Raw genomic sequence first — 57,074 nt, 5'->3', positions numbered from 1 at the left:
TCAACGGCTCCGGCCTTGCGGTCGGCCGCTGCCTGATCGCGGTTCTGGAAAACGGCCAGCAGGCTGACGGTTCTGTGGTGCTGCCAGAGGTGCTTGCCCCCTATCTGGGTGGCAAAACCGTTCTGACCGCAGAAGGCAAACTGGCCTAACACCGGACCAGATAGACAAAATTAAGCGCGGCCCCGACACTCCTCGGTGGCCGCGCTTTTTCTTCTCATTCGTCAAATATCCCGGGGTGAATTGCCCGTGAGGGCAAGAGGGGCTGGCCCCTCCCTCCCCTACATATGGCCTACTCCGCCGCCACCGCGCTTTGTGTCGCGCCTTTCTTCGGGAAGGGCACCAGACGCTCTGCCTCTTCATCCCAAAGTTTCAGTGAAAACGAGCGCAGCGCCTCCGGCCATTTGATCGTTGGCAATCCATATTCATCGCGGATCATCTGATGGCATTTGCGCAGATTGTAATGCGGGATACGCGCGTTGAAGTGGTGGATGTCGTGATAGGCGATATTGGCGGAGGCCAGATCCATCCACCAGCCAAGATCCAGCGCAGACGACCCCTGCAGCGCCGCCAAACGCGGGTCCAGGTCCGGACGCCGGTCCCAATAGGTGTCCTCAAAGTTATGCTGAAGGTAGACCATAAACACGCCCACCATGCCGCCAAAGAGCGCACTGAGGAACCAGATGAACAGCCCGTTCCATCCGGCCAGCGCAACAATCACGCCCATGTAGATAAGGATCACCAGATTGTGCAGCACCACAGAGCGCCACATGCTTGAGGCGCTTTTGGGCCAGCGGTAGCGGATGAAATAGGTGTAAAGACTGCCCAACGGGATCAACACAAAAGGATTGCGGTAAAGCCGATAGTAAAGCCGCTCCCAGAACCCAGCCACCTCCCACTCGCGCAGGGTCATCGTGTGGATTTCACCCGTGTCGCGGTGGTCCAGATTGCCCAGGTGCGAATGGTGCATATTGTGGTTGTGCCGCATCGCCGCATAGGGCGCGAAAGTTACCACAGACAGCGCCTCCCCGGCCCAATCATTGTGCTTGCGGCTTTTGAACAGCGAGGCATGGCCCGTGTCATGCTGCAACACATAAAGCCGCACTGCTGAAAGCCCGTTCACCACCATCAGCGGCACCAGAAAATACCATGTGCCCTGATTGGCAATGGCGAGATACAGGGTGGCAAAATAGAAAACAAAGGTGCCAAAGAAGCTGACCGCGCCGATACGGTCATCCTGAATTGTATACCCTTTCAAGCGCTCGCGAATGTCCATCGCAAACCCCTCTGTTCAAATAAATTTCCGCCTTGGCCTGAAAAATGGCCTGGGTTTGTATCAAATACGCGACCAATCAGAAATTGGCTCAACTTCACCAACTATAACGCGAAATTGACCTTCGGCAACGTGCGGGGTCGCCAAAAGCTGCTGATGTGGCAAGGCCTTGCCTGTCATTTCAGCAAAAAGGGCCGCCCAATGGACGACCCTCAAATCAGTTCTGCGATCTGCACCCTCAGTGCGGGGCGCCACGCCCTTTGATGTGTTTGCGCAGGCGCGAAGGCGTGGATTTTTTCTTGCCCTTATAGGGGTTCTTGTCGCCCTGTCCGCGCATGGTGAGGCGGATCGGCGTGCCGGGCATATCAAAAGTCTCCCGCAAACCATTGATAAGGTAACGAGAATAGCTCTCAGGGATCTTATCCGGGTGGGAGCACATCACCACAAAGCCCGGCGGACGGGTCTTGGCTTGGGTCATATAGCGCAGCTTGATGCGCTTGCCCTGCGGCGCGGGTGGCGGGTGCTGCTGCAGCATCTCCACGAGCCAGCGGTTGAGTGCGGCGGTCGGAATGCGGCGGTTCCACGTGTCATAGGCATCCAGAATGGCGTCATGCAGACGCTCCAGTCCACGGCCGGTTTTGGCCGAGACTGTGATCAGCGGCGCGCCCCGCAACTGCGGCAGCAGACGGTTGAACGCTTCTTTGAGGTCGCGCAGCTTTTCCTGCTTGTGCTCTTCCACGTCCCATTTGTTGACAGCAACGATCACCGCGCGACCCTCGCGCTCCGCAAGGTCGGCAATACGCAGATCCTGTTGCTCAAACGGAATGGCCGCATCCAGCAGAACCACCACAACCTCGGCAAATTTCACCGCGCGCAGACCGTCGCCCACAGAAAGCTTTTCCAACTTATCCTGCACCTTGGCCTTTTTGCGCATCCCCGCGGTGTCAAAGATCCGCATCGGGGTCTCGTCCCAGGTGGTACGCAGGCTGATGGCATCGCGGGTGATCCCGGCTTCCGGGCCGGTCAGCAGGCGGTCTTCGCCAATGATCTTGTTGATCAGCGTGGATTTACCGGCATTCGGACGGCCCACAACGGCGATCTGCAAAGGCCGGCGCTCGGTGAGCATCTGAGAGGGGCGCAGCGCATCAGGATCAATCTCTTCATCCGCTTCGTCTTCGTCGAGATCCACATCAGTCTCGACTTCGTCATCCAAAGCTTTGGCGCGTTTGGCAAATTCATCTGCCAGCGGCATGAGCTGGGTGTAAAGATCGTTGAGACCTTCACCATGTTCTGCCGACAGGCGGATCGGCTCACCAAGACCCAGGGAATAGGCTTCAAGCACACCGGCGTCCGCAGCTGCACCCTCGCCTTTGTTGGCAGCAAGGATCACGTGGGCGGCGCGTTTGCGCAGGATTTCGGCAAAGATCATATCGGTGGGGGTGACCCCTGCCCGCGCATCAATCATGAAGAGGCAGATATCAGCCATATCCACCGCGCGTTCCGTCAGGCGGCGCATGCGCCCTTCAAGACTGTCATCGGTGGCATCTTCCAGACCCGCCGTGTCAATCGCGGTAAACCGCAGATCGGCAAGTTTGGCATCGCCTTCACGCAAGTCGCGCGTCACCCCGGGCTGGTCATCCACCAGCGCGAGTTTTTTGCCGACAAGGCGATTGAACAGGGTGGATTTGCCCACGTTTGGGCGGCCCACAATGGCGAGCGTGAAACTCATGACAGATCTCCGGAACGTCTGAAGTCGCTCCGATATACCATTATTGCGTCAACGGAAAGCGTACAATTCACCTTTGCGATTCACCACATAGAGCACGCCACCCGCCACAATCGGGTTTGTGGCCGCGCCATGGGGCAGATCAACGGTGTTTGTCAGGGCGCCGTCCTGCGGATTGTAGAAACGGATCTTGTCGTCCGATGAGGCCACCACCAGCTGACCACCTGCAAGAATGGGGCCATAGTGGACATGCAACGTCGATTGCTTGCGCGGCTTGTCTTTCACAAACTGCGGCAATTGCACGCCCCAGATCCGGCTGCCATCCCGCGCATTGATGCGCAGCAGTACATTGCGCTCAGACACAAAGAACAGCGATCCCCCAGCCGGGAACACCGGGCTGAGCGCGCCATGATCGGCGGTCCAGTTACGCTGGCCGGTTTCCATGTCAAAGGCCGCCATACGGCCAGAATGGTTGGCCACATAGGCAGTGTTGCCGACCACCACAGGATCACTGGAAATATCGCCAACCGTGTTGACCGAGCGGCCCGGGCGCACATCTGACAGGCCTGCAGACCAACGCGACACTCCGCCGCGACGGAAAGCCGCCTGAATTTCACCGGAGCCATAAGGGAAGAGCACAAGACGATCTGTTACTGCTGGCGCGGCAGGGCTTTGCACGTTCTGCACATTGGGCAGCGACACGAGCTGCCAGGCCACGCGGCCTGTGTCGGTTTCCAGCGCCCAGCCGGTGGCGTCGCCGGAGACCACATAAACCAGCCCGTCATAAACGGTAGGTGTACCGCTGCCGACCGCCTGAAGCTTCTGCTCCCAAAGTACAGCACCGGTTGCAGGATCGAGCGCGGTCAATGCGCCAAACCCGGTGGTGACAAAAACTTTGCCATCGCCATAGGCCAAACCGCCGGTTGACGCCTGCCCGGTCTTGTCCTGCGGTGAGGTCAGATCACGGCTCCACAGGGTCTCGCCGGAAGTTGAGGTCGCGCTGATGGTCGCCTCGGCATCCACGGTGAAGATGCGCCCCTCCGCCACAACCGGATCAGCGGTGATGCGGGTCTTGCGCGACTCACCTTTGCCGATGGAGGCCGTCCAAGCCACGCTTGGACGCGCGGACAGCGCCGCATTGGCGGTGCGATACTTGGGCGAGCCAATGCGGTGGGTCCAGCTGGCGTTCTGCACCTGCGACGGCAGGTTGATCGCCGGGCTCTGGTTTTCAGGCACCTCTGGCTGTGCAACCAGATCTTCACGCGCACCAGGCAGAATGACTTCTGGTTCGGCGCAGGCTGTGAGTAGCGCTGCAGTGGCCACCGCTGCCAGCATCAAAGTCTTACGTGTCACTGAACAGGCCCCCACCCCGTTATCGTCCTTTTGCGGTCAGGTTACTGACCAACCACCAGTCCGTTGGTTTCAGCCGGTGTTCCGCCAAGAGCCACAATTAACTGAGCCGCGCGGTTGCGCAAGCCTGCTGTCACTGCGGCGTCCTGAATCAAATCCTGCAACTGGGTGATCGCACCTTCCGCGTCCCCTTCTTCCAAAGTCAGAAGCGCAAGCTGCTCACGCGCCAAAAGCGCCAATGGTGCGCCCGGTGTGGCAAGGCTCTCGAGTGCCAGACGACGCTCCGCTGCCGGTGTGTCTTTGCCCTCAGCCAGTACCGCCTTGAAGGCTGCAATCTGACGGTAGATTTCCGGCATATCCAACCCGCTGGTTGCGATGCCTTCCAATGTTTCAGACGCGTCTGTGCCTGCGCCAAGCTCAAGCTGATGTGCGGCCAGCAACATATCAGAGACCACCTGCGCATCAGGCGACTCAGTTTTCAGATCGGCCAGAGCATCCACCCGCGCTTCCGTATCGCTTGAGGACACCGCTTTGATGATTGCATCACCGGAATCCTGCGCCGCGTCGCGGGCGTTGCCTTTGCGTACTTCATTTGCAGCAGCCGCACCAACGATGGCAATCACCAGCAAAACCGCGATCCAGCCATAGCGGCGCATCAGGCCAAACAGGCGGTCCCGACGGACTTCTTCGGTGACTTCTTCGATGAAACTGTCGGTGTTGCTCACGCCTGCTCTCCTATTCGTTCGCTCTGTCTTATCGGTTTGTTTTCAAAGTGCCAAGAGCTGGGCGGAGCTTGCGCAAATCATCACTGAATTTTCATCAGGTTGACATTTTCTGAACTGATGAGTTCAAAATGGCGTACTACCGGTTGTTTCTATAAGCAGAAGCGCCAATATAACCTTCACTATTTCGTGCGCTCCGCGCTCCAATAAACCTACAGGGAACAGCAGATGCGACTTATTCCGTTCCTCACTGCGATTTTGGTCACCGGTTTTCTTTTCATGATCGTGGTCGAGCGCGAGCGTCTTTTGGCCTTTGCCAGCGGTGATGCCGCAGACACCGCCACAGATGTTCCAACAGATACCGAAGCCGCTGCAAGTTCGCCCGCGCAAGCCGCTGATAATACGGACGTTCCCGCTTCGACCGATGCTGAACCATCCGAGGATCTGATCCGCGTGGTGGTCCTGCAAAGTGTGGCGCGCGAGATCGACAGCGCCGTGATCCTCAGAGGACAGACCGAAGCGGACCGTGAGGTCGAAGTGCGTGCTGAAACCAGCGGGCTGGTGATCTCTGAACCGCTGCGGCGCGGCGAGCACGTCACTGCTGGCCAACAGCTCTGCCGCCTCGATGTGGGCACACGCGAGGCCGTACTGGCGGAAGCCCGCGCACGGCTGAGTGAGGCCAAGGCCCGAATCCCAAGCGCAGCGGCGGCGAAAATCGAAGCCGAGGCGCGGCTTGAAGAGGCCCTGATCAACGACAACGCGGCACGCAAGCTTTCTGAAGGCGGCTTTGCCTCTTCCACCCGCGTGGCCAGCGCGGCGGCAGGTGTGCGGGCTGCTGAGGCAGCAGTTCAATCCGCAACCTCCGGCCTTGAGTCGACCCAAGCAGGCATCGAATCGGCCATGGCTCTGGTCGCCGCTGCAGAGAAGGAAATCGAGCGCCTGACCATCAAGGCCCCGTTTGACGGTCTTCTGGAAAGCAAAACCGCCGAATTGGGTAGCCTGATGCAGCAGGGCAGCCTTTGCGGCACCGTCCTGCGTCTGGACCCGATCCGGATCGTCGGCTTTGTGCCAGAGACAGAAATTGCACGCGTCTACGAGGGCGCGCTGGCAGGCGCACGGCTGACCACCGGCCAAGAGGTCTCCGGTCAGGTGACTTTTGTGTCACGCTCCGCGGATGAAACCACCCGAACCTTCCGTGTGGAAATCTCCGTCCCCAACCCCGATCTCAGCATCCGCGACGGCCAGACCGCAGAGATTGCGATCTCCGCAGATGGCGCCGCAGCACACCTCCTCCCGCAATCCGCACTGACCCTGAACGACGAAGGCACGCTGGGCGTGCGGCTGGTGGATGAAGACGACAAGGTCTTCTTTGCCGCCACAGAAATCCTGCGCGACAGCACCTCGGGTGTCTGGCTTGGCGGCCTGCCGGAGATGGCGGATGTGATCGTCGTTGGCCAGGAATTTGTCACCACCGGCGTGCAGGTGACCCCAACAATCCGGGAGCTGAACTGATGACCGGCGCCATCACATGGGCCTCTGAACGGGCCCGAATGATCCTTGCCTTCATCGCGATTTCACTGGTGGTGGGGGCATTTTCTTATGCCAGCCTTCCCAAGGAAGGTGAGCCGGATATCGACATCCCGATCCTCTATGTCTCGGTGAGCTTTCCCGGGATTTCTGCCGAAGATGCCGAAAGCCTGCTGGTCAAACCGATGGAGACCGAGGCGGTTGATCTGGACGGTCTGGACCAGATGACCGGCATCGCGTCGGAAAACCACGCCTCGCTGCTGCTGGAATTCGAGTTTGGCTGGGACAAGAGCGCCACCATTGCCGATGTTCGCGATGCGATGAACACGGCGCAGGCCAACTTCCCGGATGGGGCGGAGCAATACACCATCACAGAGATCAACTTCTCTGAGTTCCCGATTGTGATTGTGAACCTCACCGGCGATGTGCCGGAACGCACAATGGCCCGCCTTGCCAAAGACTTGCAGGACGAATTTGAAGCGATTGACGCGGTACTGGAAGCGCCGATTGCGGGCAACCGTGATGAAATGGTTGAAGTGGTGATCGACCCGCTGCGCCTTGAATCCTACAACATCACCGCCGTTGAAGTGATCAATGTGGTGCGCAACAACAACCAGTTGATTGCCGCCGGTGAAGTGGAAACAGCGCAAGGCACCTTCTCTGTAAAGATCCCCTCCTCCTTTGACGGGGTGCAAGACATCTACGCCCTGCCCGTCAAAACCAACGGCGACCGCGTGATCACGCTTGGCGATCTGGCCGAGATCAACTTCACCTTTGAAGACCGTGCAGGCACCGCGCGTTTTGACGGTGAAAAGACCGTGGCTTTGCAGATTGTGAAGGGCAAAGGCTACAACATCATCGACACGGTAGAGCAGATCAAGGCGACCCTAGCTGAGGCGCAGGAAAGCTGGCCTGAGGAGCTCAAGGCCGCTGTCGAGGTGGGCACCTCCAACGATCAGAGCCGCACGGTCGGCTCCATGGTGCGCCAGCTGGAAGGCTCTGTGCTCACAGCTGTGGCGCTGGTGATGATTGTGATCCTCGCCGCCCTTGGCAGCCGCGCGGCGATGCTTGTTGGCTTTGCCATTCCGGCCTCCTTCCTGCTGTGTTTTGCCTTCCTCGCTCTGATGGGCGTGACGATTTCCAATATGGTGATGTTTGGTTTGATCCTTGCGGTGGGCATGTTGGTGGACGGCGCGATTGTGGTCGTGGAATACGCTGATAAGCGCATCAAAGAAGGCACCGGCCCGATGCATGCCTATGTGGAGGCCGCCCAGCGGATGTTTTGGCCGATCATCAGCTCCACGGCGACCACGCTCTGTGCCTTCCTTCCAATGCTGTTCTGGCCCGGCGTGCCCGGGGAATTCATGGGCATGCTGCCCGTGACCATGATCTTCGTGCTCTCCGCATCCCTGCTCGTGGCCCTGATCTATCTGCCGGTTGTGGGCGGGATCTCCGGCCGGATGAGCCGCATGTTCTCCCACGCCTCCGATGTTCTGCGCGCGCGCCTGCCTTGGGTTGTGCGCGCCGCTCTGGTGCCGGTGGCGCTCTTGGGCATGTTCTCCGGCGTGATGCAGATGCTGAACCCCGGCTATCTGATGCCCGCAGACAGCAGCGGCATGGCGCCCCTGCTCGTCGGTGGTGTGCTCTTTGTGGTATCAGCCTTTGCCGCCTCGATCACCCTGAGCGCCGCAGAGCTGCAATTCAAACGCCGCTCGGTGAAAAGCGGATATCGCCTGAATCCATTCGGCCACCTGATCCGCTTTATTGTCGGCAATCCGATCATGCCGATTGTCTCTATCATTGCGGTGATTTTCACCGTGGTCAGCGTGATCACCTACTTTGGTGAAAACAACAACGGCGTTGAGTTCTTTGTGGAAACCGAGCCGGAGCAGGCCTCCGCATTTGTACGTGCCCGTGGTAACCTCTCCCTTCCGGAGAAAGACGCGATGGTGCGCGCCGCGGAAGAGATCATCATGGCCCACCCGGCGGTGCGCAATGTCTTCTCCTTTGCAGGCGAAGGCGGGCTCGACACCGGCGGCCCGGGTGGCGGCGAAAACACCCCACCGGACACAATCGGTCAGGTGCAGTTTGAGATCATCGCCTGGGAAGAGCGCCCGACCGTGCGCGAAGAGTGGTTCTTTGGCCTTCTTGAACGCGAAGTCACCGCCCCTGCCTATGGCGGCAACCGGGTGCTTGACGAGCTGAATGCGGAATTGGCCACATTGCCCGGCTTCTTTGTGGAGACCAAACCAATCGAGCAAGGCCCCGGTTCCGGCAAACCGATCCACCTGCGCCTGCGCGGCGATGGCTGGGATGGGCTGAACGCCGCAGCGCTTGCCGCGCGCGACACCTTTGAAGCCACCCCGGGCCTGACGCTGGTGGAGGACACCCTGCCCCTGCCCGGCATCGACTGGCAGATCGACGTGGATGTGGAGAAAGCCGGCCGCTATGGCGCGGATGTGGCCACGGTGGGCGCGATGGTGCAGCTTGTCACCCGCGGCATCCTGCTTGACACCATGCGCGTGGACAGCAGCGATGAGGAAATCGAAATCCGCCTGCGTTTGCCTGAAAATGACCGCGTGCTCTCCACCCTGGACAGCATCAAGGTGCGCACCAACGAAGGCCTTGTCCCTCTCTCAAACTTCATCACCCGCACCCCCGTGCCAAAGCGCGCCTCGATCAGCCGTATTGATCAGGAACGCTTTTATGACGTGAAAGCGGATATTGAGACCGGCCTGATCAAGCTGGAAACCGAGGACGCCGACAGCTCTGTGGCACAGGCCTTGGTGCGCGAGCTGGCGGAAGGCGCGTCTGCCACCGGCGATGTGGTCACTGCCGCAACCGGCGAGCGCTATGAAATCCACACGCTTCTGGCCGCGCAAACCGTCAACGACGTGCAAGCGGCGCTGGATGCCGACGCGCGCAAAGTGCCGGTCACACCAACAGAGCGCATTGCAGAGCTGACCAAATGGCTGGAAACCTCCCCCTTTGACAGCTCCGTGAGCTGGGAATGGACCGGGGATCAGGAGGAGCAGGAAGAATCCGGCGCCTTCCTGACCAGTGCATTCTCCGCCGCCTTGGGTTTGATGTTCGTGATCCTGCTGGCGCAGTTCAACAGCTTCTACAACTCGGTGCTGGTGCTTCTCGCGGTGGTGCTGTCCACGGCAGGTGTGCTCGTGGGGATGCTAGTGATGGATCAAACCTTCTCCATCATCATGACCGGCACCGGCATCGTGGCGCTGGCGGGGATTGTGGTGAACAACAATATCGTTCTGATCGACACCTATCAGGAATACTCCCAATACATGCCCCGGATTGAGGCGATTGTGCGCACCGCGCAAAGCCGCATCCGTCCGGTTCTGCTGACCACCATCACCACCATGGCGGGCCTTGCGCCGATGATGTTTGGCCTGAGCCTTGATTTCATCAATGGCGGCTACTCGATCGACAGCCCGACCTCCCTGTGGTGGAAACAGCTGGCAACCGCGGTGGTCTTTGGCCTTGGCATCGCAACGGTGCTGACGCTGGTGTTCACCCCGTCCATGCTGGCCTTGCGGGTCTGGGCAGGCACCTACTTTGGCTGGATGATGCGGCTTCTGGCCCGCCTCTCCTTTGGCCGCGCCTCGCGCGCCGGTCAGGATTGGGCCCTACGCCGCGAAGCCCGCAAAGTGCGTCACCCGCTGATCATCTGGGATGAAGACGGCCTCACCGCAGAGGTCGAAGAAGTCCATGCAGACAAGATGGACCCTGCAGCGCTTGCACCTGAAGTAGAGGCCCCGCGCGTAGGCGAGAAGAAAGCCGCCAACGACGACCCTGACCCAAGCGGTGTGCAGGCGGCGGAGTAAGCCTCAGACCCCCTAAAAAAGAAAGCGCGCCCACGGGCGCGTTTTTTCTTTTTGCAGATCACAATCCCGCCTAAACCCACAGGTAGCCAAGCGCAAAATCGACACCCTCGAAATCAGAATTTAAATATTATTTTCAAAATATTATAAGCAAAACTTCAATGGGCGCCTCAAGCATTCTCATCGCCAGCGCAGCTTATCTCTGCCTGATCAATTTGGCCTGCATCGCGGCCTTCTACGTGGACAAACGACGCGCCCTATCAGGCGATTGGCGTGTGCCGGAAAGCCGCCTTTTGTGTCTGGCGCTGATCGGCGGCAGCCCCGGCGCAAAATGGGCGCAAAAGCGCTTTCATCACAAAACCCGCAAACAGCCTTTCTGCACCCGACTGAACAGGATTATTTGGCTTCAGTTGGTGTTGATCATTGGTGCGCTGCTCTATGTCGTCACCTAGGACCAGCTGATTTGAAACCACTGCCCGAGCGTAAAATCCCGGACAGCGCCCATCTTATGCCGCGTCTTCATCCGCCAGCTGACGGGCCCAAAGCTGCGCATAGCGGCCCTGTTTGTCCAGAAGTGCGGCGTGCGTGCCTTGCTCGATCACTTCGCCCTGCTCCAAGACAACAATACGATCGGCCTCCGCAATGGTAGAGAGACGGTGCGCAATGGTGATCACCGTGCGGCCTTCCCCGGCGCGCGCCAGAGCTTCCTTGATGCCTTGTTCGGTTTCCGTATCCAGCGCCGAAGTGGCTTCATCCAGAAGCAGGATGGGCGGGTTCTTCAGCAATGTGCGGGCAATGCCAACACGCTGCTTTTCGCCCCCGGAAAGTTTCAGCCCGCGCTCCCCAACAGCCGTGTCATAGCCTTCCGGCAGGGCCGCGATGAAATCATGGATCTGCGCAGCTTTGGCCGCTTCGATGATCTCGTCTTCCGTTGCGCCGTCCCGCCCGTAAGCGATGTTGTAGCGGATGGTGTCATTAAAAAGCACCGTGTCCTGCGGCACCACGCCAATGGCCTCATGCAGGCTTTCTTGGGTCACATCCCGCACATCCTGCCCATCAATGCGCAGCGCACCGCCCTGAACGTCATAGAACCGGAACAACAGCCGCCCGATGGTGGATTTTCCTGAACCAGAGGCGCCCACAATCGCAACTGTCTGTCCTCCCGGCACATCCAGGCTCACGCCTTGTAGGATCGCGCGGTCCTCCTCATAGCCAAAGGCCACATTCTCCAGCTGGATATGACCTTCAGCCACCTTAAGCGCTTGCGCATTTGGTTTATCGGCGATCTCGGCATTGTCGTTGAGCAGATCAAACATTTGCCCCATATCCAAAAGGCTCTGCCGGATTTCCCGGTAGACAAAGCCAAGGAAATTCAACGGTGCAATAACCTGCAGCATATAGGCGTTGACCATTACGAAATCGCCGACGGTGAACTGGCCATCCGCAACCCCCATCGCGGCCATAGCCATAACTGCCACCAGGCCGGCGTTGATGATGAACGCCTGCCCGAAGTTGATCGCGGCCAGAGAGTTTGTGGTTTTGATCGCCGCCGCCTCATAGCCTTCCATCGCTTCGTCATAGCGCAGGGCTTCGCGGCGTTCGGCCCCAAAGTATTTGACCGTCTCAAAATTCAGCAAACTGTCTATCGCGCGCTGGCTGGCCTCGTTGTCTCGGTCATTCATCACGCGGCGGATGCGCAGACGCCATTCGGTTACCGCAAACGTGAACCAGACATAGATCACCATGGTGCCCGCAACCACACAGAGGAAACGCCAGTCAAACAACGCTGCCAACACCGAGCAGATCATCACCAGTTCCAGAAACAAAGGACCGATGGAGAACAGCATGAACCGCAGCAGGAACGCCACGCCTTTGACGCCACGGTCCATAATGCGGCTGAGCGCACCGGTGCGGCGGGTCAGGTGATAGCGCAGGCTGAGCGCGTGGATGTGGCGAAATGTGGTCAGCGCCAGTCGGCGCAACGCCCGCTGGCTGACTTTCGCAAACAGCAGATCGCGGAGCTGATCAAACCCCACCGCCAACAGACGGTTGGTGCCATAGGCCACTGTCAGCCCCACAGCCCCAAGTGCAAAGATCGGCACACCCTCTCCCGCGAGGCTGTCCACGGCGTTTTTGTAAAGCACAGGGGTGAAAACCGCGACAACTTTGGCCGCCACAAGCGCCAGCATGGCCACCACCACCCGCACACGCAGTTCCGGAGCGCCCTTGGGCCAGATGTAAGGCAACACACTGCGGATGATGCGCAAGTTGGAGCGACGTTCTTTCTGCGCCATCTCGCGCGTGCTGGGTTCGTTCTCTGCCATGCTGCTTGCCTTGCTTGTGGGTGAGCCGGGCAAACTTAATCACTGGCAGCGGGACATGCCACCCCTGCAGCCTATCTCAGATACTTATTGTTCAGGAACCGCAAAGACTTGCCCCGGATAGATCAGGTCCGGGTTCTGAATCTTCTCTTTGTTGGCCTCAAAAACGCGCACATACATCAAGCCTTCGCCGTAGCGGTCCCGTGCAATCGCCCAAAGCGAGGAACCGGGCTGTACGGTGACTATCTGCACCGCGGGCTTGGCGGCCTCCGCCGATGGCGCGGCCTCAGATGTTGAGGCGGTTGTCACAACCGGGGCACTCTCCGCACTGGCAACAGGCGCATCTCCGCTTGCCTGCGCAACGTCCGGCGCTGCCGCTTCCGGCGCGGGTGACGGCGTCTCAAGTGCGGTGGTCACGTCTGGCGCGGCGCTTTCAGCTGTGTCTGGCGCGGTTTCGGTGGCCGCTGCCGTCTCTACAGTCTCAGCGGTCTCTGGCACTATCGCCACCTGCGCAGGCTCGGCCTGCTCCACAGACGCCACTGCCTGATCCGCGCTCTTTACTGGTTCAGCGGGCGCTGCAGCGGTGGTTTCCTCATTCGCTGGCGCAGCGTCGGCCACAGCCTGCTGATTGGCAGCAGTGGCATCAGCCTGCGCCCGCGCTTGGGCCACAGTCTCAGGCGTTTCGCGCTTAAACGGTGTCAGCACACGAGAGGTCACCTTGCCGCTCTTGTCCACCTCATCGGCGCGCATCTCATAAAGACCACCTGCCACATCGGCCAACTGGCTGCTCCACATGCCACTCGCGTCAACTGCCGCCTCGGCCGCAAGCGCGTTGTTCAGATAGAGCCGCACAAACAGCCCCGCCGCGCCGCGCCCGGAAACCATCACCGCGCCCGTGTCTGTGTAGCTGATCGAGTCAATGGAGACCGCCGCGAGCACTTCCTCAGATGTGTCCGCCGGCGCTGCGGGCTGCAGCACGCGCACCCCTTGGGAATCTGAGACGATCACCGCCGGTGCTTTGGGCGCAGAGGCGGCAGGTGCCGCCTGCTCTGCCGTCTCAACGGTTTCAGCCGTCGCGGTAGCAGCCACGGTCACGTCGGCTTCAGTCTGGGCGTTCTCGCCCTCAGCCAGCTCGGTCTCAGCGGTTGGTGTTTCAGACCCTTCTGCAGCTGCAACATCGGTGGCAGGCGCGGCTTCCTCTGCTGCGGTCGGAACGGGTGCCGCAACCGCCAGAACGGGGGCCACAATCACCGTCGCGTCAGAAGGCACATCGCCCGCGTCGCGCCGCTCGACCAAAGACAAAACGCGCGGCGCATCACTTGGCGCAATCGACAATATGGCCGCAAATTGCCCGGTGCTGTCAGCAGGAGAGGTCGCGATTTCAACCCCGTCCAGAAGAATGGCCAAAACCGCATTGGGCGCAGCCGCCCCGGCGACCACGGTGTTGCCCTCCGCATCCACCCGCACAAGATCAAATGTCGGCGCCTCTGCGACAGGTGCGGCAGCCGTTGGCGCAGTGTCGTTTGTCGGGGCTTCTGCCGCTTCGGCTTTCGGTTCAGCGGCGATCACGGTCTGTTCAACAGACTTCGGCGCGGTGTCGCTCTCAGCAACAGTTTGCCCATCCGAAAGCGCAGGGTCTGCGGCTGTGTCCGCTGGCTCCGCCGCTTCAGACGTGTTTGTTGGAGGTGCAGGCGCCGCTTCGGTGGCAACCACTGGGGTCTCTTCCGGCGCACTGCCATCCAGCACACCGGTCGCGACCAGCGCATAGACGGACACGCCCATCGCCACCACAACTCCGGCCACCCAGACAATATTTCCGCTGAGCCCTGATGCTTTCTCAGTCATCGCCGACAAACCCCCAAATTCTGTCGCCATCTTGGTTGAGAGACCTTAGCAACCGCTTTATTTGTGGTCAAAACAGCATTGATCATATTGGAGAATTTCATGACAACGCGCTCGATCTGTGTCTTTTGCGGCTCACGTTCCGGCGGGGATGCGGCCTATCAGACAGCCGCCGAACAGTTTGGCGCAAGCTTTGCCGAAAACAACTGGCGATTGGTCTATGGCGCGGGGGATGTGGGCTTGATGGGAGCCGTGGCAAACGCCGCGCAGGCATCCGGTGCAGAGACTTTCGGCGTGATCCCGACACACCTTCTGGAATGGGAGGTGGGAAAGACCGACCTCACCAATTTCATCGTAACCGAAAACATGCATGAGCGCAAAAAAGTCATGTTTATGAATTGTGATGCGATCGTGGTTTTGCCGGGTGGCGCGGGCTCGCTTGATGAGTTCTTTGAGGTGCTCACCTGGCGGCAGCTCAAACTGCACGCCAAGCCCATCGTGCTGCTCAACATCAACGGTTTCTGGGATCCGCTGATCGGTCTTGTGGATCATGTGATCGCGCAAGGCTTTGCCGATGCCTCCCTGCGCAACTTTGTGCAGGTTGCCAGCGATGTGACGGAGCTTCAGGCGATGCTCGACACCGCTCTTGCATAAGCCTCAGGCGGCGGCTTTGCTGTCGGCCTGTTTGTCGATCTTGTGCTGGTCCTCGGTGCGCCCTGCCCGCCAGTAGCTCGACAGATAAATCTGATCGCGGTCCACGCCGCGGTCAGTGCGGTAATAACTGCGCAGAGCGCGCATGCTGTCAAACTCACAGGCCGTCCAAACGCTCACCCGCCCCTCTCCCCAAGGGAGAGCCTTGATGGCCTCTACAAGGCGGCCTTTGGTCTGATCCGGCGTCGGGTTCACAATCCACTGCACCGCCATTCCAGCGGGCAGTGAGAGCGGCTGTTTGTCAGCCTCAGAGGTGATCTCCACCACGACATATCCGGTGGCGCTCTCCGGCAGACGATCCAGATTGCACATCAGCGCAGGAATGCCCGTCATATCCGCCGCGAGCAGATGCCAATCGGCCTCCGGATCGTTCATCCGAATGCTGCCCGGCCCGGCGATCATAATCTGATCTCCCGGCTGCGCCCCCTGCGCCCACTCTGTCGCCACCCCCCCGGCGTCGCCATGGAGCGCAAAATCCACGGATAAGATGCCTTGCGCCGCATCAAAAGCCCGAATGGAATAGGTGCGCATCACCGGCCGCTCAGGCGTGCTATGAGGTGCCTCAGGGAAGAGCAGCTTGATATAACCGCCCTCCCGCCCTTCAGGGAAACCCGCCAGATCTGCACCGCCCAATGTCACGCGCAGCATATTTGGTGTGATTTGCTCAGTGCGGAGCACTTCAAGTTTTCTGGGCGGTGGTTTTGGCATGTTGGTCCCCTGATCTGACATCTCCACAACCCCGCAGATTTAATAATCCGATTATTTTTATCAAGAAATAAATTTGCCCCAAATACAGATTGCTTGCCTGCATTTACATGGGACGGGTCGCCACCTCACGCGGATATCTCAACCACCGTGATTTCAGGCACCACGCCAAATCGCACCGGCATAATCGAACGGTAAAATCGAAATTCCATAGAAATACCTACTATGGGCACAAGGCAATCGAACCAGATTTCCCGAAGTCACCTAAGACAGCACGGCATTTAGCTTTAATGTATGAATCCGCAGCATCTCTGCCGGGATCCCAGTACTCAAAAGATTCAGAAATGTTCTCCTCGATTGCCTTGGCACTTAGTTCCAACAGTGCCTTCAACCTCTTTTCTTCAGATCTATCGCGCACCCTTAGAGGGTCTCCACTATGTGTATTTGCGTAAAGCGCATGAAACTCATTTATTAAATCATCACATTTGCCTGTCGTTCTGCGAGCAGCGCAAGTAACTGCAACGCTTCGGACGAAGATATGCGTCATATCTCTGAAAGCGCCAAATGCGTTGCGTACAGCAGGTAGATTCGAACGAAGGTCAAACAACCACCTCGCAATTGTTGTGGCGGAAGATGCATCTAGCTTATCTAGTTCGAGGCGCGCGCCCAGATTGCGAGCGGCACGCGCAACCAAATCAGCAAGCTCTCGCTGCATCTGAACCGAAAGTGTCTCGAACGCCAAACTAGACTCTTTTACATTCGAAACTGTCACATCATTGCAAAACGAACCACTTCCCCCAGGTGGTATGCGATCAAACCCGCAAACTTTTAGCGCGTCCTCTAGTGTTTCAAGTGAAGCAAAGGCTCGACCTACGTCTCGCGCAGTATCTTCAGCGCTTTCCCCACTATAGGCGGAACTCATTGCGACTACGGAAAAAAACGAGAAAGCGGTTCGATACCTATCCACATGCTGTTGAAAAGTTACCGCCTTTAGACGTTGATCGGCGACTGATGCAGGATATCCGCCAACTGTGTATGCCTCATGCTTAACAATTTCACAGCCTGAAAAAGAAAAAACGAAACCCAAAACCATCGCTAAACGGAACATAAAAACCTCCTAAAAATGGAGGCACAATAACACAACTGAGACGTTTAATTAAGTAAGTCGTCTCCCGGCACGCGAACGCACCGAGAGACCTGAACCTCAAATCACATCCGGGATGCGACGTTTTCCCAGTTCACCAGGTTGTTCAGGAAGTTGTCCAGATACGCCGGGCGCTTGTTGCGGTAGTCGATGTAGTAGGAGTGCTCCCACACGTCACAGCCCAGCAGAGCGGTCTGGTTGAAGCAGAGCGGGTTCACGCCGTTTTCGGTCTTGGTCACTGCCAGAGAGCCGTCTGCGTTTTTCACGAGCCACGCCCAGCCGGAGCCGAACTGGCCAGCGCCAGCTGCGGCGAATTGGGATTTGAACTCTTCAACGGAACCAAAGCTCTCAACCAGTGCTTTTTCCAGCTCGCCCGGCATTGCGGATGCGCCAGGGCCCATCATTTCCCAGAACTGGTTGTGGTTCCACAGCTGGGAGATGTTGTTGAAGATGCCGTTCTGCGCAACTGCGTTTGCGTCATAGGTGCCAACGATGATCTCTTCCATCGTTTTGCCGTCCCACTCGGTGCCCGCGATCAGCTTGTTGCCGTTGTCGACATAAGCCTTGTGGTGCAGGTCATGGTGGAATTCCAGCGTCTCAGCAGACATGCCTTTGTCGGCCAGAGCGTCGTGAGCGTAAGGAAGATCGGGGAGTTCGAAAGCCATTGCAGCATCCTCTTCTGTTGCGCGAATTTTATGTGATGACAGATGGGGCTGAATGGCAGGTAAGGTCAAGGGCAAAGCGGAAAACTTCCTGATTTGCCGCGCCGGTTTTGGGCTATGGACAGGCGTACCAAAGCGCAGAGCGGCACAGATCGGGCGCTTTCCCTAAAGTTTACGCCATCTGGCCTGTTGGATGGGTCTCCTTAGGCGTGTATATAAAATCCGACTCTTATAGTAGGAATACTGAATGCCAACCTTTTTCCTGCGCCGCACGGCTGCGGCCGCGCTCTTCATCTTTGGTGCGGCGCCGGTCTTGGCGACACAGCTGCCAACGGCATCCATGCTGATCAACTGCCAAATGAAACCCGGCAACAAAGGCGGGGATTGGATTGCGCCCGCCTATGCTTTCACCATGCACCGAAATGGCAATGTGTTTGTGGTGGATGGCGTGGGCATGCGGTTCGCAGGCCGTGCAACACCTGTTGAGGTGACCCGCAAAAAGAAGAAAGCCAAATTGAGGTGGACTCTGCCTATTGAGCTGGAAGTGAACCCAAATGGCGCGGTTATGACCGATAGGATGGTGCGTTTGCACTATGTTGCCTCGCTCAACACCCAAACCGGCAAAATCACCATTCGCGCGGGCACGCTGCGGGGCAGCGAGACCACCTATCGCGGCGGCGGCGTTTGCGATTTTCACAAGGCCTGAAACGAAAAAGCACCGGGCGATCTATTTCAATCGCGCCGGTGCTCTCTTTTCTCAGGTCGACCACCACACGCGCAAGCTGTGGAGGCCAAGCGGGACTTAGTGAAACCCGACCTCGCCGCCCTTCTCCGCGGAGACTTTGAGCAGGTCAAAGACATATTGTGCCACAGAGCGGAAGCAGATCACTTCAAAGCTGCCATCCGCATTACCCCAGACCGCAGCCGGCACCTGGGCAAAACGGGAGCGGCGGATGTCGCCCGCGCCAAAGGCATCTTTGCCAAAGTCCACCGGTGCGAGCTTTGCCAGCACATCGCGGCTGTGTTCACCAGACACACGATAAACCGCACGGGCGTCAGAGACATTGGCCACCAGCGCATGAACGCCAGACAGCGCTTCTGTCAGCACAGCCACAGTGTCGTTGACCGTTGCATAGTCCACAACCACCAGCAGCTCATCCGGCGACATCCAGGCAACCGCGCCTTTGTCCCCGGTGACCACTTTGCGCAGCGCAGGCATGTCGGCGCCGGTGGCAGCTTTCACCGCTGCCGCCATTTCCGCGCTTGCCAGATCACCACGCAGGGTGATCATGCCACGCAGGCCGGTTTCCTCGACTTTTGCAAAGCCCTCAAACGATGCCCCTTGCAGGGCGCTCACAGCCTTAGACATTCTGCTTCTCCCCATCTTTGTCATAGAACACCGGATCGACCACTTTGGCCTGAACGGTGGTGCCGTCCACCTTGTTGAACTCAACCACATCGCCGAGGCGCTTCATACCGCCGTGGATCAGGCCCATTGCGATGCCGCGATCCAGAGTTGGTGAGTAATATGTCGAGGTCACACGACCCTGCACATTGCGCTGGTTGTTGGCATTGGTGCCGGTGCCCACGATGTAGGCGCCATCCGGAATGACAGAGCCATCCACGGTTTCAAAGCCCGCCAGCTTCCAGCGATCCTCAGAGGCCATGTGATCCCGAGTCTGCGCACGTTTGCCGAGGAAGTCCTCTTTCTTCTTGGAGATCGCCCACTGCATGTTGAGATCCTGCGGGATCACAGTGCCGTCGGTTTCGTCCCCAATCATGATGAAGCCTTTTTCGGCCCGCATCACGTGCAGCGCTTCGGTGCCATAAGGCATGATGTTGAACTCTTTGCCTGCATCCAGAAGCGCATCCCAGAAGGCGCGGCCCTGGCTCGCTGGCACGGCGATTTCGTAGGACAGCTCACCAGAGAAGGAAATCCGGTAAGCACGGGCGTCAAACTCGCCAATCTTGCCGTCTTTCCACTCCATGAAGGCCAGACCTTCTTTGGAGACATCCATATCGCCGCCAAGCTTTTCGATCACCTTGCGGGCGTTCGGGCCCACAACCGCGATCTGTGCATATTGCTCGGTGACATTGGCGGTGAAGACCTTCATGTCCCACCACTCGCACTGCAGCCAGTCTTCCATCCAGCCGTGGATGCGCTCTGCGCCCCCGGTGGTGGTGTGACAGAGATAGGTGTCCTCGTCGATGCGGGCGACAACGCCGTCATCAATCAGGAAGCCGTTCTCGTTACACATCAGACCATAGCGGCATTTGCCCGGCTTCAGCGTGCTCATCATGTTGGTGTAGAGCATGTCGAGGAATTTGCCCGCATCCGGACCCTTGACGATGATCTTGCCCAGCGTGGAGGCATCCAGCAGGCCCACGGAATCCCGTGTCTGACGGATTTCGCGGGTGACCGCATCCGCATGGGTCTCACCCTTGCGCGGGAAGCAGTACGGGCGACGCCAGTGGCCCACCGGCTCAAAGAACGCCTCATTGGCTTCATGCCAGTCATGGATCGTGGTGCGGCGGATCGGCTGGAACACCTCGTCACGCGCCTCACCGGCAATCGCGCCCATGGAGATGGGCGTGTATGGCGGGCGGAAGGTGGTGGTGCCGGTCGCCGGGATCGGCTGGTTCAGCGCATCAGAAAGAACCGCCAAACCGTTGATGTTGCTCAACTTACCCTGATCGGTCGCCATGCCAAGCGTGGTGTAACGCTTGGTGTGCTCCACGCTTTCATAGCCTTCCTGAGCCGCCAGACGCACGTCAGAAACCTTCACGTCGTTCTGGTAATCCAGCCAGGCCTTCATGCGCAGTTTCGGGCCAGCGCCCTGCGGCATCAGCCACACAGCCTGCATGGCCGCTTCTGCGGTGGTTTCCCCTTTGGGGGCCTCTGCCGCGCCGCCGTCAAAACCGGTCGCTGCCGCAGCAGCCACACCGGCCGCATGGGCGTTCTCCAGAATTTCGGCCAGACCGAGCGGGCCGCTTGCGCTGCCTGCGGTGGCGACAAATGGCTTGCCGTCATGGCTCGTTGGTGCGCGGTCCGCGTCGGGGCGGAAATGCGCTTGGGTCTCATCCCAGATCAGCTTGCCGCCGCAGTGGGACCAGAGGTGCACCACCGGGGACCAGCCGCCAGACATCGCCACCGCGTCACAGGAGATCTCCTCCAGAGCAGCGCCTTCGCCTTCTTGCGTGCAGATGGCAACGCCAACCACGCGCTTGCCGCCTTTGACCTTGGCAATGCCTTTGCCGATCTCAACGCGGATACCGAGCGCTTTCGCCTCATCCATCAGTTTGCCGCCGCCAAGTGGGCGGGCGTCGATCACAGCAGGCACATCCAGACCGGCCTTCTTCAGCGCGATCGCGGTGCGGTAGGCGTCGTCATTGTTGGTGACAACCACAGTGCGGTCGCCGGAGGACACGCCGAAGTTCACCACATAGTCGCGCAGCGCGCTGGCCAGCATCACACCGGGAATGTCGTTGCCTGCAAAAGACAGCGGACGCTCGATGGCACCGGTGGCGGTGACAATCTGCTTGGCGCGGATGCGCCACAGGCGGTGACGCGGACCATCGGTCAGCGGCGCGTGGTCGGTCAGACGCTCATAGCCCAGCACGTAGCCGTGGTCATAAACCCCTGCCCCCATCATGCGGTTGCGCAGGGTGACATTGTCCATCGCCTCAAGCGTGGCCACAGTGGCGTCGATGTAGTCTGCCACATCGCGGCCATCCACGGTGCCGCCGTCAACAGCAGCGCGGCCACCCCAATGGGCGGTCTGTTCCATCAGCAGAACCTTGGCACCGCTGTCAGCTGCCGCTTTGGCCGCTTGCAGACCGGCGATACCGCCGCCCACAACAACCACGTCAAAGAAAGCATAGAAATGCTCATAGCGATCGGCATCGCGGTCCTTTGGCGCTTTGCCGAGACCGGCAGACTGGCGCACAATCGGCTCAAACACGTGTTTCCAGGCCGCCGCGGGCGCCATGAAGGTCTTGTAGTAGAAACCAGCCGGCAGGAAGCGCGCGGCGTAGTTGTTCACAACGCCGATGTCCATCTCAAGGCTGGGCCAGTGGTTCTGCGAAGTCGCAGACAGGCCGTCAAACAGCTCGGTGGTGGTGGCGCGCTGGTTTGGCTCAAACTTGCCACCCTGCCCGAGGTTCACCAGAGCGTTGGGCTCTTCGGCACCGGAGGCCACAACCCCACGCGGACGGTGGTATTTGAACGACCGGCCCATCAGCATCTGATCGTTGGCCAGAAGCGCGGAAGCGAGCGTATCACCCGCATAGCCGGTCATCTGCTTGCCGTTGAAGGTGAATTTCACCTGTTTGGAGCGATTGAGAAGGCGCCCACCTGTGGAAAGTCTTGTGCTCATATGTCAGCCCTTTGCATGGGTTGATCCGTCAGATGCCTCCGACGGGAGTATTTCGGCAAGATGAAGATCAGGAGAACTCGCGCCAGCTCCAGCCCGGGTAGGTCGCGGTGATCTTGTCTTTGATGTCTTGTGGCGGCTCCAGCGTCTGCGCGGAATAGGTGCCAAAGACCTGAAGTGTCATGGTGCAGCGGGCCGCAAGGAAGAACTTGCCGCAGCCGTTGGAATGACGCCAGCGCTCAAAATGCACACCCTTCGGGTTTTCGCGCATGAAGAGGTAGCCTTCGAAATCCTCATCCGCCGAGCCGGGGCCAAAACGCTTCAGATGCGCTTCGCCTTCGGCGTGCAGTTCGGTCTCTTCGGCATGAACGCCGCAATAGGGGCATTGTAGTGTCAGCATATTTGCACCCTCTCCTTAGTGTGCCACGCCAGCCGCGACGCTTTCGTCGATGAAGCGGCCTTCGATGAAACGTTCCATACCAAATTCCGCAGAGAGCGGGCCTGGTTCGCCTTTGGCAATCAGCTCAGCCGTGGCCCAGCCGCCGCCCGGAATGGCTTTAAAGCCGCCGGTGCCCCAGCCTGCGTTGATGAAGCAGTTGCCCAGCGGGGTTTTGCCAATCACAGGGGAACGGTCGCCGGTCACATCCACGATGCCGCCCCACTGGCGCAGCATCTTCAGGCGGCTGACCATCGGGAAGGTTTCGCACAGCGCGCGCACGGTTTCTTCAATGTGGTGAAAGCTGCCGCGCTGGGTGTAGTTGTTGAACCCGTCGGTGCCGCCGCCGATCACCATCTCGCCTTTGTCAGACTGAGACATATAGCCGTGCACGGTGTTGGCCATCACAACCACATCCATACAGGGTTTGATCGGCTCAGACACCAGCGCCTGCAGCGCAACAGATTCCATCGGCAGACGGAAGCCCGCCATATTGGCCAGCGCACCGGAGTTGCCCGCCACAACAAGGCCAAGCTTGTCACAGTCAATCGGACCTTTGGTGGTGTCCACACCGGTGACCTTGCCGCCCTCTTGGCGCACGCCGGTCACTTCGCATTTCTGGATGATGTCCATGCCCATGTCAGAGCAGGCACGGGCATAGCCCCAGGCCACAGCATCGTGACGACCGGTGCCGCCGCGTTCCTGCCAGAGACCGCCCAGAACCGGATAGCGTGGGCCATCGATGTTGATGATCGGCACCAGCTCTTTCACGCGCTCAGGGCCGATGAACTCGGTCTTCACACCCTGCAGCGCATTGGCGTGTGCGGTACGCTGATAACCGCGTACCTCGTGCTCGGTCTGCGCCAGCATGATCACGCCGCGTGGGGAGAACATCACGTTGTAGTTCAGGTCCTGAGACATGGTCTCATAAAGCGAGCGCGCTTTTTCATAGAGCGCCGCAGAAGGATCCTGCAAATAGTTGGAGCGGATGATCGTGGTGTTACGACCGGTGTTCCCGCCGCCCAGCCAGCCCTTCTCAATGATCGCCACATTGGTGATACCGAAGTTCTTGCCGAGATAGAAAGCGGTGGCCAGTCCGTGCCCACCGGCACCAACGATGATCACATCATATTTCTTCTTGGGTTCCGGCGAGCGCCAAGCACGTTCCCAGCCAGTGTGGTAGCGGGCGGCTTCGCGGGCGATAGCAAAGGCTGAATATCTTCTCATGATGCGTGATTCCGATATGAGGCAACTTATCTGAGAATATGATCTTTTTGCACCTTCGTCGTCCGAGATTAAAGCGCCCATTTGAGGACTGGTTGCGACATGGGGTGTCAGATGTGTGATTTTCCCTTTTCCAGCCCCCTATGCGACACTACATGGGAGCCAACTTGATGGAGTACCCATGATTTTCTGGATTGTTGCCGCTGCGCTGACCGGTATCACCGCTGCGATGTTGGCTCTGGCGCTTTTGCGGCGCCGTGAGGACGAAGAGCACCCCGCCGCCTATGACCTGCGTGTCTATCGCGACCAGCTCAAGGAGGTGGACCGTGATCTGGCGCGTGGCGTGATCGGCGCTGAGGATGCCGAGCGGATGCGCACCGAGATTTCGCGTCGCATTCTGGCCGCCGACGCCCAGATGCAAAACCATGAAAACGATGCAGAAAAGACCGGCGGCGGGACCAAGACCATGGCGGCTGTGCTGATGCTGATAGTCGCGGCCAGCAGCTTTGGCCTCTATATCTGGCTTGGCACCCCTGGCCACCGAGACATGCCTCTGCAGGTGCGGCTGGAAACCCTGGCCGAGGACATGAAGGCACGCCCCTCACAAGCGGAGATGGAGGCAGAGCAGACCCCGGTGCCCCTGCCCGCGCCTGACCCCGAGTTTGCCGAGCTGATGACCAAACTGCGCGCGGCAGTGTCCGAAAAACCGGATGATCTGCGCGGTCAAATGCTTCTGGCACGCAACGAATCCACCTTGGGCAACCACAAAGCCGCTTATGAGGCACAGGCGCAGGTGATTGCACTGAAAGGCGACAATGCGACGGCTGGTGATTATGTGCTGCATGCCAATCTGCTGATCGCAGGCGCGCAGAACTATGTCTCACCAGAGGCCGAGGCCAGCCTGCGTGCCGCCCTGCGGATTGACCCGCTGAACAACCTTGGCCGCTACTATCTGGGTCTGATGATGTGGCAGAACGGCCGCCCTGATGCCGCTTTCCGTCTCTGGGATCAGGTCCTGCGCCAAAGCCCGGCAGACGCCCCTTGGGTGCCCGCCATCCGCAACACCATCTCAGAGCTCGCCTGGTATGCCGGTGTGGATTACAAAATGCCCCCCGCTCCGCACGCTGGTCCGGTCGGCCCGTCTGACGAGGATCTCGCCGCCGCCGAAGAGCTGAGCGCGGAGGATCGCCAAGCGATGATCCAGGGAATGGTGGCGCAGCTGTCAGACCGTCTGGCGACCGAAGGCGGCACTCCGCAGGAATGGGCGCAACTGATCAGCTCTTATGGCGTGCTCGGTGAAACAGAGCGCGCGCTGGCGATCTGGAACGAGGCCCAACAGATCTTTGTATCGGTCCCGGAGGCGCTGGAGATTGTGCGCGCCGGTGCCGCACGTGCGGGGTTGCTGCAATGACAAACACCATCTTTGAAACCATCGAAGACCTCGCCCCCAATCTTGCGCCTATGACAGCGTTGATGGGGCTCGATCTGGGCACGAAAACCATCGGCGTAGCGGTGAGCGACGGTCTGCGCACTGTGGCCACGCCGATTGAGACTGTGAAACGCAAGAAATTTGGTGTGGACGCACAGCGGCTGGTGACCCTCCTCAATGAACGCGCCATCGGCGGGATCATCCTGGGGTTGCCACGCAACATGGACGGCTCCGAAGGCCCCCGCGCCCAATCCACCCGCGCCTTTGCCCGCAATCTCGCCCCGCTGGTGTCGGTGCCAATCGGCTTCTGGGACGAGCGCTTGTCCACCGTGGCGGCAGAACGGGCGCTCCTTGAGGCGGATACGTCACGTAAACGTCGCGCAGAGGTGATCGACCATGTGGCCGCCTCCTATATCCTGCAAGGGGTCTTGGACCGGTTAAACCACTTGGGGAGCACGACGTGAGCAAGGACAGCGTTTGGAAACGTAACGAGGTGGAAAGCCCGTGCATACAAGTCTGCGTTGTGCATCCGGAAGCCCGGATCTGCACCGGCTGTCTGCGCACCATCGACGAGATCACCCGCTGGTCGCAAATGTCCCAAGACGAACGCGGCACGATCATGGCAGAGCTGCCCACACGCGCCCCACAACTCAAACAACGCCGCGGCGGAAGGGCAGCACGGCTGAAGCGGTAAGACCGCCAAAGTCACGCGTGTTTCAGGCCTAAGAGACCCAAAAAAGGCGCGCAACGGCGCGCCTTTGTCATGTCATCTCATCATGAGGCTAGGGCGATCCACCAACCGCCCCTCATCGGATTTAGATGGCGTCGGTCACCCGCGAGGATTCCATAATGGTCACATCAATGTCGCCGATGCGGCTGCCAAACACTTCAACAACGGGCTGACCATTCACCAGCACGGTGTTCCAACCTTCACCAAGAGCGGTGGAGTCGACAACAGTCACGCTATCAATCGTGGTTCCCGTCGGAACAAAAACGATCAACTCATCATCTTCCGAAGAGAAATCCGTGATCTGAGGCAGGTTTTCCGGATCAACCCAACTGCCAGCGTAGAAGAGATCTCCCCCTTCACCGCCCGTCGCTTCGTCTCCCGATCCGAGATAGAGCTCATCACTCCCCTCGCCGCCCAAGAGAACACTCGCCACGCCGTCGTCTACTACCGGTGAGTCAGAAGAGTTGTCGCCGAACCCAATGCCCAATAGCGCATCGGCGCCCTCACCGCCCTCCAGCGTATCAGCACCGTCGCCACCAAAGAGGGTATCGCTGCCGCTTCCGCCAACAAGTGAGTCCGCACCGGCACCACCGTTGAGCTCGTCAGAGCCACTTTCCCCAAACAAAAGGTCGTCGCCATCGCCCCCTTTGAGAAGGTCGCTGCCGCTGCCCCCCTCAACGGTGTCGTTGCCGGCTCCGCCCTTCAGGCTGTCATTGCCAGTGCCGCCATCAATGGAATCATCACCCAGATTGCCGTGCAGGGTGTCGTTGCCGTCTTCGCCCAGAAGCGTGTCGTTGTCGTCGCCACCTAGGATACTGTCATCGCCATTGGAGCCTTCAAGACGGTCAGAGCCGCTGCCGCCATCCACCGTGTCATTGCCCCAGCCAGCCAGGATCGTGTCGTTGCCATTCTCTCCGAGCAGCACATCATCGCCATTGCCGCCATCAATGCGATCCCCACCGGGGCCACCCTGGATGGCGTCATTATCCGCGCTGCCGGAAAGCACATCTCCGCTGCCCGCGCCAACAATCGTGTCATCTCCTGCGCCACCATCTATGCGGTCAGGACCATCTCCACCCAGCAGCTCATCACCTTCTTCGGTGCCTTCCTGCTCTTCAAACGACACCTGATCATCACCGTCGTCAGAGTCGCCTATCATGGCCGCTGCGCCGCCAGCAGCCACAAGCCCCAGCAAAATCAGTAATTCCATCGGTTCCGTGCCCCTAAAAGTCGTACTCGCATAAAGATGTAGTCGAAACCTAAACTCAATTTTTAGGAAAATAAATGCTTAGTTAACGAGCGTTTCCCAGCTGTATCCAATCCACACCTATAGGGTGAACTGTTCGCGAAATAACACGATAACTGTCTCTAAAAGCTCAGGTATTCGTCAGCCAGGCCAAAGCACCGCCCGGCAGTATGGGGCGAAAATAGGCAATGGCACGGCATTCACGCACGGGGAGATCCTCCGACTCGCTCTCCCAAGCCGAGACTCCATGCACAGACAGCCGGTGCATCAGGATCGCCTCTCCGGGCTGGGCGATCACCTTCACCCTAGGGCACGTCTCAAACACCTGTTTGCGCGCAGCCTGATAGGGCGCTTGCAAATCCACCGCATGCCATGTGTCTTGCGGATGCGCTGCCAGCGCGTCCAGCAAAGCCGTGCGCATAATCTCGTGGCTGCCTTCCCAGATCACCAATGGGGCTTCGGTTTCCGCATTTTCCGTGAGCGGAAGCCCCAATATCCAGGCGTGCGGCTCCGCAATATAGCGCCCGCCATCCTCGCCCTTTTGCAACCCGTCCAGATGCGCAGCATCCCGCTTGATGCGATAGCGAAACCCCGCCTCACTTTCGCCCATGCGCGGCCTTGGATAGCCCGGATAAGTGATGGACAGCTGCCCGGGGTGCAGCGGCAAAACCTCACCATACAGCGCCTGAAGGGTCTCCACCGGCGCGCCAGTCAGGGCTGGTCCTGTACCAATCGCCCCCGCCGCGTCATTTGGCAGAGCATCCACACCAATGAACCAAGTGTTCTCGCAATCCCACCAAAGCGCGTGCTCCGGCGCATCTTTGGCAATCTGACCGGCTTGCCAGGCGGAGGCCGCCCAGTCGCGCACCGCCGCGTCATACGGCAGCTTGGCCCAACCGCGCGCCGCAAAATCGGTTACCATCCGAAAGCCTTTCGCAGCATGTTCAGCGCCACCAGCGTCAGGAACACGGCAAAGACGCGCTTGAGCGGTTTGGGGTCCATGGAATGCGCAAGCTTCACACCAAACGGCGCGGTGATGAGTGTCATGGCAATGATGATGAAAAACGCCACCATATTGACCGCCCCAATGGTCAGCGGCGGGCGGCTGGCAGGATCGATCTCCATGAACAAAAAGCCAATCACCGCAGGAACAGCAATGGTGACGCCAAATCCGGCCGCCGTGGCCACAGCCCGGTGGATTGGCACATTAAACAGCGTCATCAGCGGTACGCCAAAGCTGCCCCCGCCAATGCCCATCAGCACAGAGAGGAACCCTACCGCCGGGCTCAACGAAAGCCGCCCTGCCCCTTTGGGCATGGCCTGACCCAGCCGCCAATGCGTTTTGCCAAGCCCCATATAGGCGCCAATCACCAGCGCGAGACCGCCAAAGACAATCTGCAATGTGACCGAGCGCAGGTTGGCCGCGACCAGCACGCCAATTACGGCTCCAACGGCGATGCCCGGTGCCCACCCGCGCAGGATCTCCCAATCCACGGCACCCTTTTTGTTGTGGCTCGCCACAGAGCGCAGCGATGTCACAATGATGGTCGCCAGAGAGGTCGCCAGACAAATCTGCATCAGCTGCGGCCCGTCATAGCCAAGCGCGGAAAACGCATAGAAGAAAGCAGGCACCAAGACGATGCCACCGCCCACTCCCAACAGCCCCGCAAGGACCCCGGCAAGCGCGCCGATGGCAAGCAAAAGCACAAGCATTTGCAACAGAAGGGCTGGATCTTGGGACATTTTCGGCTCCGCAGGTTTGTTCGCGCGCGAAGGTAAAGCCGAATTTTCAGCCCCCTGCAAGCGGCGCAAAAGCCGCTGGCGGGAATGTCATCTGCGTGGGCCGCGAACGCGTACTCACAGACACCCAGCTCAGGCGGCGGATTGCGTCACGTGGCTGAGGGCTGCCAGAACGGTGTCCGGCCCGGCGGTCTTTGCGGTGGCGTTTTCAGACAGGTAGCGCCGCCATGCGCGCGCGCCGGGGCGACCGGCAAATAGGCCCAGCATATGGCGGGTGACCTGATGCAGCTTTCCGCCTTGCGAGAGATGCGCTTCGATATAGGGCAGCATCTGCTGCACCACGGCGATCGGATCACTGTCCGTCCCCGCGCCGTAAATCCGCCGATCCGCAGCGCAGAGCACATCCGACGGGGTGTGATAGGCAGAGCGTCCGATCATCACGCCATCCAATCCATCCGCCAGATGTTTCTCTGCCTGATCAAGGGTTTCGATGCCGCCGTTGATGGAGATATGCAGCTCCGGAAAGGCCTGTTTCATGCGATGCACCAGCGGATAGTCCAACGGAGGAATGTCGCGGTTCTCTTTCGGGCTGAGCCCCTGCAACCAGGCTTTGCGCGCATGCACCGAAATCCGGCGCACCCCGGCTTTGGCCATGGTTTCAATGAAATGCGGCAGCACCTCTTCGGGGATCTGGTCATCCACCCCGATGCGGCACTTCACCGTCGCCTCAACAGACACCGCATCCTGAATGGCCTTCATGCAATCGGCAACGAGCTCCGGAGAGCGCATCAAAACCGCGCCAAAGGTGCCCGATTGCACCCGATCACTCGGGCAACCGCAATTCAGGTTGATCTCATCATAGCCCCGCGCCTCGGCCAGCTTGGCCGCTTTGACCAGCTCCTCAGGGTCCGAGCCACCCAGTTGCAGCGCCACAGGATGTTCTTCCTCGCTGAAATCCAGCAAATGCACAGCGCCCCCCCGCACCAACGCCGGCGCGGTGACCATCTCGGTATAAAGCAACGTATGTCTGGACAGCAGCCGGTGCAGATACCGACAATGCCTGTCAGTCCAATCCATCATGGGGGCAACGGACAGCCGCGCGGCAGAGTGTAGGTCTGGCTTCAAAACACACGCTCCTTGCGGCTTTGTGTCTGGAGGAGCTGCATCGCCACGCGCATCTGCGCGCAAAAGGCAGCCCAATGATGAGTCGGGTGACCTTTCATTTAGCACATCCTTCTGCAGCTTAAAGAGGCAGGTGCTCGGAGCGCTGCGACCAAAGCTGAACTGAGCGCCATTTCTCACGCTGTGGTACACGAATCGCCCACGCGAATCACAGACTGGGACCGCAGCCACCCAAGGTAGAAAGGGCAAAATGCCGCCCTCCCAGAGATAGCTGAACCCCTACGTCATCGCAGCCAAATGGCCGATTTAGACAGGCTATTTACACCCCGTTATCAAATTCACCCCCCTATCTGCATCGCAATTCACCAGCCCAACCTGACGCCCGCGAAGGATGCCCCCATGACACTGCGCTCCCAGATCCTCCTCTTAATCGCCCTGCCCTTTCTCGCACTTGCGGGGCTTGGCACCTGGAAAGGCGCAAAAGACTGGGATCGCTATCAGAGCGCCATGGCGACGCATGCAAATGTACAAGCCGCACTCCAGCTCACCGATCTGGTGCATTATCTTCAGGTCGAACGGGGCCAGACCGCAGCCTTCCTGACCGCGGGCGGCACGCGCGGCCAGGAGAGCCTCACTGCGGCGCGCGCCGATGTTGATCAGGCCCTGTCTGAGATCTCCACGCGCTCCGCGGCCCTGCCCCAGCTCGCTGGGCTTGAGGCCATGCGCACCAGCGCAACCGACCTGAAGGCCAGCATCCCGCAGGTCGCCACATTCTACACCGCCGCCATTGAGGCTGTGCTGGATCTTGGCGCCACCAGCCTGATCTTTCAGAAAGACTCCGAGGTGTCTCACGTGGGCACAGGCCTGTCGGCGATCAGTCAGGCCAAAGAGGCCGCAGGTCTGCAGCGCGCCGCGGGCGTTGTCGGATTAAGCCGAGCCGAATTTGCGGCCCCGGCTTATGTGGTCTTTGTGCAAACCGGCGCCACCGAAGGCGGCTTTGTCAATCTCGCCCAACTGATCCTGCAGGACTATCTGGGAGGCGTTGATCTGGCGGGCACCCTTGCAGAAAGCGGTTTGCCACAAATGCGTGCACAGATTTTGGAGGCTGGCGCGGGCGGCACATCAGAGGTCGCTGTAAAAAACTGGTTTGGCGCGGCCACCGGCTGGCTGACCCACCTGCGCGCGCTGGAGCGTGATGCCGCAGAGCTGATGACCACCCTGTCAAACGCCGCCGCCGCTGAGGCTTGGCGCGCGCTGCTGCTGACCCTTGGCTGTGTGATCCTGTCGCTCCTCATCAGCGCGTCCATTGGCCTCCGCCTGATCCTGTCGTTCACCAAACAGTCCCGCGCGCTTCAGGAAGATCTCAACAAACTGGCGCGCAAGGAGTTTGATTTCACACCTGCCAATCTTGAGCGCAACAATGAGATTGGCCAATTGAGCAACGCCATGGATGTGACCCGCCTCGCCCTTCAGGACAGCGCTGCCAAACTCGCCGCCGTGGAAGAAAACCGGATCGCGGCCCGAGGCACCGTGGTGGGCACACTTGAGGATCATCTCCAACGGCTGGCCAACCGCGATCTCAAATGCACCATCACCGAAGACTTCCCCGAGGAATATGAAACGCTCCGGCGCAGCTTCAACGCCACGGTTGCCACTCTGCAAGCCACCATTCAGGACGTGGTCGGTGCCACAACCAGCATCAACACCGGCTCCTCCGAAATCCGGCAGGCCACATCCTCTCTTGCCAAGCGCACCGAAAGTCAGGCCGCCACATTGGAAGAAACCGCCGCAGCGCTGGAAGAAATGACCAACGCCGTGCGCTCCGCCGCGGATGGCGCGCGCAATGTGGAAAACACCGTCGCAGGGGCCCGCGAAGAGGCCGTGCGCAGCGGCGAAATCGTTCAGGATGCTGTGGGCGCGATGACTGAAATTGAGCAGTCTTCCCTCAAGATTTCCCAAATCATCAGCGTGATTGACGACATCGCCTTCCAGACCAACCTGCTGGCGCTCAACGCCGGTGTAGAGGCCGCCCGTGCGGGCGACGCAGGCCGGGGTTTTGCCGTGGTTGCCTCCGAAGTCCGCAGCCTTGCCCACAACTCCGCCGAGGCAGCGACGGAAATCAAAGCGCTGATTGAGAACAGCAACAAACAGGTGGGCCGTGGGGTGGATCTTGTGGGCAACGCCGGCACCGCCCTCACCAGCATTGTTGGACAGGTGAACAATATTTCCGAACTGATCTCTGACATCGCCTCCAGCGCAGCGGAACAAGCCACCGGGCTCACAGAAATCAACTCCGGCGTCGCGCGGCTCGACGAGGTCACTCAGAAAAACGCGGCCATGGTCGAAGAAACCACCGCCGCCGGTCAGCTGCTACACGCCGACACAGAGGCGCTTGCAGGGATGGTCGCGCAGTTCAAGACCGAGCATCAAGCCCCTGTTACAAAATCGGAAACTCCGGCGAATGTCGAAGTAGCGGTTCAGGCTCCGACCGCACAGCCTGCCCCAGCAAAAGCGCCCGCGCCGACAGCCGTCCGCGCCTCTGCCGCCACAGCGGTTGCGGTAGAAACGGAAAAGGGCTGGGAGGACTTCTAAGACCTTGGAAGCACATGGTCCCATTCATCCGCGGCAGGGTCTCACTGTCGCGGATTTTTTACGCCTGCGTAGAGACAGCAAGGCGACGCCTGCGCCAAAAGCGCTCACCAAACAAAGCTCAGATACTTTTCAGAGAAACCGTGGTGCGGGTGGAGGGACTTGAACCCCCACGCCTCGCGGCGCCAGAACCTAAATCTGGTGCGTCTACCAATTTCGCCACACCCGCACGGTCCGCGCGTCTTAGCAAAGCTTGAAACGGGATGCGAGAGGAAAAACGCACTCCCGGCGCAGGTTTTTTCTAAATCGCCTGCGCGATAATTTGCGCCTCGCGCTGATGGGCCACCGGACGCGCTGTTTCGCTGACATAAGCGCCGGTTTTCAGCTCGGGAAACAGGGCAAACAGCTCCCGCCGGCTGGCATTTGGCAGCGCCTTGAGCGACTGCGGGCCGGGATTGAAGCTCTCCGTGGCCAACCCGTCAGAGGTGATAATCTCATGTTGGTCAAATTGCACATGCACATAGGTCACCGCAGGCACGTCATGGGCCACCGTGACGGTACGGTCATTCACCAGATGTGTGGCCGCTGCCAGAACTTCGCGCTCCCCGCACCAAAGCTCTGCGCGCCAACCCAGCAACAGCACCCGATGCTGCGGCGACACCAGCATATCACGATGCGGCATCCCCGGACCAAAGGCATCCTGCCTGATCCGGATCGGGCGAAATTGCGGATGGCTTTTGAGCTCCGCGCCGGAAAAGGACACCTGCCCCAGCCAGCGCACCTGCTGAAACCCATTGTCGCGCGTCAGCACCTCATCCCCGACTTCCAGCGCTTCAACCGCCTTTTCGCCGCCCTTCACGACAATCTTTGTGCCGGTGGTGAAACACGGCGGCGCAGCCAGCTCGCTCTCATGTACCGGTGCGTTACCACCGGGGCCTTCCTTGGCCGAGATAATCTTGAGCGGCACACCGATGGGCGGGAAGCTGTCAACAAAGGCCAAGCCTTCAACGGTGCTGAAGCTGACCTGCGAATTGTTGAAGTTCACCGACAGGATACGGTAGGTTTCCCCGGTGCTGATGTCCTGCACGACAAATTCGTACTCCGCCTCCAGCCGCAGATTGTCGCCGTAGGTGACACCATCGAAATTCTGATTGCCATCAAGCACTTGCGAATTGTCATTGTCGTCAACATTGGCGTCATCGTCGCGGACAAAAATCTCTTCCCACGCATTGTCATTCAGCGTGATAATCTCCCCCACAAGGTGACTGCCGTCGCCCTGCGTGATCCCGTCCAAAATACTGTTGCCGGAGAGGGAAACATGAGATTCCCCCAACGCCCAAAAGCTGTACCGTGCCATTGTACATGCGCGCCTTGTGTCAGTCTGAGTGGCCCCAGAATGACAAAGAGAGCTTGATAACTGCTGAATCGCGCGTCAAAAGCCTCAAACCGCGCTGCAGCACCTCATTTCAAAACCGCGCGCAGCACCTGAGGCAGGGTCTCGGGCAAGTCTTCCGCAATCAATCCGGGGCCAAAGACCCGCGCGCATTCCACATGCAGCCAGGCGGCGATTTCCGCCGCATACTGAGGGGTAAAACCGCGCGCCAAAAGTCCTGTGATGAAACCCGCAAGCACATCGCCGGAACCGGCCGTGGCCAACCAAGGCGCGCTGCGGTCATACACCGCCGCGTGCACGCCATACATTCCATTGGGGGAGGCAATCACCGTATCCGGCCCCTTAAACAAAACTGTACACCCTGCCCGCGCCGCCGCCGCGCGCGTGGCATCCACTTTGGAGTAAGCCGGGCCTTTGGTTGGCGGCACAGCCAGTCGCTGGGCAATATCCGGAAACAGCCGCGCAAATTCGCCCCCATGCGGGGTGAGCACGACACTCTCATGTAACATCACAAAAAGCTGCTCTGGCTCCGCCGCAAAGGCGCTCAGCGCATCGGCATCCAGAACAGTTGCGCGCTTTGATTTTAGCGCCACAGGCACCAAATCCCGTGCACGCTCCTGCCCCAATCCGGGGCCAAGACAAAGCGCATTGAGCCTTTCATCCTGCAGGACCTCTGCCAGCGCTTCGCCATCCGCCACCCGCTGCAACATCAGCGCGGTGATCTGACAGGCCACCTCCTGCTGCGCCGCGGGAGGCACCCCAAGTGTCACCAACCCTGCGCCAATCCGCAGCGCACCACGCGCCGCAAGCCGCGCCGCGCCGGTTTTGCCGGAACCACCGGAGAGGATCAGCGCATGACCGTGGGAGAATTTGTGGTGCGGCGCCTGTTTATCCAAATCGACAGGCAGGTGCGCCACCTCCCGCACGCGCTGTTCTGCCGGAACAACCTGACCATGCCTCTCCAACAGACCAATGTCTTTCACGACCACGGCCCCGCAAAAAGCCGGTCCGTCTTTCAGAACATGCCCCAGCTTTTTGCGGTGGAAGGTCACCACAAGGTCTGCGGGAATACATGTGCCCAACACGGCACCGCTGTCGCTGCACAACCCGGTCGGAATATCGACAGCCACAACCTTACAGCCAGCCTCAGCCATGACCTTGCGCAGATTCTGATCCGCGAACATAGAGAAAATTGACCTAAAGGGTCGCGTCAGCCCGGTGCCAAACAGCGCATCAACAACAAGATCGCAAGGACCTTCGATGTGCACACTATCATTCACCAATGGTGGCGGATCAATCGCGCGCGTGCGAACCTCCCCCAACTCCAACCACCGCTCATAGTTCTCACGCGCATCGGGCGGCATTTTCCCTGCGTTCCCATTAAGAAACACCTCCAGCTCCCAGCCAAGCTGATGCAACAGCCGCGCCACAACAAAACCGTCCCCGCCATTGTTGCCCGGCCCGCAAAGCACAACCGCCCGCTTTCTCATTCCGGAAGTATCCCGGGGGTATGGGGGCTGGCCCCCATCAGAAACTGTGTATGGGGGCTGGCCCCCATCAGAAACTGCGTTTGGGGGCTGACCGCCTTCCAAACCGCCCTCTCGGTGCGGCTCATCCTGCAAAGCGCCAGCATCACCCAACGCCGGCCAGTGCTCAAAAATCGCCTCGACAACGCCCCGCCCGGCCCGCTCCATGAGCTCCAGCCCGGTGACCTCGCCCGACTCAATTGCGGTTTGCTCAATGGCGCGCATTTGGGCAGCCGTCAAAATTTCGCTCATTCTCGATGCATCCCGCGATTCAATTCCGCTTATTTGCGCGCCTTATTGCCTATTTTTTAATCACACAGCATGTTTCCGATAGGCGCATTCACAATGTGTTACCCTATCCAATTGTGACCCCCAATCGAAAGTGGTCTGTCAACTGACAAGAACGCACCTGAGGAGGAGCCTCCACATGAAGAAGATCGAAGCCATCATCAAGCCGTTCAAGCTTGATGAAGTGAAAGAAGCACTGCAGGATTTTGGCATCCAGGGTCTGAGCGTTGTCGAAGTCAAAGGCTTCGGTCGCCAGAAGGGTCACACAGAGCTCTATCGCGGCGCTGAATATGTCGTTGATTTTCTGCCCAAGGTGAAAATCGAAGTTGTGCTTGAATCCGATCAGGTGGACGGCGCAATCGAGGCCATCGTGGGCGCTGCCAAAACCGACAAGATCGGCGACGGCAAGATCTTTGTCTCCCCAGTGGAGCAAGCCATTCGCATCCGTACCGGCGAGTCCGGCCCGGACGCGCTGTAATCACACTTAAATTCTAAAGCAATCAGAAGGACAAAGGGAATGAGCGCAGACGCAGTTCTCCAGCTGATCAAAGACGAAGATGCGGCCTATGTCGACATCCGTTTCACCGACACACGCGGCAAGCTGCAGCACGTGACCGTGGACGTGGATCTCGTTGACGAAGACTTCCTCGAAGAAGGCTTCATGTTCGACGGCTCCTCCATCGCAGGCTGGAAATCCATCGAAAACTCCGACATGAAACTGATCCCAGACACCACCTCTGCGTATGTCGATCCGTTCTATGCCGAGAAAACCATCTGCATCCACTGCTCCATCGTTGAGCCAGACACTGGCGAAGCTTACGAGCGTGACCCACGCGGCACCGCCGAAAAAGCAGAAGCTTACCTGAAGTCCTCCGGCATCGGTGATGTGGCTTACATGGGCCCGGAAGCGGAATTCTTCCTGTTCGACGACGTTCGCTTTGAGAACAAAATCAACAAAGTATCCTACGAAGTTGATGCGATCGACGGTTCCTGGAACACCGACACCGAATACGAAATGGGCAACATGGGCCACCGCCCTGGCGTCAAAGGCGGCTACTTCCCGGTAAACCCAACCGACGACAGCCACGACCTGCGCTCCGAGATGCTCTCCACCATGAAGCGTCTGGGCATGAAAACTGACAAGCACCACCACGAAGTGGCGTCCTGTCAGCACGAGCTGGGCCTGATCTTTGACAGCCTGACCAAGCAAGCCGACGAGCTGCAAAAGTACAAATACGTGATCCACAATGTGGCCGCGTCCTACGGCAAATCCGCCACCTTCATGCCAAAGCCGATCTATGGCGACAACGGCACCGGCATGCACGTGAACATGTCCATCTGGAAAGACGGCAAGCCGCTCTTTGCAGGCGACAAATACGCGGACCTGTCTGACGAAGCCCTGTACTTCATCGGCGGCATCCTGAAGCACGCAAAAACTCTGAACGCCTTCACCAACCCATCGACCAACTCCTACAAGCGTCTGATCCCGGGTTTTGAAGCACCAGTTCTGCGCGCCTACTCCGCACGCAACCGCTCTGGCTGTGTCCGTATCCCATGGACCGAAAGCCCGAAAGCCAAGCGCGTTGAAGCCCGCTTCCCGGATCCATCCGCCAACCCATACCTGTGCTTCGCAGCGCTGCTGATGGCTGGCCTTGATGGCATCAAGAACAAGATCGATCCAGGCGAAGCCATGGACAAGAACCTCTACGATCTGCCTGCTGAAGAACTGGCTGGCATCCCGACCGTATGTGGCTCCCTGCGCGAAGCTCTCGAAGCACTGACTGCAGATCACGACTTCCTGCTGGCAGGCGACGTGTTCACCAAAGACCAGATCGAAGGCTACATCGAGCTGAAGATGGAAGAGGTGGAGCACTACGAGCACACCCCGCACCCAGTCGAATTCGGCATGTACTACAGCTGCTAAGCTGTATCGGCACAGTGAAACGAAAGGGCGCTCCTCGGGGCGCCCTTTTTGCATGGCGTACACTTACGCGTAGACAATGTAGTCTTCACAGAGAATAGTTGCCGCGACAGAAAAGCGTTTCCCAAAATGACCCGAGACATCAAATCCGAAACAGCCAAAACCAAGGCCCGCCTGCGTGCAGACGAGGTCAAAGACTTTCGGTGCAAGAACCTTATTGCCGTGATCGAAAACCCTACCGACATTCGCAATATCGGCACGGTCATTCGCAACGTGAATGCAATGGGGGTCGAGAAGCTCTATATCGTCGACACTTTCAACGCCCTGCCTGAAAATTGGCAAGACATGCGGGAACAAAAAACACTCGCCAAATCTTCGGTCTCGGCCATCAAATGGACTTTCGCAAAACGCTTTTCCAGCACTGAAGAGTGTCTCAGCCATCTGGAAAAGAACGGTTTCACGTCAATTGCAACATCGCCTCACGTCAAAGACAAAAAGAGCCTTTATCTTCACGAAGGAGATTACACCTCCCCCCATAAACTGGCCGTCTGGTTCGGAAACGAAAGCCAAGGAATAAGCGACCTTGCGGTTAGCCGAAGCTCCATGTGCGTGGCCATTCCGATGTTTGGAATGATTGAGAGTCTGAATTTGGGAACGAGTTCGGGGATTGTGCTTTATGAAGTCACAAAACAAAGGCGTGCCTATCAAAGCAAGTACCGAAAGAAAAACAAAGGCGGTGCACGGGAGATACCGCTGCCGACGGAGTTGCCGCTCAAAGAGGTCTAACGCACGCCTTCCCTGCCCTTATCCACCCGGTAATACGCCCACAGCAGCCGCGCCGCCACGCTGCGCCACGGAGACCACGCCTCCGCCATCTCCCGCAGCGCCCGCTCCTTGGGACGTTCGGGCAGATCGAACAGCATCCGCGCGCTCTCCTGTAGCGCCAGATCACCGGGGGCAAACACATCTGCGCGGCCCAGCGAGAACATCGCGTAGATTTCCGCCGTCCAGATGCCAATGCCGCTCACTTTGGTCAGGGTCTTGAACACCATCTCATTTGGAGCCTCGCGCAGCGCGTCAAAATCGATGCCCTCTGCCGCCAAAGCCCGCGCATAACGCATCTTCTGGCGGCTAAGGCCCGCGGCCTTCAGATCCTCTTCGCTTGCAGCCATCACGGCCTCAGGCGTCACCAGCCCCGCCTCCTGCATCCGCCCCCAGATCGCCGCCGCCGAAGCCACGCTCACCTGTTGGCTGACAATCGCACTCAAGAGCTGGTCAAACCCATCCGGCCGCAGCCGCAGCGGCAAATCCCCGGTCAGCGCCAGCGCGCGCTCAAACCGCGCATCCTGCGTTGCAAGCCACGCGGCCCCTTCCGCCACACAGGCATCCGTTTTGATAATCCGACCCACGGCCATCGCCCGCCTCCCTCTTCTCGTCTTTAGCTTTAGGCGCACACCACGCGCCACTCAACTCCTGAAACCGCTGCCAGCCCGCCTACCCGGCACAGTAACATTCGCAACCCGTTTCCTGCGCAATCACACTTGCAGATAAACACATTCACATATCGTGATGCGTTAAAGATGTCGCAACGCTGGACCTGAGCTAGTGAACAAGCTAACGCTTGGCGCATGAGCACTGTAGTAGACGACACCCGCGCCCGCCGTACCGTATTCATTCTGGTTCTGGCACAGGCCTTCCTTGGCGCCCAGATGCCTATGATCTTCACCATTGGCGGCCTTGCGGGGCAATCGCTTGCCTCCAACCTCTGTTTCGCGACCCTGCCGATTTCGCTGATCGTTCTGGGCTCCATGCTCTCGGCCACTCCGATTTCCAACATCATGCAGAAATACGGTCGCCGCGTGGGCTTCCTGCTCGGCGCTCTCGGAGGCGCTCTGGGTGGCGCGATTGGCGCTTACGGGCTTTATCTCAGCTCCTTTCCGGTGTTCCTGCTGGGATCCTTTATGACCGGCATCTATATGTCCGCGCAGGGTTTTTACCGTTTTGCCGCTGCTGACACTGCCTCTGATGCCTTCCGCCCCAAAGCCATTTCCTATGTCATGGCAGGCGGCCTGCTCTCCGCGATTGTCGGCCCGCAACTGGTCAAAGTCACCTCCGATGCGATGATCGTGCCCTTCATGGGCACCTACTTCGGCGTGATTGCCCTCAATGTGGTCGGCTCACTGCTCTTTCTGTTCATCGACATCCCAACACCCGAAGCCCCGACCGAGGACGCTCCCAAAGGCCGCAGCCGCTGGGAGCTGATCACCACGCCCCGCATTGCGGTGGCCGTGATCTGCGCCATGGTCTCTTACGCGCTGATGAACCTCGTGATGACCTCCACGCCCCTCGCTGTGGTGGGCTGCGGCTTTGAACAGAACGACGCCGCCGATGTGGTCACCGCCCACGTGCTGGCGATGTTTGCGCCCTCTTTCTTCACCGGCCACCTGATCGCACGCTTCGGGGTTGAGAAAATCCTCGCCCTTGGCCTGCTGATCCTCGCCGGTGCCGGTGCCGTGGCGCTTCAGGGCGTGGAACTTGAGAACTTCTTCGTCGCGCTCATCCTGCTGGGCCTTGGCTGGAACTTCGGCTTCATCGGGGCCACCACCATGCTGGCAGGCGCACATGAGCCAAGCGAGCGCGGCCGTATGCAGGGCATGAACGACTTCATCGTCTTTGGCGGCGTGACCGTGGCCTCACTGGCCTCCGGCGGTCTGATGAACTGCTCCGGCGGCAGCGCTGTTGCTGGTTGGACCAGCGTCAACCTCGCGATGGCGCCTTTCCTGATGCTGGCCGGTGGCGCCTTGATCTGGCTGGTGCTGCGCCCACAGGAAGAGACCGCCTGAGCGTCCCATCTTCATTCTGCCAAAAATACTCAAAATCGACGTTGCGCCATCAGGCGCCGCGTCTGACTTGCCTCACCAGCGGCCCGACAGGGCGCGCCACATCAGGCCTGCACGTTTGCCAAATTCGCTCATGCCAAGCGCCCCTGCGGCCACCCGCTCGGGCTCTCGCACGGCCTGACGCAAGATCGCCTCTGCCTGCCATGCCGCCAAGAACGCCTGCCCCGCCGCCGCGCTCACGGCCCTCCGGCCTGCCCGCGCTCGTTTCAGCCGCACCAGACCTGTTTCCGCCAGCGCCGCCACGGCCTCCGGGCGTCCATCCACCAGCGGCACACGTTTGGCCTCTTCCAGCGCCGGGATCGCCTTGAGCCAATTGGCCAGCCCCAGCGCATAGCCGACGTCCTGCGCCACCTCTGGCGCACAGGTCCCAAGCGCCTGCGCCGCCACCTGCATCAACCCGCCAGAGGTCTGCTCCAGATAGCGCTCAAAATGCGCAGCATCCTCAAACGGATCGCGATAAATGTCCCAGCGCCGCGCCTCGATCAGCTGATCCAGCAGTGCTGCGCTCTCGCCATCGAGCACCAGCGCCAGAGGCGTGACCACCTCATGACGGCGCACCATCCCGCCCGCCTTGATTTCCTCCAAAGCGTCGCGCCACCATTGCAGGCGCATCTCCGCAATCATGCTCTCCTGCGTCACCCAGGGCGCGCGCGCCACCTCGACGTTAAACGCATAAATCGGCAAAAGCTTTTCCCGCGCCGCCGGTTTGGCCGCCATGGTTGCGGCAAACCGATCAGGGTCCGCCTTCTGCACCAATGCGGCGCAGGCGGCGATATCCTCTGCCGCATCAGGTGCCATCACCGGTGGCCCTCGGCGCTCAACAGCGCGCGCTGCCGCATCAGACCGCCACCCGCGTGCCGTCCTGCGCAAGCTTCCAGTTCAGCGCATCCAGAAGCGCGCCAAAGCTTGCATCCACAATGTTGGCAGAGACCCCCACCGTGGCCCAGCGCCGCCCTTTGTCATCCTCAAAGTCTATGATCACGCGGGTCACAGCCTCGGTGCCGCCATTGGTTATGCGCACCTTGAAGTCCACCAGACGCACATCATCAATGACACCCTGATACGGGCCAAGATCGGCCTTAAGCGCCTGCCACAGCGCGTTCACCGGGCCCTCGTCACTCAGATCATCGGCGTGATCGTTTTTGAAATAGCTGGTGGTCTTGGCGCCATTGGGCAGCTGCACGGTCACCACCGCTTCGCTTTCCACCACCGTCGCCCCGCGCGCATTGCGGCGGCGCTCAGAAATCACGCGGTAGCGCTCCACGTCAAAATAGCTCGTCCCCAACCCCAGTGCCTCCCGCGCCAGAAGCTCAAAGCTCGCCTGCGCGGTATCATAGCTGTAACCTTTGGCCTCGGCCTGTTTGATCCGGTTGAGAATGTCGCCCAGCGCCGGATCGCCCTTGGCCACATCCAGCCCCGCATCGCTCAGCCGTTTGCGCAGATTGCTCTGCCCCGCCTGATTGGACATGGGAATGATGCGCGCATTGCCGACCACAGCCGGATCAATATGCTCATAGGTGCTGGGATCTTTCAGGATCGCGCTGGCATGCAGCCCGGCCTTATGGGCAAAGGCACTGGCCCCCACATAGGCCGACTGCCGCATCGGCACGCGGTTGAGGATGTCATCGAGCATCCGACTGGTGCGCGTCAGCCCGGTCAAAGCCTCCTTGGACACACCAATCTCAAACTGGCTGGCATAAGGCTCTTTCAGCAGCAATGTCGGGATCAGCGTGGTCAGATTGGCGTTGCCACAGCGCTCGCCCAACCCGTTCAGTGTGCCTTGAATTTGCCGCGCACCCGCATCCACCGCTGCCAGCGAGTTGGCCACGGCGTGTTCGGTGTCATTATGGGTGTGGATGCCCAGATGATCGCCGGGAATACCCGCCGCAATCACCGCCTTGGTGATCTCGTAAACCTCACGCGGCAAGGCCCCGCCATTGGTGTCACACAACACCACCCAGCGCGCCCCCGCCTCGTAGGCCGCCTTCACCGCCTCAAGCGCATATTCCGGGTTGGCCTTATAGCCATCAAAGAAATGCTCCGCATCAAACAGCGCTTCCCGTCCCCGCGCCACCATATGGGCCATGGATTTGGCGATGTTCTCGGTGTTCTCTTCCAATGTGATGCCCAGCGCCTTGGTCACGTGGAAATCATGGCTCTTCCCGACCAGACAGACCGCCTCTGTGCCTGCGTTCAGCACACCCGCCAGCACATCGTCATTCTCCGCCGACATGCCCGCCCGTTTGGTCATGCCAAAGGCGGTGAAGGTCGCCTTGAGCTTGGGTTTGGTTTCAAAAAACGCGCTGTCGGTGGGGTTTGCCCCGGGCCAGCCGCCTTCGATGTAATCAATGCCCAGCACATCCAGCGCCGCCGCAATCTGCGCCTTTTCATCGGTCGAAAACTGCACACCCTGCGTCTGCTGCCCGTCCCGCAGCGTGGTGTCATAGAGATAGAGGCGTTCTTTCGTCATTGCTCGCTCCCGCTGGCCCGTCTTTTTCTTGGTATCAATAATCTCAGTCGGGCCGTTTGAGGCCCGACCTGCGCCCATTTAGAGGGCTTCCAGCTTGGCCGCATCAAAACCAGCAGCAGGCAACAATTCAACACCCGCCTTGCTCATGCGCACCTCGACACCGGCCTCTGTGAGCGCTGTCTTGATCCGGTCCACCTCGGCGAAATCCTTGGTCTCCATCGCCTTGGCCCGCGCCTCTGCCAGAAGTGTCTCATAGGCTGACAGATCAACACCTTCCGCCCAGGCGCCCATCTCTGCGGTCAACAGCCCAAGGAACTGCGCCCCCGCCAAGAGTTTGGCCGCATCACCAGCACTGGCAAACTGGTGCAAAGCCGCAATCGCGCCTGCGGTGTTTAGATCATCCGCCACAGGCTGCAGCACCTCGGCGGGAACCTCCGCAGCAGGCGCAACATCCGCCGTCAGCGTCCGCCACTTGCGCAAAGTCGCCTCTGCCTCCGCCGCCTTCTTGGCGGTCCAGTCCATCGGCTTGCCATAATGGGTCGACAGGAACACGAAACGGATCACCTCCCCCGGCACACCGGGGTTGCCGTCATGCCCATCCAGCAGATCGCGCACAGTGAAGAAGTTGCCAAGGCTCTTGGACATCTTCTTGCCCTCCACCTGCAGCATCTCATTGTGCAGCCAGTAATTCGCCATCGGCGCGCCCTTGTTGGCACAGCAGCTCTGGGCAATCTCATTCTCATGGTGCGGGAACATCAGATCATTGCCGCCCCCGTGAATGTCAAAAGACGCCCCCAGAATTTCATAAGACATGGCAGAGCACTCAATGTGCCAGCCCGGACGCCCAAGGCCCCAAGGGCTGTCCCACCCGGGCAGATCTGCGCTGGAAGGCTTCCAGAGCACAAAATCCATAGGATCTTCTTTGTAGCTCGCCACCTCAACCCGCGCGCCTGCGATCATATCATCCACCGAGCGGCCCGAAAGCTTGCCGTAATCGTCATACTTGCGCACCCGAAACAGCACATGTCCGTCATGGGCATAGGCAAAGCCATCCGCGATCAGCTTTTCAATCATGGTGATCATCTGATCGATATACTGCGTGGCGCGCGGCATTTCGTTGGGCTCCATCGCCCCCAGAGCGCCCATATCATCGAGATACCATTGCGTGGTCTCCGCAGTGATCTCGCCAATCGCCCGCCCGCTTTCGGCTGCCCGTGCGTTGATCTTGTCATCCACGTCGGTGAAATTGCGCACATAGGTCACCGCCTCTGGGCCATAGACCTCCCGCAGCAGGCGATAGAGCACATCAAACACCACCACAGGCCGCGCATTGCCGATATGGGCGCGATCATAGACCGTCGGCCCACAGACATACATCCGCACATCATCCGCTTTGATTGGCGTAAAAATCTCTTTCTTACGGCTCAGAGTGTTGTGCAGCGTGATCTCGGTTCGGATCTCAGTCATAAGTGGCTCCTCAGCACACGGGTTTCGCGTGGCGGGCTTACCAACTCTCTCTCATTTTTGAAATAGAAGACCGGCCCGCGTGACGATGTCAGCAGGTAATGCAGCAGCAAATAATGATGGTGCGTGCGGTTTTCATGGGGGCGACCCTAGGCGGCGCGCCCCCGACCGTCAAGAGACCTCTGCCCTCAAGAGCGCTCTAATCTCTGTTGACCCACTGCCGTCCTCCGCCCAAACTCAGCGCATGAGCCGAGACACCGTCAACACCATCTGCGCTGCCCTTCCGGGCGCTGAGCTGTCTGATCCCTTTGGCGGCGGGCATGATGCGTGGAAAGTGGGTGGCAAGATGTTTGCCTGTATCGGCAGTCAGAACACCGGCGTGTCCGTGAAAACCGACAGCATCGAAACCGCGCAAATGCTGATGGATGCCGGTATCGGTGTAAAAGCGCCCTATTTCCACCGCAGCTGGATTCACCTGCCGCTGGAGGCTGATCCCGAAGAGCTCCGCCACCGCATTCTGGTGTCCTATGACATCGTGCGCAGCGGCCTGACCAAGAAACTGCAAGCAAGCCTGCCCGCGCGCCGCTCATAGGCGCGAAACAGCCCGGAGCGCAGCGCCCCGGACCATCTCCGTTTTAATGCGATATTACAGCACCTTAATACGCGGAGCGGATGTCTCACTCACTGGCGCGGCACAGGCTCCAAGCCGCGCGCGGGTCCGCCGGCCAAGCGGCATCGGCACCGAAATACCCAACGGCCGATCCCTCTGCGCCAGCACCGTGAGTGCGATACCCACCGCCGTGATCCCTGCGCCAATCCAGCTCACCGGCCCGTAGCGCTCGCCCAGCAAGAGCACACCAATCACCAGCCCCACAGCCGCCGCCACATAGCCGATCTGGCTCAACAACACCGGTCCACCCAGCTTTTGAAGTCGGAAATAGGCCGGAAAGGTCAGCGCCGCTGCAACCACCTGAAATGTCGCGGCCCAAGGCACCGCAGAGATGCTCCCAATGTCCACGCCATCACTATGCCAGATCATCACCGCCAACAGCGCTACAATCGCCACCCCATGGCTCCAGAACGCCAACGCCATCGGATGTGCCCCCTCAGGCCAATCCAGCGTGCGATAGACATTACCCGCCGCCAAAATCAGGGGAATCGCCAGCCCGGCAAGCGACCACCAAAGCGTGCCTTCCACGCCGCCGCGCCCAAAGGCCACCAACAGCGCCCCGATCAGACCAAATCCGATGCCCCACAGCCCCAGCCGCCCCGGCGCCTTCATGCCAAACAGCACAGACAGCGCCAGCGTGGCCACTGGAGAGAGGGCAAACATCATCCCGACCTGCCCCGCACCAAGCTTGGGCACCAGGCCAAAGATCATCAGATTGATCCCGGCAAAACTCACCAGTCCCGAGATCACCACATAGCGCAGCATCCGCCCCTTGGGCCACGACAGCTGCCCCCGCACACCCAGCACCGGCAACAGGCTGAGGCTCGCGCCCATCGACACCAGCAAGGCCCAGACCATCGGCGACACACCCGCAGCAAAGGAAATCTTGCTCAGCGGAAAGCCAACGCCCAACAGCGCGCCACACCACAACAACAGCCCCACCGGGCCCACTCCGCGTGTATCAGGCATAGCTCACCACCTCATATTCAATCTCATCCGGCCCATCGAAATAAAACCGCTTTCCCGGCTCGTAATCGGCGTGGTTGACCGGCTCAAATCCTGCCGCCTTCACCCGCGCCTCTATCAGGTCGAGATCGCGCACCACGATCCCGACATGGTTCAGCCCACCCGCCCGGTAATAGCTGCTTTCCGCGTTCTGAATGTCCACAGGCGGCGCGTAGAGCGCGAGATAGCTTTCCGCCTCCCCGACATGCACGCTGTAGCCCCCATGAATGGACTCCCCTTCCCAGCGCACAGTCCAGTCAAACACATCACACAGGATCGCCGCGGTCGCCTTCGGGTCACGCACTGTCAGGTTCACATGCTCAAGTTTCATCTCTCTGGTCCTTCCTCAAAATCATCGATGGACACAGGCTAATTCTTCAAGTTAACTTGAACTCAAGAAGTTTTTTTCATTTAAAAACAATGATCCAATGAAAACACCGCGCCCCGTTCGCCTCCGTCCCACCGGTTTGACCATCGGTCAAATCGCCGAGCGCACCGGCCTCGCTCCCTCTGCCATCCGCTTCTATGAGGAGCAGGGCATCGTCTTTCCCCACCGCACAGAGAGTGGCCAGCGTCGCTATGAGCGCGCCGACATCCGGCGCCTCTCCTTTGTGATGATCTCCCAATCGCTAGGCTTTTCGATCTCCGAAATCCGCACCGCCCTCGCGAAACTGCCGGAAAACCGTACGCCTACCAAAGCCGACTGGCAGGCCATTTCCGAACAGTTCCGCCGCGCGCTGGATGACCGCATTGCCCAGATGACCGCCCTACGCGACCGGCTGGACGGCTGCATCGGCTGCGGCTGCCTCAGCCTGTCAAATTGCAAACTCTACAACCCCGAAGACCGCGCCCGCACCCGCGGCACCGGCCCGCGCTACCTGATGGGCGACACCCCATCGGACCTCTAGCGCCAGCCTTTCTCATTCCCCCAATATCCCGGGGTAGCCACATCATAGATGTGGCAGGGGCAGCGCCCCTTCCAACCAGTGCCCCAATCCGCACCTGCTGAAGTTCCACCGCCGCATATCGCCGCAACCCCGGGTCACTGAGTTCTGAAATGCCCCCCATCACCACATTGAATTTGACTTCCCGCCCATCCATCAGCCACCACAGGCGCAACAACGACTTGGGGAGCGCGACATGAAACTATCGGAACGTCTGACAGGCATCACCGGCGGCGGATCTGACGGTTGGGATGTGTTTTACAAAGCCCGCCGCATGGTGGCTGAGGGCGTAAATGTCACCGAGCTCACCATCGGTGAACATGACATCCGCACCGCCCCGATTATCCTCTCTGCTATGGATCAATCCGCGCGTTGCGGCCACACCGGCTATGCCATGGTGCCCGGCACCCAGGAGCTGCGCGAGGCCGTGGCGGCCCGTCTGACCGAGCGCACCGGCGTGCCCACCACCTACAAAAACATCCTGATCACACCGGGCGGCCAGTCTGCGCTCTTTGCCGCCCACACCGCGGCCTGCAACACCGGAGACCGCGCCCTCTTTGTGGATCCCTATTATGCCACCTACCCCGGCACCATCCGCGGCGTCGGTGCGGTGCCGGTGCCAATCCGCACCCACGCGGACAACGCCTTCAAACCCCGCCCCGAGGAGATCGCTGCCGAGGCTGCCAAAGGGGCGGCGTCCCTGCTGATCAACACCCCGAACAACCCCACCGGCACCGTCTACGGCCGCGACACGCTGGAAGGCATCGCAGAGGTCTGCATCGCCCATGACCTCTGGCTGATTTCAGATGAGGTTTATGACACGCAGGTCTGGGAAGGCGATCATATCAGCCCCCGCGCCCTGCCCGGCATGGCCGAGCGCACGCTGGTGGTCGGCTCCATGTCCAAGAGCCACGCCATGACCGGCAGCCGCATCGGCTGGATCGTCGGCCCGGAAAAGGCCATCACCCATCTGATCAATCTTGCAACCCACACCACCTACGGTGTGCCCGGCTTCATTCAGGACGCCGCCGTCTTCGCTCTGGCCCAGGGTGCGCCTTTGGAAGAAGAGGTCTCCGCCCCTTTCAAACGCCGCCGCGAATTGGCCAAAGCCATTCTTAGCGAGCAAAACACAGTGGGTCTGATCCCCGCTCAAGGTGCGATGTATATCATGCTGGACGTGCGCGCGACGGGCCTGTCCGGCGAAGAATTTGCCAACTCGCTGCTAGACACCCACCACATCGCGACCATGCCCGGCGAGAGCTTTGGCCAATCCGCCCACGGCCATATCCGCGTGGCCATGACCGTAACAGATACGCGCTTTGAAGCGGCGCTGCGCACCCTCGTGGCTCATGCCGAAAAGCTGTCAGAGCAGGTCCCCGCATAGGGAACGTGCCTCCGGTACCGCGCTGAAATCCGGGCTAAATCCATTGTGAAACGCCTGTTCGCGACAGACGCTTTTGGACGGGACGCGACGATCTTGGCCAAGGACATACTGCCTCCTATTGGGAGGAGCCATTGCAAGGCGTGCGCAGCAAAATCAAACTGGTCAGCCGCACCATCGGGGCCGAACGCGGCCGCGCGGCACGGGGTCGCCCGTAAGACGTTGTCAGAAAACACTTTCTCACAACACTTACAGGACAGACCCACACATGAATGCACCATCTCCCCGCCGGTCCGGCGGTCGCGCCGCCCGTCGCGCTTCCCGCGCAGCTCCGCTGACACAAGACATCCGTCCCATCCGCCCCGGTATGGAAGGCGGCCAGTACAAACCACTCTCTGAGCGCGACATGCAGCGCATCCACGAGACCGCGCTGGATGCACTTGAGCAGATCGGCCTCGCCGATGCCCCGCAAAGTCGGCATCGACATCATGACCGCCGCAGGCGCGATTTTGGGCGAGGACGGCCGCCTGCGCTTCCCCCGCGCCTTGGTCGAAGACATGCTCGGCAAAGGCCTGTAAAGACATCTCTTTGCGCGGCCGCGACCCGCAATATGATCTCCAGCTTTCCGGCAACCGCGTGCATTTTGGCACCGCCGGTGCCGCCGTGCATATGGTCGATATTGACGGCAAAGAGTACCGCGACAGCACCCTGCAGGACCTGCACGACGCCGCCCGCATCGCCGATCAGCTGGAAAACATCCACTTCCTGCAACGCCCCATGGTGGCGCGTGACGTGACCGACAACCGCGAGCTGGATTACAACACCATCTACGCCTGCTGTGCGGGCACCAAGAAACACATCGGTGTCAACTTTACCGAGCCGGACTATGTCGCCGACGCGCTGGAGCTTCTGCACATGATCGCAGGTGGCGAAGACGCCTGGCGCGCGCGCCCCTTTGTCAGCAACACCAACTGCTTTGTGGTGCCGCCGATGAAGTTCGCCACCGAAAGCTGCGAGGTCATGGAAGCCTGCATTCGCGGCGGCATGCCGGTGCTGCTGCTCTCTGCCGGCATGGCAGGGGCCACCGCGCCTTCAACGGTTGCCGGCGCAATTGTGCAAGCCACGGCGGAATGTCTGGCGGGCATCGTCTATGTGAACGCCCTCGCCCCCGGCCACCCAGCCATCTTTGGCACATGGCCCTTTGGCCTTGATCTGCGCAGCGGCGCCATGACGGTTGGCTCCGGCGAGCAGGCCCTGCTCTCAGCAGGCTGCGCTCAGATGCACAAATTCTACGGCCTGCCCGGCGGCGCGGCGGCCGGGGCCAGCGATTCCAAACTGCCGGACATGCAGGCGGGCTGGGAACAGATGTGCTCCAATGTCATGGCCGGTCTCTCCGGCCTCAATATGGTCTATGAGGCGGCGGGCATGCACGCCTCGCTTTTGGGTTTCTGCCATGAAAGCCTGATCCTGGGCGATGATCTCATCGGTCAGGCCCTGCGCTGTGTGCGGGGCATTGAGGTCGATGAGGAAACCCTCGCGCTGGAGCAAATCCGCGAAGTCTGCCTTGGCGGGCCCGGCCATTATCTGGGCACAGACGCCACCCTGTCGCGCATGCAGAAAGACCATGTGTATCCGACTTTTGGCGACCGGACCTCACCCAAAGAATGGGCTGAGGTGGGCAAACCGGACCTGATAGAAACCGCCCGTAAGCGCAAAGAGGAAATTCTCGCCACCACCGCTTCCGCACGGTTTGACCCGGAGCTGGATCAGGCCATCCGCGCCCGCTTCAACATCCACCTCCCGCAATAACACCTTCGACAACAACAAAAGGCGCCCGATTGATCGCGGCGCCTTTCCTCTTGCCCTAAATATCCTTGGGGGAATCGCGGCTCTGACGCGATGGGGGCAAAGCCCCCTCTCCCTTGCTTACCAGCGTTCAGCCTTTGGCCAGCTGCGCCTCACGCGCATCGCGCAGGCGGGCAAAATCATCCCCCGCGTGGTAAGACGAGCGAGTCAGCGGCGTGGCCGAAACCATCAGGAAGCCTTTGCCATAAGCGGCTTTCTCATAGCTCGCAAACTCCTCAGGCGTCACAAAGCGGTCCACACCGTGGTGCTTGGGCGTTGGCTGCAGATACTGGCCAATGGTCAGGAAATCGACATCCGCGGCGCGCATGTCATCCATCACCTGTTTGACCTCAGGCTCCTTCTCCCCCAGCCCGACCATGATGCCGGATTTGGTGAAGATCGACGGATCGAACTCTTTCACCCGCTGCAACAGGCGCAGGGAGTGGAAATAACGCGCGCCCGGACGCACCTCCAGATAGAGCCCCGGAACGGTTTCCAGATTGTGGTTGAACACGTCAGGCTTGGCTTCCACGACGGTTTCCAACGCGCCCGGCTTGGCTTTCAGGAAGTCCGGCGTCAGAATTTCAATGGTGGTCTTGGGCGAGCGATGCCGCACCGCGCGGATGGTCTGGGCAAAATGCTCCGCCCCGCCGTCATCCAGATCATCGCGGTCCACCGAGGTGATCACCACGTGGTTCAGCCCCAGCTTCTGCACCGCCATGGCCACACGGCCCGGCTCAAAAGCATCCAGCCCGTCAGGCTTGCCGGTCGCAATGTTGCAGAAGGTACAGCCGCGGGTACAGATCTCGCCCATGATCATCATGGTGGCGTGGCCCTGGCTCCAACATTCCCCGGCATTCGGGCAACCCGCTTCCTCACACACGGTGACAAGCTTGTTCTCCCGCATGATCTTCTTGGTCGCGTTATAGCCTTCGCCGGTTGGCGCCTTCACACGAATCCACTTGGGCTTTTTGGGCTGAGCATTGTCCTTGCGGTGCGCCTTCTCAGGGTGGCGCTGCTCTGGCAGCTTCAGATCACGCAATTCTGGGTCCTCCCGACCGTCTGGGTTTGCAGAATGTAACATACGTCAATCTGGCAGCCACTACCAGAAGTGCATGACAGCTATGCATTTGACGCCGGAATACACAACTATTTGGTTAATTTCGGAGAACAATAGACTCTTACGCAACTGCAGCATTGCACCCCAATTTGGAATCATTATAGATCACGGAAAATCAAACTTCTGTTAAGGAAAACAACGATGCAAGTTGGCGTAAAAGTCCCCAATGTTGTCTTTAAAACCCGCGTGCGTGACGAAGCCGTAGGTGGCCCAAACCCGTTCCGCTGGCAGGACATGTCCAGCGATGACTACTTCAAAGGCAAGCGCGTCATCCTGTTCTCCCTTCCCGGTGCGTTCACCCCGACCTGCTCCACCTACCAACTGCCTGGTTTTGAAGAGAACTTCGCCAAATTCCAGGAACTCGGCATCGACAACATCTACTGCATGTCCGTCAACGACAGCTTTGTGATGAACAAATGGGCCGAAGCTCAGGGCGTGAAAAACGTCGACGTGATCCCTGACGGTTCCGGCGAATTCACCCGCAAAGTTGGCATGCTGGTGCGCAAAGACAACCTCGGCTTCGGCCTGCGCTCCTGGCGCTACGCTGCCATCATCAACAACGGTGTTGTTGAAGCATGGTTTGAAGAGCCAGGTCTCGAAGACAACCACGGCGAAGACCCGTATGGCGAGAGCGCCCCGGAAAACCTGCTGAAGTATCTGGAAGCAGCCAACGTGGAAACTGCCGCGTAAACGCTTTGCCAGAGGCAAATCAGAGGGTCGGTGCCAGGCGCGCCGACCCTTTTCTTTTGCCGCTCTCTTGCCGCGCCTCTCCCCGACCAGCTAGCCGATGTAGTCGCCCGCGCCGCCTTTGTGGGCCTGATAGAAATCCCTGAGCCGCATCAGGGCAATCCGCAACACAATCTTGCCGGATCGGGCCGACCAGCCCAATCGCTTCTCCGCAGCCTCCAACCCTTCCAGATAACAGCAGCAGCGCAGCGCGATATCGCCCAGCCCGACACCCAAATCCCCCAGCGCCTCCACCACACGCTGGCGCGCGATCTCTGATCCGTGCCCCGCATCCCCGTCCGGCTGATAGCTGGCCCCTCTCGGCCCGCTCAAAAACCGTTCCCAATTCTGCCCCGCCCGTGGCCCCATCTGCGCCAGTTCAAAATCCTCCCGCAGCCGCTCCCCAGCCGCCACCAGATCCTCGCTTAAAAACCGCGCCCCGTCCTTGCCGCGCCGCCGCGCCAGCGCGGTCAGCGGGCTTTCCGTGAGGTTGAACCGCACCTGCCGCGCCCGCCCGCCATGGTGAATGCGCCGTGATCCAAACCGCGACAGACCGCCCTCAAAGGCGCTCTGCGCCTCTAAAAACCCCTGTGCCGAGTTTTCTGCTTCGGCCAGCATCTCCCGAAGAGCCGCCCGCCCAGCTGGAGTGATGGCATAGCGCGATATGCGCCCAACCTGCGTGGCGCAGATCCAGTCTTTCAGCGCCATGGCCTGCGCGATCTGGCGCGTGACAACCGCCGTGCGCGTGCCCCCGTCACGCACCACCACAGCGTTCTCCATGTCACTGGCCACCGCCAGCACCGCTCCGGTTTCACACAACCGCCGCAGCACCCGCATCCCTTCGCGCCGCAGAACCGCCTCCTCAGGCAGATCCTGCCCATCTGCATCCGCTGCCAGCAAGGGCGAGGCGATCCCGCTTTTCTGATCGTCACGCAGCCGCGCCAAGGCCGCGTCCACCAGCGGATCCTCCCGCATGGTCTCCAGTTTGCGGATCTGCCGCAGCACGGTGGACGCATGGCAGCCATCCCGCCGTGCCAGCGCCCGAATAGAGACCCCCTGTTCCGTATGCGCCACATAGCGCGCCACACTGTTGGGCACCCAATCCGGAAATTCGGGGATCAATTGATCTTTCGGCATTCTTCCTCTCCTTACCAAGTCACTTACGTCACACTGCCTGCCGTTGTTATCCACGGCCTTATCCAACAGTTTTACACAGCCTGAGTACGCCGTGCAGGTCGCACTGGACGACCGTCCCTTGGCTAGGATTGTTTCCAAATCGTGAACGACAACATGCGCGCCCGCACGCTGTTTCCCAACACGCGCAACACTCGAAAAGGGTGTGATCTGCTGCCGTCGTTCACAGAGAAAGGTTGATTCTATGCAGGATGTTTTACGCCGGCTGTCAGAGCTGCGCCGCCCACGTCTTTTGATCCGTGCCGCACGGGCCGGATGCACAGAATACGTGCGAGACCAACATCTTAGACGATTGTTTGGAAGTGGGGAGCATCCGCGTCACAGCGAGGCTCTGACCCGCCTGATCGCGCTGGAAAGCGCCCTGAATGAAGCCAGGAAAACCGGCGCCGCGTCCTATTCCCTGATCGAGCATGTCGACCTGCTGATCGCCATGATGGGGGAGGCCCAGCTGTTGCAGGCCTCCCGCCAAAATTAACACATCTTAGACAAAAGCGTCCGGCATGGAGGCTTTCTTCTCGGCCACATAGGCGCGCAGCTTGGCTTCGATCTCTGGATCAAGCGCCGGTTGCTGATAGGCCGCCAGCAGCTCTTCCACACGTGCCGAGGCCAGCGCTTGGGTGTCGCGCGACCCTTCATCCGCCCAGGTTTCAAACGGCTTGTAGTCCAGCAGTTCAGAGCGCCAGAAAGCGGTTTTGAAGTTTGCCTGCGTGTGGGCACAGCCAAGATAGTGACCACCCGGCCCCACTTCGCGCACCGCGTCCATGGCTTGGGCGTTCTCGTCATAAGCCACGCCTTCAGCCATCTTGTGCAGGGTGCCGAGCTGGTCTGCGTCCATCACGAACTTCTCAAAGCTCGACACCAGACCACCTTCCAGCCAGCCACAGCTGTGCAGCATGAAGTTCACACCACCGGTCAGCGCCGCATTGTGGGTGTGTGCGGTCTCATATGCCGCCTGCGCGTCAGGCAGTTTGGAGCCACAGAGACCACCACCGGAGCGGAACGGCAGACCCAGACGACGGGCAAGCTGGCCCGCGCCAGAGAGGATCTGGCTGGCTTCAGGCGTACCAAAGGTCGGCGCACCGGAGTTCATGTCGATCGAGGTCACGAAGGCCCCAAAGATCACCGGCGCCCCTTTGCGGATCAGCTGGCTGAACGCGATACCGGCCATCACTTCGGCCAGAACCTGCGTCAGCGTGCCAACCACGCTTACAGGTGCCATCGCACCACCCACGATGAACGGCGAAATGATGCAGGCCTGGTTGTTCTTTGCGTAAACTTCCAGCGCGCCCATCATGATGTCGTCAAACGTCATCGGGGAGTTGATGTTGATGAGCGAGGTCATCACGGTGTTTTCCTGCACGAATTCCTTACCAAAGAGGATTTCGCACATTTCAACGCTGTCCTGCGCCCGGCTTGGCTCGGTCACAGAGCCCATGAACGGCTTGTCGCTCAGGGTCATATGCGCCAGTAGCATGTCGAGGTGACGCTTGTTCACCGCCACATCGGTCGGCTCACATACGGTGCCGCCGGAGTGGTGCAGCCACTTGGACATATAGCCCAGCTTCACGAATTTCTCAAAATCCGCCATGGTTGCATAGCGACGGCCACCTTCTGCGTCACGCACGAAGGGAGGGCCGTAAACTGGCGCACACACCAGCGTGTTGCCACCGATTTCAACATTACGCTCAGGGTTACGGGCGTGCTGGGTGATGCGGGACGGCGCAGTCTTGCACAGCTCGCGCGCCATGCCGCGTGGAATGCGCACGCGCTCGGCGTCGTAATCCACATCCGCGCCTGCTTCTTTCCAGATGTCCAGCGCCGCTTTGTTGTTCACAAAGTTAACGCCCACTTCTTCCAGAAGGATGTCAGCATTGGTTTCAATGATCTGAAGCGCTTCTTCATTCAGCACTTCAAACAGCGGAATATTGCGCTCAATGAACTTTGCGGTTTCGATTTTTACGCCGGTACGCTCTGCGCGCCGTGCGGCTCCGCCGCCCCCACGTCCACGCCGCCGTGTCGCTGCTTCTGCCATGTCTCATCCTCACAGGCTTTTGGTCTGTCTCCATTTTTGTAGCCCGTGCCCGCCCCCACAAGCGGCTGATTAACGGCCTTTGACGCAAAAATGCGACATGATGCCCCGAATTTGCCCACTCGTTCCACGGTGCAAGCCGAACAACTCAACAGAGCCTGAGCTCTATTGACACAAGCCAACCCAAACCGGTGCGTGTCAGTTTTCTCCGCTGACAAGCTGATGGAACCGTATCGATCTGGTTGGCCATGAGGGCAAATCATGATCCGTCAGAAGCAAGATCGGTAACGCCTGAAGTCATTCACATAGGCCAGCCCCCGGCCCTGGGTGGGGGTGAAGCCCCCTCCCGTGGGGAGGGTCGGGGGCTGGTCGGCTGCGCCTCCTCAAGAATGATTGAAACGGCACGATTCAGACTTTTGGGGCGACGTTCGAGAGCCTACAAGTTTAGACTGAAACCGGTGATAGCTGTGTCCAGTCAACTGGACCTAATTTCCATCACCCGCTTCCCAGGCCACTTTTGTGATCCGCTCATCCAGCATCAACGGACGCAGCAATGTGCTGACCTCCGCATTGCTGCGTTCCTCGATGGTCAACAGCACATCCAGCACAGCGGTCTCCCCGCCGCTGTCACTGCGTGCCATTTCCGTGACGATCACCCCCATCTGGGTCAGCGCCTTCAGTGCTAAGGCCCGCACATGCTGGTCATTCTGGGCGGCATACTGGATCTGCACCTCATATTCCTGATTGAGCGGCACCCCCGCGCGGGTCTTGCGTTTCAACCATTTCACCAATGGGCGCAGGCCGAGGTTCACAAAAACCACCAGCCCCGTCGCCAGTGCCGCAAAGGCCGGAGCCCCTGCCCCCGCCATCAGCCCAACAGCAGCCGAACACCAAAGCGTCGCGGCCGTGTTGAGGCCATGCACCGTGAAACCTTGGCGAAAAATGATGCCCGCCCCGAGAAAACCGATGCCAGAGACAACCTGCGCCGCGACACGGGTCGGGCTCACCTCATCAGGAAAGAGCGATGAAAACACCACATAGCTCGCCGCCCCCAGCGCCACCAACGCATTGGTGCGCAAACCCGCCATACGCTGGCGCACCTGACGCTCCGATCCGATCAGCGCCCCACAGAAGACCGCCAGCGCAAGGTTCAGCGCGGCCACACGCAAGGTGCCATCAAACAGCGCGGCATCAAACAGCCCAGCATCAATCAGCTCGTTCATGTATATACCTTCAATATACGTTTTTCCGAGTTGAAGCACGAGGCGGAGGCGCAACGCAAGCCAAAAGACGGGCAGTCAGATGCAAAAAACACGCAGCCCCTGGCCCTCCGGCTGCGCGACAACGCGCACAGGGACTTGCGCGAAACGCCGCCATAGCCTATGCGGCGCACATGTCCGATATTTCTCATGACCGCCTCCTCATTATTGACTTCGGCAGCCAGGTGACACAGCTGATCGCCCGCCGCCTGCGCGAGCTCAATGTCT

General features: G+C 59.7%; 49 protein-coding genes, 1 tRNA gene and 1 pseudogene (2 of these 51 cut by a window edge). 21 read left to right on the top strand and 30 right to left on the bottom strand.

Annotation, left to right across the window (positions count from 1 at the left end; genetic code table 11):
* A protein-coding gene (serS, locus tag ACO07T_RS12500; protein ID WP_422049688.1) for a serine--tRNA ligase crosses the window boundary here: on the top strand, positions 1-149 show its 3' end. 1,144 nt of this gene lie to the left of the window's left edge; only the last 149 of its 1,293 coding nucleotides appear in the window; the start codon falls outside the window, past its left edge; its stop codon occupies positions 147-149.
* Positions 150-289: 140 nt separating this feature from the next.
* Here the strand turns inward: serS and ACO07T_RS12495 are convergent, their stop codons facing one another.
* The 4 genes from ACO07T_RS12495 to ACO07T_RS12480 all read right to left on the bottom strand — a co-directional run bounded on the left by ACO07T_RS12495 (position 290) and on the right by ACO07T_RS12480 (position 5,071).
* Positions 290-1,273, bottom strand: coding sequence for a fatty acid desaturase (locus tag ACO07T_RS12495; protein ID WP_422049687.1), 984 nt, complete (start codon positions 1,271-1,273; stop codon positions 290-292).
* Between the two features lie 235 nt (positions 1,274-1,508).
* Positions 1,509-2,999 carry a ribosome biogenesis GTPase Der gene (der, locus tag ACO07T_RS12490; protein WP_209078259.1) on the bottom strand — a complete coding sequence of 497 codons (1,491 nt, stop codon included), beginning with the start codon at positions 2,997-2,999 and terminating at the stop codon, positions 1,509-1,511.
* Positions 3,000-3,047: 48 nt separating this feature from the next.
* Positions 3,048-4,349: a PQQ-binding-like beta-propeller repeat protein gene (locus ACO07T_RS12485; RefSeq protein ID WP_422049686.1), complete on the bottom strand. Its 1,302-nt coding sequence runs from the start codon at positions 4,347-4,349 to the stop codon at positions 3,048-3,050.
* Positions 4,350-4,390: 41 nt separating this feature from the next.
* Positions 4,391-5,071, bottom strand: coding sequence for a hypothetical protein (locus ACO07T_RS12480; RefSeq protein WP_422049685.1), 681 nt, complete (start codon positions 5,069-5,071; stop codon positions 4,391-4,393).
* A 225-nt stretch (positions 5,072-5,296) separates the two neighbouring features.
* Between ACO07T_RS12480 and ACO07T_RS12475 the strand changes: the two genes are divergently transcribed.
* The 3 genes from ACO07T_RS12475 (at position 5,297) to ACO07T_RS12465 (ending at position 10,889) form a co-directional block, all read left to right on the top strand.
* On the top strand, positions 5,297-6,580 hold the full coding sequence (locus ACO07T_RS12475) for an efflux RND transporter periplasmic adaptor subunit (RefSeq protein ID WP_422049684.1): 1,284 nt from the start codon (positions 5,297-5,299) through the stop codon (positions 6,578-6,580).
* Positions 6,580-10,440, top strand: coding sequence for an efflux RND transporter permease subunit (locus ACO07T_RS12470; protein ID WP_422049683.1), 3,861 nt, complete (start codon positions 6,580-6,582; stop codon positions 10,438-10,440). Before ACO07T_RS12475 ends, ACO07T_RS12470 begins: the two co-directional genes overlap by 1 nt.
* A gap of 158 nt (positions 10,441-10,598) precedes the next feature.
* Positions 10,599-10,889 (top strand): DUF1294 domain-containing protein, encoded by a 291-nt coding sequence (locus tag ACO07T_RS12465; protein ID WP_422049682.1) that lies wholly within the window; start codon positions 10,599-10,601, stop codon positions 10,887-10,889.
* Between the two features lie 54 nt (positions 10,890-10,943).
* Here ACO07T_RS12465 and ACO07T_RS12460 read toward each other — a convergent pair whose 3' ends face one another.
* The gene (locus ACO07T_RS12460) at positions 10,944-12,761 is read right to left on the bottom strand and encodes an ABCB family ABC transporter ATP-binding protein/permease (RefSeq protein ID WP_422049681.1); all 1,818 of its coding nucleotides are present in this window, start codon (positions 12,759-12,761) and stop codon (positions 10,944-10,946) included.
* Positions 12,762-12,845: 84 nt separating this feature from the next.
* A complete protein-coding gene (locus ACO07T_RS12455) occupies positions 12,846-14,603 on the bottom strand; it encodes a LysM peptidoglycan-binding domain-containing protein (protein ID WP_422049680.1) in 1,758 nt (585 codons plus the stop codon).
* A gap of 99 nt (positions 14,604-14,702) precedes the next feature.
* On the opposite strand from ACO07T_RS12455, the gene ACO07T_RS12450 reads away from it, so the two are divergent.
* A complete protein-coding gene (locus ACO07T_RS12450) occupies positions 14,703-15,254 on the top strand; it encodes a TIGR00730 family Rossman fold protein (protein ID WP_422049679.1) in 552 nt (183 codons plus the stop codon).
* Positions 15,255-15,257: 3 nt separating this feature from the next.
* On the opposite strand, the gene ACO07T_RS12445 is transcribed toward ACO07T_RS12450, so the two are convergent.
* The 3 genes from ACO07T_RS12445 to ACO07T_RS12435 all read right to left on the bottom strand — a co-directional run bounded on the left by ACO07T_RS12445 (position 15,258) and on the right by ACO07T_RS12435 (position 17,825).
* Positions 15,258-16,019 carry a siderophore-interacting protein gene (locus ACO07T_RS12445; RefSeq protein ID WP_422049678.1) on the bottom strand — a complete coding sequence of 254 codons (762 nt, stop codon included), beginning with the start codon at positions 16,017-16,019 and terminating at the stop codon, positions 15,258-15,260.
* 220 nt (positions 16,020-16,239) lie between these two features.
* Positions 16,240-17,124, bottom strand: coding sequence for a hypothetical protein (locus ACO07T_RS12440; protein ID WP_422049677.1), 885 nt, complete (start codon positions 17,122-17,124; stop codon positions 16,240-16,242).
* Between the two features lie 101 nt (positions 17,125-17,225).
* Entirely contained in the window at positions 17,226-17,825 is a 600-nt protein-coding gene (locus tag ACO07T_RS12435) for a superoxide dismutase (protein ID WP_209060393.1), read from the bottom strand.
* Positions 17,826-18,069: 244 nt separating this feature from the next.
* Between ACO07T_RS12435 and ACO07T_RS12430 the strand changes: the two genes are divergently transcribed.
* Positions 18,070-18,528 carry a hypothetical protein gene (locus ACO07T_RS12430; RefSeq protein ID WP_422049676.1) on the top strand — a complete coding sequence of 153 codons (459 nt, stop codon included), beginning with the start codon at positions 18,070-18,072 and terminating at the stop codon, positions 18,526-18,528.
* 96 nt (positions 18,529-18,624) lie between these two features.
* Here ACO07T_RS12430 and ACO07T_RS12425 read toward each other — a convergent pair whose 3' ends face one another.
* The 4 genes from ACO07T_RS12425 to ACO07T_RS12410 all read right to left on the bottom strand — a co-directional run bounded on the left by ACO07T_RS12425 (position 18,625) and on the right by ACO07T_RS12410 (position 23,858).
* Positions 18,625-19,191, bottom strand: coding sequence for a sarcosine oxidase subunit gamma (locus tag ACO07T_RS12425; RefSeq protein WP_209078249.1), 567 nt, complete (start codon positions 19,189-19,191; stop codon positions 18,625-18,627).
* Complete coding sequence (locus tag ACO07T_RS12420) at positions 19,184-22,198, bottom strand: sarcosine oxidase subunit alpha family protein (RefSeq protein ID WP_422049675.1); 3,015 nt, start codon at positions 22,196-22,198, stop codon at positions 19,184-19,186. Before ACO07T_RS12420 ends, ACO07T_RS12425 begins: the two co-directional genes overlap by 8 nt.
* Positions 22,199-22,265: 67 nt before the next feature.
* The gene (locus tag ACO07T_RS12415; RefSeq protein ID WP_209060400.1) at positions 22,266-22,595 is read right to left on the bottom strand and encodes a sarcosine oxidase subunit delta; all 330 of its coding nucleotides are present in this window, start codon (positions 22,593-22,595) and stop codon (positions 22,266-22,268) included.
* A gap of 15 nt (positions 22,596-22,610) precedes the next feature.
* Positions 22,611-23,858: a sarcosine oxidase subunit beta family protein gene (locus ACO07T_RS12410; RefSeq protein WP_209060402.1), complete on the bottom strand. Its 1,248-nt coding sequence runs from the start codon at positions 23,856-23,858 to the stop codon at positions 22,611-22,613.
* A 178-nt stretch (positions 23,859-24,036) separates the two neighbouring features.
* Here ACO07T_RS12410 and ccmI point away from each other — a divergent pair, with 178 nt between their 5' ends.
* From ccmI to ACO07T_RS12395, 3 genes are read left to right on the top strand one after another with little or no spacing between them, the layout of a single operon-like run.
* A complete protein-coding gene (ccmI, locus tag ACO07T_RS12405; protein WP_422049674.1) occupies positions 24,037-25,266 on the top strand; it encodes a c-type cytochrome biogenesis protein CcmI in 1,230 nt (409 codons plus the stop codon).
* Complete coding sequence (gene ruvX, locus ACO07T_RS12400; RefSeq protein WP_422049673.1) at positions 25,263-25,748, top strand: Holliday junction resolvase RuvX; 486 nt, start codon at positions 25,263-25,265, stop codon at positions 25,746-25,748. Before ccmI ends, ruvX begins: the two co-directional genes overlap by 4 nt.
* Positions 25,745-25,978 (top strand): DUF1289 domain-containing protein, encoded by a 234-nt coding sequence (locus ACO07T_RS12395; RefSeq protein WP_209060405.1) that lies wholly within the window; start codon positions 25,745-25,747, stop codon positions 25,976-25,978. The genes ruvX and ACO07T_RS12395 overlap by 4 nt, the downstream gene beginning before the upstream one ends.
* 121 nt (positions 25,979-26,099) lie before the next feature.
* On the opposite strand, the gene ACO07T_RS12390 is transcribed toward ACO07T_RS12395, so the two are convergent.
* The 4 genes from ACO07T_RS12390 to dusA form a co-directional block, all read right to left on the bottom strand.
* Positions 26,100-27,224 (bottom strand): calcium-binding protein, encoded by a 1,125-nt coding sequence (locus ACO07T_RS12390; RefSeq protein WP_422049672.1) that lies wholly within the window; start codon positions 27,222-27,224, stop codon positions 26,100-26,102.
* Between the two features lie 166 nt (positions 27,225-27,390).
* A complete protein-coding gene (locus tag ACO07T_RS12385; RefSeq protein ID WP_422049671.1) occupies positions 27,391-28,182 on the bottom strand; it encodes a hypothetical protein in 792 nt (263 codons plus the stop codon).
* Positions 28,176-29,003: a sulfite exporter TauE/SafE family protein gene (locus ACO07T_RS12380; RefSeq protein ID WP_422049670.1), complete on the bottom strand. Its 828-nt coding sequence runs from the start codon at positions 29,001-29,003 to the stop codon at positions 28,176-28,178. The genes ACO07T_RS12385 and ACO07T_RS12380 overlap by 7 nt, the downstream gene beginning before the upstream one ends.
* A gap of 129 nt (positions 29,004-29,132) precedes the next feature.
* Positions 29,133-30,125, bottom strand: a complete 993-nt coding sequence (dusA, locus tag ACO07T_RS12375; protein ID WP_422049669.1) for a tRNA dihydrouridine(20/20a) synthase DusA — start codon at positions 30,123-30,125, stop codon at positions 29,133-29,135.
* 396 nt (positions 30,126-30,521) lie between these two features.
* Between dusA and ACO07T_RS12370 the strand changes: the two genes are divergently transcribed.
* Complete coding sequence (locus tag ACO07T_RS12370) at positions 30,522-32,714, top strand: methyl-accepting chemotaxis protein (RefSeq protein WP_422049668.1); 2,193 nt, start codon at positions 30,522-30,524, stop codon at positions 32,712-32,714.
* Positions 32,715-32,855: 141 nt separating this feature from the next.
* On the opposite strand, the gene ACO07T_RS12365 is transcribed toward ACO07T_RS12370, so the two are convergent.
* The 3 genes from ACO07T_RS12365 to ACO07T_RS12355 form a co-directional block, all read right to left on the bottom strand.
* Positions 32,856-32,940: transfer RNA gene (locus ACO07T_RS12365), tRNA-Leu, on the bottom strand.
* A 72-nt stretch (positions 32,941-33,012) separates the two neighbouring features.
* A complete protein-coding gene (locus tag ACO07T_RS12360; RefSeq protein ID WP_422049667.1) occupies positions 33,013-34,068 on the bottom strand; it encodes a Hint domain-containing protein in 1,056 nt (351 codons plus the stop codon).
* A 104-nt stretch (positions 34,069-34,172) separates the two neighbouring features.
* Positions 34,173-35,882 (bottom strand): NAD(P)H-hydrate dehydratase, encoded by a 1,710-nt coding sequence (locus ACO07T_RS12355; protein WP_422049666.1) that lies wholly within the window; start codon positions 35,880-35,882, stop codon positions 34,173-34,175.
* Between the two features lie 175 nt (positions 35,883-36,057).
* On the opposite strand from ACO07T_RS12355, the gene ACO07T_RS12350 reads away from it, so the two are divergent.
* The 3 genes from ACO07T_RS12350 (at position 36,058) to ACO07T_RS12340 (ending at position 38,625) form a co-directional block, all read left to right on the top strand.
* Positions 36,058-36,396, top strand: coding sequence for a P-II family nitrogen regulator (locus tag ACO07T_RS12350; protein WP_209078223.1), 339 nt, complete (start codon positions 36,058-36,060; stop codon positions 36,394-36,396).
* 39 nt (positions 36,397-36,435) lie between these two features.
* On the top strand, positions 36,436-37,842 hold the full coding sequence (glnA, locus tag ACO07T_RS12345) for a type I glutamate--ammonia ligase (protein ID WP_209060426.1): 1,407 nt from the start codon (positions 36,436-36,438) through the stop codon (positions 37,840-37,842).
* Between the two features lie 126 nt (positions 37,843-37,968).
* On the top strand, positions 37,969-38,625 hold the full coding sequence (locus tag ACO07T_RS12340) for a TrmH family RNA methyltransferase (RefSeq protein WP_422049665.1): 657 nt from the start codon (positions 37,969-37,971) through the stop codon (positions 38,623-38,625).
* Here the strand turns inward: ACO07T_RS12340 and ACO07T_RS12335 are convergent.
* On the bottom strand, positions 38,622-39,254 hold the full coding sequence (locus ACO07T_RS12335; RefSeq protein ID WP_422049664.1) for a DNA-3-methyladenine glycosylase family protein: 633 nt from the start codon (positions 39,252-39,254) through the stop codon (positions 38,622-38,624). The genes ACO07T_RS12340 and ACO07T_RS12335 overlap by 4 nt on opposite strands.
* Before the next feature lie 213 nt (positions 39,255-39,467).
* Between ACO07T_RS12335 and ACO07T_RS12330 the strand changes: the two genes are divergently transcribed.
* Positions 39,468-40,682 (top strand): MFS transporter, encoded by a 1,215-nt coding sequence (locus tag ACO07T_RS12330; protein ID WP_422049663.1) that lies wholly within the window; start codon positions 39,468-39,470, stop codon positions 40,680-40,682.
* A gap of 72 nt (positions 40,683-40,754) precedes the next feature.
* Here ACO07T_RS12330 and ACO07T_RS12325 read toward each other — a convergent pair whose 3' ends face one another.
* From ACO07T_RS12325 to cysS, 3 genes are all read right to left on the bottom strand, one after another.
* The gene (locus ACO07T_RS12325; protein WP_422049662.1) at positions 40,755-41,537 is read right to left on the bottom strand and encodes a squalene/phytoene synthase family protein; all 783 of its coding nucleotides are present in this window, start codon (positions 41,535-41,537) and stop codon (positions 40,755-40,757) included.
* Between the two features lie 40 nt (positions 41,538-41,577).
* Positions 41,578-43,209, bottom strand: coding sequence for a citramalate synthase (gene cimA, locus ACO07T_RS12320; protein ID WP_422049661.1), 1,632 nt, complete (start codon positions 43,207-43,209; stop codon positions 41,578-41,580).
* 78 nt (positions 43,210-43,287) lie between these two features.
* Positions 43,288-44,676 (bottom strand): cysteine--tRNA ligase, encoded by a 1,389-nt coding sequence (gene cysS, locus ACO07T_RS12315; protein WP_422049660.1) that lies wholly within the window; start codon positions 44,674-44,676, stop codon positions 43,288-43,290.
* A 241-nt stretch (positions 44,677-44,917) separates the two neighbouring features.
* On the opposite strand from cysS, the gene ACO07T_RS12310 reads away from it, so the two are divergent.
* Entirely contained in the window at positions 44,918-45,265 is a 348-nt protein-coding gene (locus tag ACO07T_RS12310) for an MmcQ/YjbR family DNA-binding protein (protein WP_422049659.1), read from the top strand.
* A gap of 54 nt (positions 45,266-45,319) precedes the next feature.
* Here ACO07T_RS12310 and ACO07T_RS12305 read toward each other — a convergent pair whose 3' ends face one another.
* Positions 45,320-46,312, bottom strand: a complete 993-nt coding sequence (locus ACO07T_RS12305; protein WP_422049658.1) for a DMT family transporter — start codon at positions 46,310-46,312, stop codon at positions 45,320-45,322.
* Positions 46,305-46,679, bottom strand: a complete 375-nt coding sequence (locus ACO07T_RS12300; RefSeq protein WP_422049657.1) for a VOC family protein — start codon at positions 46,677-46,679, stop codon at positions 46,305-46,307. The genes ACO07T_RS12305 and ACO07T_RS12300 overlap by 8 nt, the downstream gene beginning before the upstream one ends.
* Before the next feature lie 97 nt (positions 46,680-46,776).
* On the opposite strand from ACO07T_RS12300, the gene soxR reads away from it, so the two are divergent.
* The 3 genes and pseudogenes from soxR (at position 46,777) to ACO07T_RS12285 (ending at position 50,482) form a co-directional block, all read left to right on the top strand.
* Entirely contained in the window at positions 46,777-47,256 is a 480-nt protein-coding gene (gene soxR, locus ACO07T_RS12295) for a redox-sensitive transcriptional activator SoxR (RefSeq protein ID WP_422049656.1), read from the top strand.
* A 232-nt stretch (positions 47,257-47,488) separates the two neighbouring features.
* Positions 47,489-48,676 carry a pyridoxal phosphate-dependent aminotransferase gene (locus ACO07T_RS12290; RefSeq protein ID WP_422049655.1) on the top strand — a complete coding sequence of 396 codons (1,188 nt, stop codon included), beginning with the start codon at positions 47,489-47,491 and terminating at the stop codon, positions 48,674-48,676.
* Positions 48,677-48,941: 265 nt separating this feature from the next.
* Positions 48,942-50,482, top strand: a pseudogene (locus ACO07T_RS12285) (trimethylamine methyltransferase family protein).
* 127 nt (positions 50,483-50,609) lie between these two features.
* On the opposite strand, the gene lipA reads toward ACO07T_RS12285, so the two are convergent.
* A complete protein-coding gene (gene lipA, locus ACO07T_RS12280; protein WP_422049654.1) occupies positions 50,610-51,560 on the bottom strand; it encodes a lipoyl synthase in 951 nt (316 codons plus the stop codon).
* A 219-nt stretch (positions 51,561-51,779) separates the two neighbouring features.
* Between lipA and ACO07T_RS12275 the strand changes: the two genes are divergently transcribed.
* The gene (locus ACO07T_RS12275; protein ID WP_209060457.1) at positions 51,780-52,328 is read left to right on the top strand and encodes a peroxiredoxin; all 549 of its coding nucleotides are present in this window, start codon (positions 51,780-51,782) and stop codon (positions 52,326-52,328) included.
* A gap of 90 nt (positions 52,329-52,418) precedes the next feature.
* On the opposite strand, the gene ACO07T_RS12270 is transcribed toward ACO07T_RS12275, so the two are convergent.
* Positions 52,419-53,501 (bottom strand): DUF6456 domain-containing protein, encoded by a 1,083-nt coding sequence (locus ACO07T_RS12270; protein WP_422049653.1) that lies wholly within the window; start codon positions 53,499-53,501, stop codon positions 52,419-52,421.
* Positions 53,502-53,742: 241 nt separating this feature from the next.
* Here ACO07T_RS12270 and ACO07T_RS12265 point away from each other — a divergent pair, with 241 nt between their 5' ends.
* The gene (locus tag ACO07T_RS12265) at positions 53,743-54,033 is read left to right on the top strand and encodes a DUF6477 family protein (RefSeq protein ID WP_209083542.1); all 291 of its coding nucleotides are present in this window, start codon (positions 53,743-53,745) and stop codon (positions 54,031-54,033) included.
* 6 nt (positions 54,034-54,039) lie between these two features.
* Here the strand turns inward: ACO07T_RS12265 and ACO07T_RS12260 are convergent, their stop codons facing one another.
* Positions 54,040-55,590: a trimethylamine methyltransferase family protein gene (locus tag ACO07T_RS12260; RefSeq protein ID WP_422049652.1), complete on the bottom strand. Its 1,551-nt coding sequence runs from the start codon at positions 55,588-55,590 to the stop codon at positions 54,040-54,042.
* 482 nt (positions 55,591-56,072) lie between these two features.
* Entirely contained in the window at positions 56,073-56,810 is a 738-nt protein-coding gene (locus ACO07T_RS12255) for an MgtC/SapB family protein (RefSeq protein ID WP_422049651.1), read from the bottom strand.
* A gap of 170 nt (positions 56,811-56,980) precedes the next feature.
* Between ACO07T_RS12255 and guaA the strand changes: the two genes are divergently transcribed.
* On the top strand, positions 56,981-57,074 hold the 5' portion of the coding sequence (guaA, locus tag ACO07T_RS12250; RefSeq protein ID WP_422049650.1) for a glutamine-hydrolyzing GMP synthase. The gene runs 1,466 nt beyond the window's last position; only the first 94 of its 1,560 coding nucleotides appear in the window; its start codon is at positions 56,981-56,983; its stop codon lies off the right edge, out of view.

This window comes from Shimia sp., from assembly GCF_965227725.1.
GTDB lineage: Bacteria > Pseudomonadota > Alphaproteobacteria > Rhodobacterales > Rhodobacteraceae > Shimia.
Note: the sequence above shows the minus strand (reverse complement) of the source record. Positions and strands in the feature narration are given on the sequence as shown.

Excerpts from the sequence above, each read along its gene's own strand:
- ACO07T_RS12340 (WP_422049665.1), top strand. The coding sequence starts at position 37,969 with ATGACCCGAGACATCAAATCCGAAACAGCCAAAACCAAGGCCCGCCTG.
- ACO07T_RS12265 (WP_209083542.1), top strand. The coding sequence starts at position 53,743 with ATGCAGGATGTTTTACGCCGGCTGTCAGAGCTGCGCCGCCCACGTCTT.
- ACO07T_RS12275 (WP_209060457.1), top strand. The coding sequence starts at position 51,780 with ATGCAAGTTGGCGTAAAAGTCCCCAATGTTGTCTTTAAAACCCGCGTG.
- ACO07T_RS12305 (WP_422049658.1), bottom strand. The coding sequence starts at position 46,312 with ATGCCTGATACACGCGGAGTGGGCCCGGTGGGGCTGTTGTTGTGGTGT.
- ACO07T_RS12300 (WP_422049657.1), bottom strand. The coding sequence starts at position 46,679 with ATGAAACTTGAGCATGTGAACCTGACAGTGCGTGACCCGAAGGCGACC.
- ACO07T_RS12410 (WP_209060402.1), bottom strand. The coding sequence starts at position 23,858 with ATGAGAAGATATTCAGCCTTTGCTATCGCCCGCGAAGCCGCCCGCTAC.
- ACO07T_RS12440 (WP_422049677.1), bottom strand. The coding sequence starts at position 17,124 with ATGTTCCGTTTAGCGATGGTTTTGGGTTTCGTTTTTTCTTTTTCAGGC.
- cysS (WP_422049660.1), bottom strand. The coding sequence starts at position 44,676 with ATGACTGAGATCCGAACCGAGATCACGCTGCACAACACTCTGAGCCGT.
- ACO07T_RS12255 (WP_422049651.1), bottom strand. The coding sequence starts at position 56,810 with ATGAACGAGCTGATTGATGCTGGGCTGTTTGATGCCGCGCTGTTTGAT.
- ACO07T_RS12445 (WP_422049678.1), bottom strand. The coding sequence starts at position 16,019 with ATGCCAAAACCACCGCCCAGAAAACTTGAAGTGCTCCGCACTGAGCAA.
- ACO07T_RS12325 (WP_422049662.1), bottom strand. The coding sequence starts at position 41,537 with ATGGCACCTGATGCGGCAGAGGATATCGCCGCCTGCGCCGCATTGGTG.
- ACO07T_RS12390 (WP_422049672.1), bottom strand. The coding sequence starts at position 27,224 with ATGGAATTACTGATTTTGCTGGGGCTTGTGGCTGCTGGCGGCGCAGCG.
- der (WP_209078259.1), bottom strand. The coding sequence starts at position 2,999 with ATGAGTTTCACGCTCGCCATTGTGGGCCGCCCAAACGTGGGCAAATCC.
- ACO07T_RS12475 (WP_422049684.1), top strand. The coding sequence starts at position 5,297 with ATGCGACTTATTCCGTTCCTCACTGCGATTTTGGTCACCGGTTTTCTT.
- ACO07T_RS12425 (WP_209078249.1), bottom strand. The coding sequence starts at position 19,191 with ATGTCTAAGGCTGTGAGCGCCCTGCAAGGGGCATCGTTTGAGGGCTTT.
- ACO07T_RS12450 (WP_422049679.1), top strand. The coding sequence starts at position 14,703 with ATGACAACGCGCTCGATCTGTGTCTTTTGCGGCTCACGTTCCGGCGGG.
- ACO07T_RS12310 (WP_422049659.1), top strand. The coding sequence starts at position 44,918 with ATGAGCCGAGACACCGTCAACACCATCTGCGCTGCCCTTCCGGGCGCT.
- ACO07T_RS12420 (WP_422049675.1), bottom strand. The coding sequence starts at position 22,198 with ATGAGCACAAGACTTTCCACAGGTGGGCGCCTTCTCAATCGCTCCAAA.
- ACO07T_RS12270 (WP_422049653.1), bottom strand. The coding sequence starts at position 53,501 with ATGCCGAAAGATCAATTGATCCCCGAATTTCCGGATTGGGTGCCCAAC.
- ACO07T_RS12435 (WP_209060393.1), bottom strand. The coding sequence starts at position 17,825 with ATGGCTTTCGAACTCCCCGATCTTCCTTACGCTCACGACGCTCTGGCC.
- soxR (WP_422049656.1), top strand. The coding sequence starts at position 46,777 with ATGAAAACACCGCGCCCCGTTCGCCTCCGTCCCACCGGTTTGACCATC.
- ACO07T_RS12460 (WP_422049681.1), bottom strand. The coding sequence starts at position 12,761 with ATGGCAGAGAACGAACCCAGCACGCGCGAGATGGCGCAGAAAGAACGT.
- ACO07T_RS12415 (WP_209060400.1), bottom strand. The coding sequence starts at position 22,595 with ATGCTGACACTACAATGCCCCTATTGCGGCGTTCATGCCGAAGAGACC.
- ACO07T_RS12350 (WP_209078223.1), top strand. The coding sequence starts at position 36,058 with ATGAAGAAGATCGAAGCCATCATCAAGCCGTTCAAGCTTGATGAAGTG.
- ACO07T_RS12495 (WP_422049687.1), bottom strand. The coding sequence starts at position 1,273 with ATGGACATTCGCGAGCGCTTGAAAGGGTATACAATTCAGGATGACCGT.
- ACO07T_RS12380 (WP_422049670.1), bottom strand. The coding sequence starts at position 29,003 with ATGTCCCAAGATCCAGCCCTTCTGTTGCAAATGCTTGTGCTTTTGCTT.
- ruvX (WP_422049673.1), top strand. The coding sequence starts at position 25,263 with ATGACAAACACCATCTTTGAAACCATCGAAGACCTCGCCCCCAATCTT.
- ACO07T_RS12370 (WP_422049668.1), top strand. The coding sequence starts at position 30,522 with ATGACACTGCGCTCCCAGATCCTCCTCTTAATCGCCCTGCCCTTTCTC.
- cimA (WP_422049661.1), bottom strand. The coding sequence starts at position 43,209 with ATGACGAAAGAACGCCTCTATCTCTATGACACCACGCTGCGGGACGGG.
- ACO07T_RS12385 (WP_422049671.1), bottom strand. The coding sequence starts at position 28,182 with ATGGTAACCGATTTTGCGGCGCGCGGTTGGGCCAAGCTGCCGTATGAC.
- ACO07T_RS12470 (WP_422049683.1), top strand. The coding sequence starts at position 6,580 with ATGACCGGCGCCATCACATGGGCCTCTGAACGGGCCCGAATGATCCTT.
- ACO07T_RS12455 (WP_422049680.1), bottom strand. The coding sequence starts at position 14,603 with ATGACTGAGAAAGCATCAGGGCTCAGCGGAAATATTGTCTGGGTGGCC.
- ccmI (WP_422049674.1), top strand. The coding sequence starts at position 24,037 with ATGATTTTCTGGATTGTTGCCGCTGCGCTGACCGGTATCACCGCTGCG.
- ACO07T_RS12335 (WP_422049664.1), bottom strand. The coding sequence starts at position 39,254 with ATGGCCGTGGGTCGGATTATCAAAACGGATGCCTGTGTGGCGGAAGGG.
- ACO07T_RS12430 (WP_422049676.1), top strand. The coding sequence starts at position 18,070 with ATGCCAACCTTTTTCCTGCGCCGCACGGCTGCGGCCGCGCTCTTCATC.
- ACO07T_RS12355 (WP_422049666.1), bottom strand. The coding sequence starts at position 35,882 with ATGAGCGAAATTTTGACGGCTGCCCAAATGCGCGCCATTGAGCAAACC.
- ACO07T_RS12290 (WP_422049655.1), top strand. The coding sequence starts at position 47,489 with ATGAAACTATCGGAACGTCTGACAGGCATCACCGGCGGCGGATCTGAC.
- ACO07T_RS12260 (WP_422049652.1), bottom strand. The coding sequence starts at position 55,590 with ATGGCAGAAGCAGCGACACGGCGGCGTGGACGTGGGGGCGGCGGAGCC.
- glnA (WP_209060426.1), top strand. The coding sequence starts at position 36,436 with ATGAGCGCAGACGCAGTTCTCCAGCTGATCAAAGACGAAGATGCGGCC.
- ACO07T_RS12465 (WP_422049682.1), top strand. The coding sequence starts at position 10,599 with ATGGGCGCCTCAAGCATTCTCATCGCCAGCGCAGCTTATCTCTGCCTG.
- ACO07T_RS12360 (WP_422049667.1), bottom strand. The coding sequence starts at position 34,068 with ATGGCACGGTACAGCTTTTGGGCGTTGGGGGAATCTCATGTTTCCCTC.
- ACO07T_RS12330 (WP_422049663.1), top strand. The coding sequence starts at position 39,468 with ATGAGCACTGTAGTAGACGACACCCGCGCCCGCCGTACCGTATTCATT.